This window comes from Bacillus sp. CECT 9360, from assembly GCF_918741275.1.
In the GTDB taxonomy this organism is placed as follows: domain Bacteria; phylum Bacillota; class Bacilli; order Bacillales; family DSM-1321; genus Peribacillus.
The window spans coordinates 115,344-173,014 of sequence record NZ_CAKKNA010000010.1 but is presented as its reverse complement, the minus strand read 5'-3'; the positions used below and the strand labels follow the sequence as shown (position 1 = coordinate 173,014).

At 41.9% G+C, this 57,671-nt stretch carries 57 protein-coding genes (1 of these 57 only partly in view); 7 read left to right on the top strand and 50 right to left on the bottom strand.

Annotated elements, in window-relative coordinates:
* Positions 1-331 precede the first annotated feature (331 nt).
* From LQ216_RS13965 to LQ216_RS13945, 5 genes are all read right to left on the bottom strand, one after another.
* Positions 332-2,734 carry an ATP-dependent RecD-like DNA helicase gene (locus LQ216_RS13965; RefSeq protein WP_230130085.1) on the bottom strand — a complete coding sequence of 801 codons (2,403 nt, stop codon included), beginning with the start codon at positions 2,732-2,734 and terminating at the stop codon, positions 332-334.
* Positions 2,735-2,763: 29 nt separating this feature from the next.
* Positions 2,764-3,432: a tetratricopeptide repeat protein gene (locus LQ216_RS13960; protein WP_230130084.1), complete on the bottom strand. Its 669-nt coding sequence runs from the start codon at positions 3,430-3,432 to the stop codon at positions 2,764-2,766.
* A gap of 84 nt (positions 3,433-3,516) precedes the next feature.
* The gene (gene mnmA / locus LQ216_RS13955) at positions 3,517-4,632 is read right to left on the bottom strand and encodes a tRNA 2-thiouridine(34) synthase MnmA (RefSeq protein ID WP_230130083.1); all 1,116 of its coding nucleotides are present in this window, start codon (positions 4,630-4,632) and stop codon (positions 3,517-3,519) included.
* A gap of 19 nt (positions 4,633-4,651) precedes the next feature.
* Positions 4,652-5,794: a cysteine desulfurase family protein gene (locus LQ216_RS13950; protein WP_230130082.1), complete on the bottom strand. Its 1,143-nt coding sequence runs from the start codon at positions 5,792-5,794 to the stop codon at positions 4,652-4,654.
* Between the two features lie 27 nt (positions 5,795-5,821).
* The gene (locus LQ216_RS13945; RefSeq protein ID WP_230130081.1) at positions 5,822-6,241 is read right to left on the bottom strand and encodes an Rrf2 family transcriptional regulator; all 420 of its coding nucleotides are present in this window, start codon (positions 6,239-6,241) and stop codon (positions 5,822-5,824) included.
* A 993-nt stretch (positions 6,242-7,234) separates the two neighbouring features.
* Between LQ216_RS13945 and LQ216_RS13940 the strand changes: the two genes are divergently transcribed.
* Positions 7,235-8,509 (top strand): replication-associated recombination protein A, encoded by a 1,275-nt coding sequence (locus tag LQ216_RS13940; RefSeq protein WP_230130122.1) that lies wholly within the window; start codon positions 7,235-7,237, stop codon positions 8,507-8,509.
* Between the two features lie 29 nt (positions 8,510-8,538).
* Here the strand turns inward: LQ216_RS13940 and LQ216_RS13935 are convergent, their stop codons facing one another.
* The 9 genes from LQ216_RS13935 to LQ216_RS13895 all read right to left on the bottom strand — a co-directional run bounded on the left by LQ216_RS13935 (position 8,539) and on the right by LQ216_RS13895 (position 14,874).
* The gene (locus tag LQ216_RS13935) at positions 8,539-9,213 is read right to left on the bottom strand and encodes a DUF1643 domain-containing protein (protein WP_230130080.1); all 675 of its coding nucleotides are present in this window, start codon (positions 9,211-9,213) and stop codon (positions 8,539-8,541) included.
* Positions 9,214-9,242: 29 nt separating this feature from the next.
* On the bottom strand, positions 9,243-9,425 hold the full coding sequence (locus LQ216_RS13930) for a hypothetical protein (RefSeq protein WP_230130079.1): 183 nt from the start codon (positions 9,423-9,425) through the stop codon (positions 9,243-9,245).
* A 136-nt stretch (positions 9,426-9,561) separates the two neighbouring features.
* A complete protein-coding gene (locus LQ216_RS13925) occupies positions 9,562-10,029 on the bottom strand; it encodes a hypothetical protein (protein WP_230130078.1) in 468 nt (155 codons plus the stop codon).
* 235 nt (positions 10,030-10,264) lie between these two features.
* Positions 10,265-10,564 (bottom strand): hypothetical protein, encoded by a 300-nt coding sequence (locus LQ216_RS13920; RefSeq protein ID WP_230130077.1) that lies wholly within the window; start codon positions 10,562-10,564, stop codon positions 10,265-10,267.
* A 578-nt stretch (positions 10,565-11,142) separates the two neighbouring features.
* Positions 11,143-12,084, bottom strand: coding sequence for an ABC transporter permease (locus LQ216_RS13915; protein ID WP_230130121.1), 942 nt, complete (start codon positions 12,082-12,084; stop codon positions 11,143-11,145).
* Complete coding sequence (locus tag LQ216_RS13910; protein WP_230130120.1) at positions 12,081-13,001, bottom strand: ABC transporter ATP-binding protein; 921 nt, start codon at positions 12,999-13,001, stop codon at positions 12,081-12,083. Before LQ216_RS13910 ends, LQ216_RS13915 begins: the two co-directional genes overlap by 4 nt.
* Position 13,002: 1 nt before the next feature.
* Positions 13,003-13,713, bottom strand: a complete 711-nt coding sequence (locus LQ216_RS13905) for an ABC transporter ATP-binding protein (protein ID WP_230130076.1) — start codon at positions 13,711-13,713, stop codon at positions 13,003-13,005.
* Positions 13,710-14,087: a GntR family transcriptional regulator gene (locus tag LQ216_RS13900; protein ID WP_230130075.1), complete on the bottom strand. Its 378-nt coding sequence runs from the start codon at positions 14,085-14,087 to the stop codon at positions 13,710-13,712. Before LQ216_RS13900 ends, LQ216_RS13905 begins: the two co-directional genes overlap by 4 nt.
* 1 nt (position 14,088) lies before the next feature.
* Positions 14,089-14,874, bottom strand: a complete 786-nt coding sequence (locus LQ216_RS13895; RefSeq protein WP_230130074.1) for a hypothetical protein — start codon at positions 14,872-14,874, stop codon at positions 14,089-14,091.
* A gap of 383 nt (positions 14,875-15,257) precedes the next feature.
* On the opposite strand from LQ216_RS13895, the gene LQ216_RS13890 reads away from it, so the two are divergent.
* Positions 15,258-16,181 carry a LytR family transcriptional regulator gene (locus tag LQ216_RS13890; protein WP_230130073.1) on the top strand — a complete coding sequence of 308 codons (924 nt, stop codon included), beginning with the start codon at positions 15,258-15,260 and terminating at the stop codon, positions 16,179-16,181.
* Positions 16,182-16,594: 413 nt separating this feature from the next.
* On the opposite strand, the gene LQ216_RS13885 is transcribed toward LQ216_RS13890, so the two are convergent.
* The 10 genes from LQ216_RS13885 to LQ216_RS13840 all read right to left on the bottom strand — a co-directional run bounded on the left by LQ216_RS13885 (position 16,595) and on the right by LQ216_RS13840 (position 26,000).
* Positions 16,595-17,053: a hypothetical protein gene (locus LQ216_RS13885; RefSeq protein ID WP_230130072.1), complete on the bottom strand. Its 459-nt coding sequence runs from the start codon at positions 17,051-17,053 to the stop codon at positions 16,595-16,597.
* 155 nt (positions 17,054-17,208) lie between these two features.
* Entirely contained in the window at positions 17,209-18,111 is a 903-nt protein-coding gene (locus LQ216_RS13880; protein WP_230130071.1) for an AEC family transporter, read from the bottom strand.
* A gap of 232 nt (positions 18,112-18,343) precedes the next feature.
* Positions 18,344-19,099, bottom strand: coding sequence for an Asp/Glu racemase (locus LQ216_RS13875; RefSeq protein WP_290369273.1), 756 nt, complete (start codon positions 19,097-19,099; stop codon positions 18,344-18,346).
* Between the two features lie 59 nt (positions 19,100-19,158).
* Positions 19,159-19,935: an ABC transporter permease subunit gene (locus LQ216_RS13870; protein WP_230130070.1), complete on the bottom strand. Its 777-nt coding sequence runs from the start codon at positions 19,933-19,935 to the stop codon at positions 19,159-19,161.
* 30 nt (positions 19,936-19,965) lie between these two features.
* The gene (locus LQ216_RS13865) at positions 19,966-20,715 is read right to left on the bottom strand and encodes an ABC transporter permease (protein ID WP_230130069.1); all 750 of its coding nucleotides are present in this window, start codon (positions 20,713-20,715) and stop codon (positions 19,966-19,968) included.
* The gene (locus LQ216_RS13860) at positions 20,712-21,521 is read right to left on the bottom strand and encodes an ABC transporter ATP-binding protein (protein WP_230130068.1); all 810 of its coding nucleotides are present in this window, start codon (positions 21,519-21,521) and stop codon (positions 20,712-20,714) included. The genes LQ216_RS13865 and LQ216_RS13860 overlap by 4 nt, the downstream gene beginning before the upstream one ends.
* Positions 21,522-21,612: 91 nt before the next feature.
* Positions 21,613-22,677 (bottom strand): ABC transporter substrate-binding protein, encoded by a 1,065-nt coding sequence (locus LQ216_RS13855; protein WP_230130067.1) that lies wholly within the window; start codon positions 22,675-22,677, stop codon positions 21,613-21,615.
* Positions 22,678-22,732: 55 nt separating this feature from the next.
* Positions 22,733-23,362: a 3-isopropylmalate dehydratase small subunit gene (leuD, locus tag LQ216_RS13850; RefSeq protein WP_230130066.1), complete on the bottom strand. Its 630-nt coding sequence runs from the start codon at positions 23,360-23,362 to the stop codon at positions 22,733-22,735.
* The gene (gene leuC, locus LQ216_RS13845) at positions 23,359-24,783 is read right to left on the bottom strand and encodes a 3-isopropylmalate dehydratase large subunit (RefSeq protein ID WP_230130065.1); all 1,425 of its coding nucleotides are present in this window, start codon (positions 24,781-24,783) and stop codon (positions 23,359-23,361) included. Before leuC ends, leuD begins: the two co-directional genes overlap by 4 nt.
* Before the next feature lie 14 nt (positions 24,784-24,797).
* Complete coding sequence (locus tag LQ216_RS13840; RefSeq protein WP_230130064.1) at positions 24,798-26,000, bottom strand: CoA transferase; 1,203 nt, start codon at positions 25,998-26,000, stop codon at positions 24,798-24,800.
* Between the two features lie 238 nt (positions 26,001-26,238).
* Here LQ216_RS13840 and LQ216_RS13835 point away from each other — a divergent pair, with 238 nt between their 5' ends.
* Together LQ216_RS13835 and LQ216_RS13830 are read left to right on the top strand one after the other, a co-directional pair.
* Positions 26,239-26,910: a GntR family transcriptional regulator gene (locus LQ216_RS13835; protein WP_230130063.1), complete on the top strand. Its 672-nt coding sequence runs from the start codon at positions 26,239-26,241 to the stop codon at positions 26,908-26,910.
* Positions 26,907-27,791, top strand: a complete 885-nt coding sequence (locus LQ216_RS13830) for a hydroxymethylglutaryl-CoA lyase (RefSeq protein ID WP_230130062.1) — start codon at positions 26,907-26,909, stop codon at positions 27,789-27,791. The genes LQ216_RS13835 and LQ216_RS13830 overlap by 4 nt, the downstream gene beginning before the upstream one ends.
* Before the next feature lie 169 nt (positions 27,792-27,960).
* Here the strand turns inward: LQ216_RS13830 and urtE are convergent, their stop codons facing one another.
* The 12 genes from urtE to LQ216_RS13770 all read right to left on the bottom strand — a co-directional run bounded on the left by urtE (position 27,961) and on the right by LQ216_RS13770 (position 38,164).
* On the bottom strand, positions 27,961-28,656 hold the full coding sequence (gene urtE, locus LQ216_RS13825) for an urea ABC transporter ATP-binding subunit UrtE (RefSeq protein WP_230130061.1): 696 nt from the start codon (positions 28,654-28,656) through the stop codon (positions 27,961-27,963).
* Positions 28,657-28,660: 4 nt separating this feature from the next.
* Positions 28,661-29,404, bottom strand: a complete 744-nt coding sequence (gene urtD, locus LQ216_RS13820) for an urea ABC transporter ATP-binding protein UrtD (protein ID WP_230130060.1) — start codon at positions 29,402-29,404, stop codon at positions 28,661-28,663.
* On the bottom strand, positions 29,379-30,443 hold the full coding sequence (urtC, locus tag LQ216_RS13815) for an urea ABC transporter permease subunit UrtC (protein ID WP_230130059.1): 1,065 nt from the start codon (positions 30,441-30,443) through the stop codon (positions 29,379-29,381). The genes urtD and urtC overlap by 26 nt, the downstream gene beginning before the upstream one ends.
* 11 nt (positions 30,444-30,454) lie before the next feature.
* A complete protein-coding gene (urtB, locus tag LQ216_RS13810; RefSeq protein WP_230130058.1) occupies positions 30,455-31,354 on the bottom strand; it encodes an urea ABC transporter permease subunit UrtB in 900 nt (299 codons plus the stop codon).
* Between the two features lie 318 nt (positions 31,355-31,672).
* Positions 31,673-32,923, bottom strand: a complete 1,251-nt coding sequence (urtA, locus tag LQ216_RS13805; protein WP_230130057.1) for an urea ABC transporter substrate-binding protein — start codon at positions 32,921-32,923, stop codon at positions 31,673-31,675.
* 351 nt (positions 32,924-33,274) lie between these two features.
* Positions 33,275-34,075: an urease accessory protein UreD gene (locus LQ216_RS13800; RefSeq protein WP_230130056.1), complete on the bottom strand. Its 801-nt coding sequence runs from the start codon at positions 34,073-34,075 to the stop codon at positions 33,275-33,277.
* Entirely contained in the window at positions 34,068-34,682 is a 615-nt protein-coding gene (gene ureG / locus LQ216_RS13795; RefSeq protein WP_230130055.1) for an urease accessory protein UreG, read from the bottom strand. The genes LQ216_RS13800 and ureG overlap by 8 nt, the downstream gene beginning before the upstream one ends.
* 31 nt (positions 34,683-34,713) lie before the next feature.
* Positions 34,714-35,382 carry an urease accessory protein UreF gene (locus LQ216_RS13790; protein ID WP_230130054.1) on the bottom strand — a complete coding sequence of 223 codons (669 nt, stop codon included), beginning with the start codon at positions 35,380-35,382 and terminating at the stop codon, positions 34,714-34,716.
* Positions 35,375-35,821 carry an urease accessory protein UreE gene (locus tag LQ216_RS13785; RefSeq protein WP_230130053.1) on the bottom strand — a complete coding sequence of 149 codons (447 nt, stop codon included), beginning with the start codon at positions 35,819-35,821 and terminating at the stop codon, positions 35,375-35,377. Before LQ216_RS13785 ends, LQ216_RS13790 begins: the two co-directional genes overlap by 8 nt.
* Positions 35,822-35,833: 12 nt before the next feature.
* Positions 35,834-37,543 (bottom strand): urease subunit alpha, encoded by a 1,710-nt coding sequence (gene ureC / locus LQ216_RS13780; protein WP_230130052.1) that lies wholly within the window; start codon positions 37,541-37,543, stop codon positions 35,834-35,836.
* Between the two features lies 1 nt (position 37,544).
* On the bottom strand, positions 37,545-37,850 hold the full coding sequence (locus LQ216_RS13775) for an urease subunit beta (RefSeq protein ID WP_230130051.1): 306 nt from the start codon (positions 37,848-37,850) through the stop codon (positions 37,545-37,547).
* An 11-nt stretch (positions 37,851-37,861) separates the two neighbouring features.
* A complete protein-coding gene (locus LQ216_RS13770; protein WP_230130050.1) occupies positions 37,862-38,164 on the bottom strand; it encodes an urease subunit gamma in 303 nt (100 codons plus the stop codon).
* Positions 38,165-38,295: 131 nt separating this feature from the next.
* Between LQ216_RS13770 and LQ216_RS13765 the strand changes: the two genes are divergently transcribed.
* A complete protein-coding gene (locus LQ216_RS13765; RefSeq protein ID WP_230130049.1) occupies positions 38,296-38,913 on the top strand; it encodes an urease accessory protein UreH in 618 nt (205 codons plus the stop codon).
* A gap of 450 nt (positions 38,914-39,363) precedes the next feature.
* On the opposite strand, the gene LQ216_RS13760 is transcribed toward LQ216_RS13765, so the two are convergent.
* The 3 genes from LQ216_RS13760 to LQ216_RS13750 form a co-directional block, all read right to left on the bottom strand.
* Positions 39,364-40,386: a metallophosphoesterase gene (locus LQ216_RS13760; protein ID WP_230130048.1), complete on the bottom strand. Its 1,023-nt coding sequence runs from the start codon at positions 40,384-40,386 to the stop codon at positions 39,364-39,366.
* Positions 40,387-40,769: 383 nt separating this feature from the next.
* Positions 40,770-40,973 (bottom strand): hypothetical protein, encoded by a 204-nt coding sequence (locus LQ216_RS13755; protein ID WP_230130047.1) that lies wholly within the window; start codon positions 40,971-40,973, stop codon positions 40,770-40,772.
* A 182-nt stretch (positions 40,974-41,155) separates the two neighbouring features.
* The gene (locus LQ216_RS13750; RefSeq protein WP_230130118.1) at positions 41,156-41,617 is read right to left on the bottom strand and encodes a hypothetical protein; all 462 of its coding nucleotides are present in this window, start codon (positions 41,615-41,617) and stop codon (positions 41,156-41,158) included.
* Between the two features lie 196 nt (positions 41,618-41,813).
* On the opposite strand from LQ216_RS13750, the gene LQ216_RS13745 reads away from it, so the two are divergent.
* Positions 41,814-42,431, top strand: coding sequence for an NUDIX hydrolase (locus LQ216_RS13745; protein WP_230130046.1), 618 nt, complete (start codon positions 41,814-41,816; stop codon positions 42,429-42,431).
* 302 nt (positions 42,432-42,733) lie between these two features.
* On the opposite strand, the gene argH is transcribed toward LQ216_RS13745, so the two are convergent.
* From argH to LQ216_RS13720, 5 genes are read right to left on the bottom strand one after another with little or no spacing between them, the layout of a single operon-like run.
* Positions 42,734-44,236, bottom strand: a complete 1,503-nt coding sequence (argH, locus tag LQ216_RS13740; RefSeq protein WP_230130045.1) for an argininosuccinate lyase — start codon at positions 44,234-44,236, stop codon at positions 42,734-42,736.
* Between the two features lie 17 nt (positions 44,237-44,253).
* Positions 44,254-45,945 (bottom strand): iron ABC transporter permease, encoded by a 1,692-nt coding sequence (locus tag LQ216_RS13735; protein WP_230130044.1) that lies wholly within the window; start codon positions 45,943-45,945, stop codon positions 44,254-44,256.
* Positions 45,942-47,045, bottom strand: coding sequence for an ABC transporter ATP-binding protein (locus LQ216_RS13730; protein ID WP_230130043.1), 1,104 nt, complete (start codon positions 47,043-47,045; stop codon positions 45,942-45,944). The genes LQ216_RS13735 and LQ216_RS13730 overlap by 4 nt, the downstream gene beginning before the upstream one ends.
* 14 nt (positions 47,046-47,059) lie before the next feature.
* Positions 47,060-48,157 carry an extracellular solute-binding protein gene (locus tag LQ216_RS13725; protein WP_230130042.1) on the bottom strand — a complete coding sequence of 366 codons (1,098 nt, stop codon included), beginning with the start codon at positions 48,155-48,157 and terminating at the stop codon, positions 47,060-47,062.
* Positions 48,154-49,356 carry an ROK family transcriptional regulator gene (locus LQ216_RS13720; protein ID WP_230130041.1) on the bottom strand — a complete coding sequence of 401 codons (1,203 nt, stop codon included), beginning with the start codon at positions 49,354-49,356 and terminating at the stop codon, positions 48,154-48,156. The genes LQ216_RS13725 and LQ216_RS13720 overlap by 4 nt, the downstream gene beginning before the upstream one ends.
* A gap of 306 nt (positions 49,357-49,662) precedes the next feature.
* Here LQ216_RS13720 and LQ216_RS13715 point away from each other — a divergent pair, with 306 nt between their 5' ends.
* Positions 49,663-52,170 carry a PIG-L family deacetylase gene (locus LQ216_RS13715; RefSeq protein ID WP_230130040.1) on the top strand — a complete coding sequence of 836 codons (2,508 nt, stop codon included), beginning with the start codon at positions 49,663-49,665 and terminating at the stop codon, positions 52,168-52,170.
* 71 nt (positions 52,171-52,241) lie between these two features.
* On the opposite strand, the gene LQ216_RS20380 is transcribed toward LQ216_RS13715, so the two are convergent.
* From LQ216_RS20380 to fba, 6 genes are all read right to left on the bottom strand, one after another.
* On the bottom strand, positions 52,242-52,367 hold the full coding sequence (locus LQ216_RS20380) for a hypothetical protein (RefSeq protein ID WP_290369271.1): 126 nt from the start codon (positions 52,365-52,367) through the stop codon (positions 52,242-52,244).
* 248 nt (positions 52,368-52,615) lie between these two features.
* Positions 52,616-53,581 carry an ABC transporter permease gene (locus LQ216_RS13710; RefSeq protein ID WP_230130117.1) on the bottom strand — a complete coding sequence of 322 codons (966 nt, stop codon included), beginning with the start codon at positions 53,579-53,581 and terminating at the stop codon, positions 52,616-52,618.
* Positions 53,582-53,649: 68 nt separating this feature from the next.
* Entirely contained in the window at positions 53,650-55,140 is a 1,491-nt protein-coding gene (locus LQ216_RS13705; RefSeq protein ID WP_230130039.1) for a sugar ABC transporter ATP-binding protein, read from the bottom strand.
* Between the two features lie 154 nt (positions 55,141-55,294).
* Positions 55,295-56,260, bottom strand: a complete 966-nt coding sequence (locus LQ216_RS13700; RefSeq protein ID WP_230130038.1) for a sugar ABC transporter substrate-binding protein — start codon at positions 56,258-56,260, stop codon at positions 55,295-55,297.
* Positions 56,261-56,690: 430 nt separating this feature from the next.
* Complete coding sequence (locus tag LQ216_RS13695) at positions 56,691-57,458, bottom strand: DeoR/GlpR family DNA-binding transcription regulator (protein WP_230130037.1); 768 nt, start codon at positions 57,456-57,458, stop codon at positions 56,691-56,693.
* 185 nt (positions 57,459-57,643) lie between these two features.
* Positions 57,644-57,671: the 3' end of a class II fructose-1,6-bisphosphate aldolase gene (gene fba / locus LQ216_RS13690; RefSeq protein WP_230130036.1), read on the bottom strand. The gene runs 851 nt beyond the window's last position; 28 of the gene's 879 nt are visible here — the last part of the coding sequence; its start codon lies beyond the right edge, outside the window; the stop codon is at positions 57,644-57,646.

The window sequence follows — 57,671 nt, the reverse complement described above, 5'->3', positions numbered from 1 at the left end:
GCATTCATAAGGGGAAAGGTTTCCCAAAGCAAACCGTAGATTTTTCCATTATAAGAGGTCCAGACTTGGTCAAGCAAAAGATGTCATTCACATTTTTAAAAGGAGTGAGTGATACTCATGGCACAACAAATCGATATAAACCAGTTAACTCAGGCGAAAGCGAATGTGACTCTTACCCAGACTTTACTGAAAAGTCTTCTTCAGATCCAACTATGGCGCCAATGAAATCTCATCGGCTCAAACAGCAGTTAGTCAAGTACAGAGTGCAGTCCAATCCCAACAATTTAAATAAAATGCAAAATCCCCTGCATCTATAATTATTGCAGGGGATTTATTTTTGTTCCATAAAATCATAAGGCGTTATATTTTCCATCCCAATCATCGGGTCAGTATTTAGCACCTTCCCTACATAATCCTCTTTAGGGATCTCCATAGGCGTTGCATCCGCATCAATAGGTGTCTCTTTCAGCTTTTCCAAAAGCGTCGTCTTTCGTATCTGCTCATTATTCCTCTCCACCCCGAGCCGGAGCGCATCTTCCTCACCGCATAAAATTAAAAATTCCTTACTACGCGTTATCGCCGTATAAATCAAATTTCTGCGCAGCATTCGGTAATAGCTCTTAACAATCGGGAGGATGACGATCGGAAACTCGCTTCCCTGGGCTTTATGGATGGACGTGCAATACGCATGTGTGATCTGCGACAGATCCTGCCTTGTGTATGTGACTTCGATCCCCTCAAACGAAATGATCAGTTTGTCGACATTATCGGTATTTTCCTTCGCGAATAAAATCGAGACAATTTCCCCAATATCGCCATTGAATACGCCGCTTTCCGGCTGATTAACCAATTGGAGGACTTTATCGCCAGTCCGATACGCAAGATCACCAAATTTGATTTCCCGTTTTTTATTATCGCTGTTGCTGTTGAATACTTCTTGCAGCATTCTATTCAAATTATCAATGCCCGCCGGCCCTTTGTACATCGGTGCCAGCACCTGGATATCCCTGGCGGTAAACCCTTTAGTGCGGGCATTCAAGACAACCTTTTCAATAACCTCGGCAATTTGAGCCGTATTACACTTAATAAGAGAACGATCTGCCTGTTGTTTTCCAATGTCTTGCGGCAGAGTGCCCCGTTTGATTTCGTGCGCCAATTCGATAATCGACGAACCTTTCGCCTGCCGATAAATTTGCTCAAGGGCAACAGAAGGTATACTTCCGGAAGCAAGCAAATCCTTTAACACCTGTCCCGGACCGACCGATGGAAGCTGATCCTCATCCCCGACCAAAATAACCTGAACATGTTCAGGAAGTGCCTTGAACAATTGGTGCGCCAGCCACGTATCCACCATCGAAACCTCATCAATGATGACGATTCGGCCGTTGATCGGATTGTCCTCATCATGCGAGAATCCTCCGCTTCCATTCCAGCCAAGCAGCCGGTGAATCGTGACCGCGGGCAATCCCGTCGATTCAGTCATCCGCTTCGCCGCACGCCCGGTAGGTGCTGCTAAAATAAACGGGAACGGATCATCCTCATTTTTATAGTCGTTAATATCCATCGACACGCCATGCAACTCACTGTATAACTCTACGATCCCCTTAATGACCGTCGTTTTCCCGGTGCCCGGTCCTCCGGTCAGGATCAGCATCGGCGACCCGAGGGCGGTCTGTATCGCTTCCTTTTGGGCAGGGGCGTATTCGACATCAAGCCGCTCTTCCAGCTCGCCTAAGGCCAGCAAAAACTCCGATTCAGGAAATTGATCTTCGTACTCTGTTTGGGAGAGAATCCGATTGATATTGGTGACGATCCCTTTTTCAGAAAAATAAAGCGAAGGCAGGTACATTCTTTTTTCTTCAACGATGATTTTTCCTTCTTCGCCAAGCTTGATGACTTCCTCGGAAACCTCGCTAAATTCAATGCTGTCGCGCTTATTCTCTTCAAGCAGTTTTTTTACACTATCCAAAAGCTGAGCGGCCTCAAGAAAAACATTCCCCTCTTGAAGGCATTGCGATTCCAATGTATACAGACATGCGGCCTTGATGCGTTCCGGATGGCTTCCGCTTATGCCGAGCTGATACCCGAGCTCGTCGGCGCGGCCAAATCCGACCCCTTCAATGTCCTCGACCAATTTATATGGATTCGTCTGGATCATCGTAATCGTATCCTGTTTGTAAACCTGATAAATCTTCATCGACAGCTGAGGCCCAAAGCCGTATTGGTTGAGCGCAATCATCGCCTGTTCAAGACCCTGATGTTCAATCAGCGTGTCGTACAAGCTCTTTGCCTTTTCCGGTGAAAGCTTCGGGATGCTATCCAAAAGTGAAGGCTGCTCAAGAATCTTCGAAATCGCATTCTCACCAAGCGCTGCCACAATGCCCTCCGCCGTTTTCTTACCGATTCCCTTAAAAAGTTCACTCGAAAGATAAGCAACGATCCCGTCCTTCGACTGCGGCATATCCTTACGGAAGTGGTCGACATGGAATTGCAGCCCGAAACGGGGATGATCCTTCAGCTGCCCGTAAAAAAAATACGTCTCATCTTCATGGATGCGAGGGAAGTAGCCTGTGACAACAGCTTCCTTTTCGTCATATTTGATATTGGTCTCATCGACGCGAATACGCACGACCGAGTACAAATTTTCCTCATTATGAAAAATCGTGACCAAATGCCGGCCCTTCATAAAAGATTTCTCTTCCGAAAACAAGTCCATGGAATCCTGTTGGCTCAAGCTGCTTCCTCCTCCCAATCAGTAATCGATTAATTTCCCTCCGCTAGCATACTCTCCATCAAACTCTTCCCATTTGCAGCAAGCATATGGTCCGGTTGAGCCTCCAAAGCTTTCTCGAAAAACGTTAACGCCGCTTGCGGATCCTCATGATGCCCCGCATAGGCGACACCAAGGTTATAGTAAGCATCCGAATGACCCGGATCCTTCTCCACGACAATCATTAGCTGGTTGATCAATTCATCGTACAATTCAGCTTGGGCAAGGCAAAGCGCATACTGGAATCTGGCATCAATGTCGTCCGGATTCAATTCAACGCTTCTCTGCAAATAAGGCATCGCAAGCTTCGCCTGGTCCAACTGCAACAGACTCATGCCAAGCATGAAGTACGCATCACTATTTTCAAGACCAAAGCGGACCGCTTTTTCGAACATATCCTTGGCCTCAATTAACTTTTCAGCATCAAAATAAAGATTTCCCAGCGAATAATAGGCGGCAGCCGCTTTTTCATCCAGCTCAATGGCTTTTTTGTAAAAAATAATCGCTCGGTCCAGCTCGCCAATTGCAGTCAATACATTGCCAAAATTGATGTATGCTACTGGTTCGCCGGGATTTTCCTCGATTGCCTCAGTGAATACTTTAACCGCTTCCTCGTATTTACCTTCCTGCATATATTGAATACCCTGTTGGTTTTTATCCATCGTCGTTCACGCTCCAATTTTTCTACTAAAAAGTATACCATAATGATTAAAAAATCCTCAGCCATTATAGCTGAGGACTTAATGTTAACCTACATAAGTAAGTTGTTTGCTGTCTTTGAACACTTCATCAATCGTACCGCCGCCGAGGCATACTTCGCCGTCATAAAATACAACAGCCTGGCCCGGTGTGACCGCGCGGATCGGTTCGTCAAAAATCACTTCAGCCGTTCCGCCTTCTTTTACTTTAACCGTAACTTTATTATCAGCCTGACGGTAACGGAACTTCGCCGTACACGTAAACTCAGTTCCCGGCGCATGACCTGCAACCCAGCTAACGTTCACGGCACTGATTGAACTTGAATATAGCTTTTCATTATCAAAGCTTTGTCCGACATAGAGAATATTTTTCTTCAAATCTTTGCCGACGACAAACCATGGATCACCGCTGCCGCCGATACCGAGGCCGTGACGCTGGCCGATCGTGTGGTACATTAAGCCATCATGCTTGCCCATTACCTCGCCGTCCAACGTTTCCATGTTCCCAGGCTGTGCAGGCAGGTAATTGCTCAAGAACTCTTTGAAATTTCTTTCACCGATAAAACAAATACCAGTAGAGTCCTTTTTTGTAGCCGTAGCAAGTCCAGCTTCCTTAGCAATTTCACGAACCACTTTTTTATCAATTCCGCCAAGTGGAAACATAACCATCTTCAACTGGTCTTGCGTGAGCTGATTCAGGAAATACGTTTGGTCTTTATTTTCATCGATTCCGCGAAGCATCTTGTAATCGCCGTCCCGATATTCCACTTGCGCATAGTGCCCGGTCGCCAAATAATCGGCACCAAGGCTGACCGCATGCTCAAGGAAGGCCTTAAACTTAATTTCCTTATTACACATTACATCCGGATTAGGCGTTCTGCCTGCTTTGTATTCGTCCAAAAAGTAGGTAAACACCTTGTCCCAATATTGCTTTTCAAAGTTAACAGCATAGTATGGAATGCCGATTTGATTGCATACTGCGATTACATCATTGTAATCTTCCGTTGCGGTACAAACACCGAATTCATTAGTATCGTCCCAGTTTTTCATGAAGATCCCCACGACATCATAGCCCTGGTTCTTCAGCAGAAGGGCTGCAACGGAAGAATCTACTCCACCCGACATGCCGACAACAACGCGGGTGTCTTTTGGTGCTTTATTCATGGCTAACCCCTCCATTTAATTATTTTACAAGTCTGTTTACGATTTTAACCGTTTCTTCGCCTGCATGTCTTATTTCCTGCTCAGTATTATGCAATCCAAAGCTGAACCGGATTGAATTTTTCGTCCGTTCGGAATCCTTGCCAAACATCGCCACAAGCACATGCGACGGATCAATCGACCCAGCTGTGCATGCGGAACCGCTTGAAACAGAAATCCCCGCTAAATCTAAATTCACAAGCATTGCCTCCACATTCGTCCCCGGAAAACTAACGTTCATCACGTGAGGAAGCGAAGATTCTATCGCTCCATTCACTTCAAATGCGATGTTTCCTTCTTCAAAAATGGAAAGGAGAAGACGCTTGAAGCCGCGGAACTGTTCCGATTTTTCATCCATTGCGTTCTGCGCGATTTTTACCGCTTCGGCAAATCCGGCAATCGCCGGGACGCTTTCCGTGCCCGCCCTGCGTTTGCGCTCCTGCTCCCCGCCATGAAGATGCGGCTGATGCTTGATTCCTTCTTTTATATACAAAAAGCCAATTCCTTTTGGCCCGTTTATTTTATGTGCTGAGACTGATAAAAGATCAATTCCGAGATCTTTGACATCAATCGGGACCAAGCCGTAAACCTGTACGGCATCCGTATGGAAAAAAGCCTGGTGGCCAGAGAGGATGCTGCTAATTTCCCCAATCGGTTGGATTGTACCGACTTCATTATTGCCGAATATGACGGAAACAAGGATGGTATCATCCCTAAGCGCAGCCTTTAAGTCATCAAGAGAAATAAGCCCTTGCTCATCTACCGGCAAATAGGTTACTTCAAATCCAGATTTCTCAAGAAATTTTGCGGTGTGAAGAATGGCATGATGTTCGACCAGGGTAGTGATGATGTGCTTGCCTCTCTCCTGATACGCGTTAGCTATCCCGATAAGCGCCGTGTTATCAGCTTCCGTTCCGCCGCTCGTAAAAATGATTTCATTGCGTATGGCGTTAATGCTTTTGGCAATCGTTTCCCTGGATTCATCGAGAATATGTCGGGCTTCGCGCCCAAATGAGTGAATGCTGGATGGGTTGCCGAAATTCTGCTGCATCACATCCATCATTTTTTCAATGACCTGCGGATGCATGGGCGATGTCGCGGCATGATCCAAATATATACGTTCCACTATTTCGCCTCCATGTAAGGTAACTCACTAAATATAAAACATATAAGAGTCTTGGTCGCCGGTATCTTTGTAATTGGCGAGATCCTCTAACGTCGTATTGTCGAGAACTTCCTTAACAGCATCACGGATTCTGATCCATAACTGGCGCTTGACAGGCTCTTCATCCTCAATCCCTTCAACCGGCGAAATCGGACCTTCAAGTACGCGGATAATATCCCCCGATGTAATGCTCTCAGCATCCTTCGCCAGCACATATCCACCGTACGCCCCGCGAATACTCTTCACGAGTCCAGCATTACGTAACGGCGCGATCAACTGCTCCAAGTAATGCTCGGATAAATCATGCGCCTGGGCAATTGTCTTTAATGACGTCGGCCCTTCCCCATGATGTTTGGCAAGCTCGATCATAATCGTCAACCCATAACGTCCCTTAGTCGAAATCTTCATTATTATTACACCTCAAATTTCCTGCTTTATTCCTGGAAAAATCTATATGTTACCTTTCATTCATCTCTAGGCTGAAAAAATAAGATTGTCACCATTAGGCTTTTGAAATTATAGCATACAATGCCTGGGAATGCATATTCGGCATCTTCAAGCTGTCTTTGCTGTCGAATCCTCGCTTTTTTGGGAAAAATGGTATACTTTTATTATAACATGAAGCCTTTTACGGTGCGTTTGTGAGTTACGGTCCGTTAGATATTGAAGTTGCGGGCTTGGACGACTGGTGAAAAATCAGTTTCTGCTTGAGAAATTGGATTTGTGCTCGATTATTTGGATTTGTGCTCGATTATCTGGATTTGTGCTCGATTATTTGGATTTGTGCTCTATTATTTGGATTTGTGCTCGATTATCCGGATTTGTGCTCGATTATCTGAATTTGTGCTCGATTATTTGGATTTGTGCTCGATTATCCGGATTTGTGCTCGATTATCTGAATTTGTGCTCGATTATTTGGATTTGTGCTCGATTATTTGGATTTGTGCTCGATTATTTGGATTTGTGCTCGATTATTTGGATTTGTGCTCGATTATCTGGATTTGTGCTCGATTATTTGGATTTGTGCTCGATTATCTGGATTTGTGCTCGATTATCTGAATTTACGAGCGGCTATTCAAATTTGCGAGCGATTATCTGAATTTACGAGCGGCTATTCAAATTTACGAGCGATTATCCGAATTTACGAGCGACTATTCAAATTTGCGAGCGATTATCCGAATTTACGAGCGGCTATTCAAATTTGCGAGCGATTATCTGAATTTACGAGCGGCTATTCAAATTTACGAGCGATTATCCGAATTTACGAGCGGCTATTCAAATTTGCGAGCGATTATCTGAATTTACGAGCGACTATTCAAATTTACGAGCGATTGCTAACTCATGTGCTCGTACCTTAATTTAAGATAGATTATCAAACCTTTGGAGAGATGTTTCATGACGATTAAACCGCTAGCTTTCCGGATGCGGCCGCGTTCCATTGAGGAAATCATCGGCCAGGAGCATCTGGTAGGCGAAGGGAAAATTATATACAGAATGGTAAAAGCCAAGCAGCTCTCTTCCATGATTTTATACGGCCCGCCCGGAATTGGAAAAACTTCGATCGCAAGTGCGATTGCCGGCAGCACGCAATTTGCGTTTCGAACGCTGAACGCTGTTACCAATAATAAAAAAGATTTGGAAATTGTCGCCCAGGAAGCAAAAATGTCTGGCAAGGTCATCCTGCTTCTCGATGAAGTCCACCGTCTTGATAAGGCAAAACAGGATTTTTTGCTGCCATATCTTGAGAACGGAATGATCACGTTAATCGGTGCGACGACAAGCAACCCGTATCATGCGATTAACCCCGCCATTAGGAGTCGGACGCAGATATTTGAACTGAAGCCACTGGAACCGGAAGATATGGCTAAGGCAGTGGAAAGAGCCCTTCATGACGAAGAGCGTGGTCTCGGCAAATATAAAACAAAGGTATCCGATGAAGCGATGCAGCATTTCGCATCGGCGGCTAACGGAGATGTCAGAAGTGCCTTGAACGCTTTGGAGCTGGCCGTCATTTCGACAGAGCCGGATAAGGAAGGCTATATAGTAGTAGATTTGAAATCAGCCGAAGAATGCATGCAAAAAAAGAGCTTTTCCCACGACAAAGACGGCGACGCTCATTATGACGTCCTTTCCGCTTTCCAAAAATCGATCCGCGGCAGCGACGTAAATGCGGCGCTCCACTATCTTGGCAGATTGATAGAGGCCGGAGATCTTGTCAGCATCGCCCGCAGATTAGTCGTGATTGCTTATGAAGATATCAGCCTCGCGAACCCACAGGCCGGGCCGCGGGCACTTGCAGCAGTGGAAGCGGCAGAGCGTCTCGGCTTCCCTGAAGCAAGGATTCCGCTCGCAAACTCTGTCGTTGAACTTTGCTTATCGCCAAAATCCAACTCGGCCATTCAAGCCATTGACGCGGCTCTCGCCGACATTCGTAGCGGCAACAGTGGCGATGTGCCCGATCACTTAAAGGATGCCCATTATAAAGGCGCCAAAGACCTTGGCCGCGGCCTCGATTATCTCTACCCGCATGACTATGAAAACGGCTGGGTGAAGCAACAGTACCTTCCAAACAAAATAAAGAACAAGAAATATTATGCACCAAAAAAGACCGGGAAATTTGAACAGGCTTTGGCGAGTGTGTATGAAAAAATAGAAAGCTCAGAGTCTAAGAAATAGGCTCTGAGCCTTCTATTTTTTCATTTTTATTATATAGTCAAGGTTATTTCCTTTTCAGACGGGATATCAACGAATTGGCCGTTCTGTACTTGATGGAGCTTAATTTTATCTATGGTATTGGGATTCCCCTTTGGGCAGATATGGTAAGCATATTTCTTTTGTAAGACATACCTACCTTTATAATTCTTACTTGTCCCTAAAAAAGCGACTCCTTTTGAGCTTTCCACATAGCTAACGATAGTGTCGAGGATGAATTGGTATTCCTTTTGGTCAGCAATTGATTTTGGGATGCCGCCTGTCGCCATTAATACATGGTCCGATCCTTCAATTGCCTGTTTAATCCCATATAAATTAGCAAACAATTCTTTGAAATAAACACTTTCAGATATCCCTTTCACTTTAAATAAAACATCATTTAGCCCAGCCGATTTAGATTCATAGAACGGATAAACATTGACAATGCTAAACTGGCCAACTTTTAAATGTGATAAATCGTTATAAGTCATACTTGCACATTTATTAATAGTTTTATCAGAGTTATGGTGATTAGCCTTACTTGGATTCATCATGATGTAGAGAAATTTATTATTGTAGTTATTTTTTAATTTGGCACTTAAAAGTTTTCTTGAAGAAATCTGGTCGTTTACACTTTCTATGATGCACTCAGTTGGCGTTTCAACATAGTCAGGATATAAAACAGGCAAAAATCCTCACTCCTTTAATAATGAATGGATCATTGTTTTAAGGCCCGTAATTCATGTAAAAGAGCTTGAAAATCAGCATCTTGTAAAATCATTTCTCTTGCTTGTGTTGGAATTTGAACATATGTCTCATTTAGGACATCATATAAGGTTTCTTCTTCTGAGGAGAATAATAGAGGATATAAATAAAAATCTTTGATATTGGCTGTTACCAAAATGGCATCATTCAAATAGGCAGATACTAAAATGCGTGCATCGGAAGTTTGAAGATAGTCTGTTTTTACCTCACTTAGAGATTGGTATCTGTAAAATATATTCTTGTAACTTGAGTTAATTCATTGTTTTCCATCCCTATTCCTCGGATTTTTCAGACTCGTCTTCGTCCCAAAGCTGAACAGCTAGTTTGGCAACCTGTTGAGAATTCGAGAACAATTCATTTCTTTTTTGTATGAAATCCAACCAATTAGGATAGGTTCTAAATCGTGACGATTCAATATGCCAAGTTCCGTTTCCTCCGCCTGGTTGATAGGCAGCGTACTTCCTATTTGCACAGTGCCGTCTCACAATTTGTGGTGTCAAACCCGTAAGCATTGATACTTCTTTGACAGACAGATATTGGGGAACTTCATCGACAATATCCTTCTTAAAGATATCTTCAATCGCTGCAATTTCTTCTGCTGATAGTTCTTCCAGCACTGACTTTTCTCTCGCAATTTCTTCTTCAAGCTTTCGAATTTTCACATATTTCTTTGCGCGATCGGTAGGAATCGAACGTTCCTCTGTTTCACTGAGTTTTACTTTATTAAGAATTTCACCCATATTTATCAACCTCCTCACCTCCATTTTATTAAATACATTCTCGAAAAGGAAACAATCGAAACTATGGAAATTTTTTATTATATATATTAACCGGAAATAAAAATATTCATTCGAAAATAAAAATGGCTCAGAGTCTAAGAAATAGGCTCTCAGCTTTTCTGTAAATATTTATATCCAATTAGAAATCCCTGGTCATCCAAAAGACGCGCATATTATTATAATAGAAACAAGTCTATTATTCTTCGCATTCCATATCTTGCCCATTTCCCTTGCATACAAGTCTACCGCTCTTATTATTAAAAAGCAGGATGACAGAATATTCTCCACCCTTAAATTCATATTCGGTACCCTTCTTACCTTTGTATTTGTTTAATTCTTTTCCCCCCACCATGTCCTTTACTTCATCATAGCTCCACCCAAACTCTAACTTTTCGTATTCCCCAATACTGATGGTTGCTGTGGGTTCAGGTTTTCCACAAGCAGATAATAGAGTAACTACTATCAAAACCAGCGGCAATGCTCTATATTTTTTCATCAAACCCCTCCTTCTTCAAACACTTCTTCACCAAACAATGCTATTCGTGTATCGCCATTCTCTTTTTTATAAATGATTCAGTGAAGCGTTACGGTGCGGCAGATTCTAGGGGTTCCCCAATCTCGTTTTTTAATGGGATTTTCGTTTTTCCCCAACAGAGCCTCCGTTCTATCTTACTAAAAATTAGTGTAAGACACCTTCAGGAAATAAAAAAGGCCCATACCAAAATGAACTGGTGATGTGCCTATATTAAGAACGGAGCCTTTCTGAAATAACACCTACAACCACTTAATCCTCCGAAGCCGGTTATTCCACATCTTAAAAAAATAATTGCCGTAATCGTGGCTTTTGAATATCTTGATCCCCAAAAATTTCAATGGCGTCCATATTTCCCGCATGCTATACAGTGGCATAAACAAATCCCCCATTTTTTCTCTATTTAAATACTATCGTAATAGCGTAGTGGGGGGGTTGTCCAGATAATCTCATATACAAAAACCGGGCAGATTCTACGCGAAATTCGTATATTCAACAAAACTCCCTATCCGAAATAATCGAATAGGGAGCATGGGTGTATATTATGCTGTTATATCTCTCTTCACAAATGCCAGGAACGAGATGGCATGGAAGATGATGAAGTACACGAGCAGCGTAACCAATGAAAACGCAAGCGTCATCCCTTCTACCACTGGAACGGTTTCAAAGTATTGGTTTAGGTCGATATTGGCAAATAAAAGATATTTGGCCCAATCGAACTTTATGGCAAGCAGGGATGTTACCGTTCCTCCCATTAATAATAGGAAGATGGATATCCCAATCGCTAGTGAGCTGTTTCGGAAGGCAGCAGATATCATGAATGCCATCGTCGAAAACATCAGAAGACCAACGGACTCTAATAAATAACTGACGATTAAGTGAACAACATGGCCTTTTTCGACGATTTCGCCATCTACGTAAGCCAGATAAGGAGTAGGATCTCCCATTCCAAAGAAAATCGCGCCTGAAATAAAGCTTAATACAAATAACACGGAAAGCATTAGCAATGAAAAGAGCAACACGACTACATATTTGCTCAAGAGGATTTTCACTCTGCTGATGGGCCTGATTAATAATAACTTAATCGTCCCCCAGCTAAATTCGCTGGCAACCATGCCGGCAGCGATAATAATCGCGAAGAGTGCAACAAGATCTACCATCGGAAGCATATCCGTCATATACGCCCAAACCGAATAGTCCTGAGTCGGAGCCATATCATGTTCGATGCGATATTCATTTTGAGCGATTTGTCTCTCGATATATCCTTTGTTTTGATCGCCAGGCACTGCTTCTACATCCGCTTTCAAAGCATTGTTTTCATCTTGGAGCTCAGTCTTCCAGTTACTGTTGTCAGGCTGATCGGTATTGGAAGTAAAAATAATGATCGAAGACGCCAATACTCCCAATGCTATGATCGCAAACATAATATAGGTGGCTTTTCTTTTGAAAATCTTTACCCATTCATTAATGATCAATCCCATTATGCGACGCCTCCTTTATCACCGGTGATCTCGAGGAATTTATCTTCGAGTGATTTATTAACCTGGGAAACTTCATAAATATCAATCTCGTTTTCTACCAGTTGGGCAACCATTTTCGGAATGTCAGCCTTCGAGCCATTCAGTTGGATGTTTTGTTTTGTAATCACTAAGTCCGCCTCTGCAAAGGAACCCTTCAGAACGTCAAAGGCTTTTTGAAGCGGAATTGCGTTAATCAAGTATGATTGCTTTTCTTCCTTCATGATTTCCCTCACGTTCTGGACGTCGATCATTTTTCCGTTTTGGATGATGCCGATTCGATCGCACATCATTTCCATTTCAGAAAGCAGGTGACTTGAGACGATTACCGCCATATTCTCTTCACGGGCGAGCTTCTTCAAATAATCACGGATCTCGCGAATTCCCGCTGGATCCAGTCCATTTGTAGGTTCATCCAGAATTAGAACCTTCGGACGGTGAAGCAGTGCCTGCGCAAGCCCGAGACGCTGACGCATACCGAGCGAATACGTTTTTACTTTCTCCTTAATTCTCTGCGTCAATCCCACTAACTCGACGACCTCAGCGATTCTTTCCTTCGAAACGCCACCGGTCATCCGTGCATAATGTTTTAGATTGTCATAGCCGGACATGAACTTATACATTTCCGGGTTCTCGACGATCGCGCCAACATGCTGTACCGCACCTTCGAAATTCGTCTTCACGCTTTGTCCATTGATATGGATATCGCCGGAAGTGATCTTCATTAACCCGACAAGCATACGGATCGTTGTTGTTTTACCGGCCCCGTTCGGCCCCAGGAATCCAAAGATTTCCCCTGCGTAAACATCAAAGCTGATGCCATCAATAATCGTTTTGTTTTTGATTTTTTTCGTTACGTTTGACAATGAAACAACTGTTTCCAACTCAAACACTCTCCTTTTCTTCATTAAAAAAATCCTTCATCCAGGAGACAACGGATTTGCCTTGTTCTTCCCTGACTTGTTCCACTTTTTCGTGAGCAATGAATTTTCCGTTTTTTATAACAATCACTTCATCCAGAAGCGTTTCGATTTCGTCGATTTCATGAGTTGTTATGAGGACAGTCTGAGTTTCGAAATCTATGAATGATAGCAGACCCCTTACGATAGACTCCCTTACCATTTGATCGAGTCCCGAGAAAGGTTCATCTAGCAAAATGACGGGAGCTCTGCGAGAAAGTGCCAACACGAGCTTCACCCTCCCCCGGTTACCCTTTGATAAGGAACCAATCAGAGATTTGGGATTTATCCCCATAAACTGTAGCATCTTATCGGCCTTCTGTCTATCAAAATCTGGGAATTGGGAGGCGTTAAAATCAATCGTTTGTTGGACAGAAAAAGGATGATAATAGAAATCCAACTCAGTCAGGTAGGCGACCTTCTCAGCAATCCGCCGATTTACCGGAGTGCCCTCGACAAGGATCTGGCCTGCATCTGGCTTGACGAGACCGGCGATCATTTTTAAAGTCGTCGATTTACCGCTGCCATTCGAGCCCAATAGTCCGTATATTTTTCCTTTTTCCAATGAAAGCGAGACATTGTCTACTGCGAATTGCCCGCTGTATGTTTTGCTGACCTCCTTGAGCTGTACGGTCATGTTTCATCACTCTTTTCTAAAAAAAATTGCTGCACGCCGTCTAACATTTCCTTTTTTGACAAGCCAATCTCCTGCATGTTCGCTACAAAGGTTCCAATAATGTCTGTCTTTATCCTGTTGCGCAAGGTGGCTTCAATGGTTTCTTCCTGTCTCACGAATGTCCCCTGCCCTCTTTTAGTCTCCACAATCCCATCGCGTTCCATTTCAGCGTAGGTCCTCTGGATCGTATTTGGGTTCACTCCCATCTGCACGGCCATTTCCCGGACAGATGACAGCTTATCACCGCTCTTGATCTCGCCGCGCACAATCGCATAATAAATCCGGTCAGCTACCTGCAAGTAAATCGGTTTCGAAGCATGAAATTCTTCTGTCATGTCATACCTCAACCTTTCGATCGAGCAACCATGCGGAAAGCCAGAAAAGTACACCTATAACTAAGATTTGCAAACATGCCATCAAAAGGGATACTTCATTATGTACCGCCTTAAATTCCATTCCGTTTGTAGCTGAAAGTTCAAAGGCACTAACAATACCGAATTTTAGTACTGCAATTTCCCCTAGCTTAGTCATGAACGTTGTACTTATAACCAAGTCCCAGGCTGCACCTAATACGACTGCCAGCAAAAATACGGTAAAGCCGCGGAAACTTTTGATGAAACGTACTTGTTTTAACGAGTGATAAATCACCCATAGAAACATAACAAAAACGCCCAGAAATATCCCGACAACCGTAACACTTGCACCCATAAGCAGCAGATCGCCAATGCCCGGTCTATTTTTGATCGCGGAATAATCGAAAAGCTCCGGTAAAAAGTGAAGGTCAATATATGCAATACAGCAAGCAATGAAAACCGAGACGGTATTAAAGATGAGAGAGATCGTTAGCTTTGCCCCCAATAACACCCATGAACTGTTTGGATTATAAAGCCAAAGCTGGGTCTTGCCTTCCATGTTCAAAAATAAAAGCAATTGCAATGAGTAATTAGCAATATGAAAAATGATAATTAAAATCCCACTAATGAGCAGCAACCAAGGTTCATTAAAATACTCGGAAAACAAGTAAGCTATAAAAACCACAAGCAGTTGGAGAATGCCAGCAAACGCCAGATTTTTCCTGCCCAAAATCCAATCCTTCTTCAACAATCCTATGAAGGCAGTCATTAAACCACGCCTCCTTCTGTCATTTTTTAGAAATACCAGTGAACTAGTTAAATAGTACACTCAAACAAAAATGATGTCAACAAATTTTTCCAACTTTATTATTCACTGAATTTTCCACCTCAAATAAGTGGCCTAGTACATGGATAAACACGTTCGTTCAAATGAACGGTGTTTTCATTTGAAATCACTTGTGTTTTCGTTTAAATGGGACCACTTTCGCTTAAATCCCCGATTTTTTCGCTTAAATCAACCCCGGACTTAATAAGCCCCCTGGCAGGAAACATTTCCCCCTATCATTCTCTATAAAAATCTATTATTTTTATAGAAACTTGTATATAATTATTCTGTTACAGTATTTTACAGATTAGGAAGGGGCATTCATTATGCCATCTGAAAGAACACGTAGAAGTAAGAAAAAGAAAAAATGGCCGAAGATTGTCGGGATTATTTTCTTGCTGCTGCTTTTAGCCGGCGGTGCTTATGTATATTCTGTTTACAATTCTTTGAGTAATGCCGTTGAAACGATGCATACACCAGTTGATCGGGAGAAATCTAATATAGCTTTTAACAATAAAGAACCGTTTACCGTATTGATGCTTGGGGTCGATGAAAGGGAAGGGGACAGGGGCCGTTCCGATACGATGATCGTCCTCGCTGTGAACCCTGAAACAAACTCAGTGAAGATGCTTAGCATCCCGCGTGATACGCGGACCGAGATTGTTGGTCACGGTACAACGGATAAAATTAATCATGCCTACGCATTCGGTGGTGTGAAAATGGCGATGGACTCAGTCGAGAATTTCTTAGACATTCCCATTGATTATTATATGCAAATCAATATGGAAGGCTTTAAGGATATTGTGGATGCTGTCGGCGGGGTGACCGTTAACAACGACCTTGATTTCACAGAAGAAGGTGTGCATTTCGCAAAAGGAGAAATCAAGCTGAACGGCGAAGAGGCTCTGAAGTATTCCAGAATGAGAAAACAAGATGATCGAGGCGATTTTGGACGTCAATTGAGACAGCGCCAAATCATCCAGGCGGTGCTTAAAGAAGGTGCCAGTGTTTCAACCCTGACCAATTATGATGATATTTTTGAGGCCTTAAGCGTAAACGTCAAAACGAATCTGACTTTTGGTGAGATGGTAGATATCCAGCAGAATTACCGGGCGGCTGCAAAGAAAGTGGATCAAATGGCGATTGAGTCATCCGGCACAACAATAAATGGAATCTACTATGGAATTGTTAGTGACGAAGAAAAACAAAGGGTACAAAAAGAACTGAAAACCCAACTGGAAATAAAGTGAAATAAGCTGTTCAGCCTCGGTGCTGAGCAGCTTTTTATTATGTTAAAATTCCAATACCGGTCATAAAACCCCACCGTTTTACAGCATGTCCATGAAACTTCCAAAATCCCTCATACCCCGTACGGAACTTGTAAAACGCTTTTTTGTTTGATTTACACAAAAAAGAGGTATAAATAGATTAAGAAATAATTTACAGTCAATCTAGAAATCTACTACATGGATTATATTCTTAAAAAACATTTTAAGGAGAGATCATGATGAAGATAAAAGCTGGAAGCTGGAGAATGCTAACACAACAGGATAAAATGTTTATTTTAGAAGCAATCAGTACCCTTTCCCAAGTTAAGAGGAGCGCCTAGATGAAAGTATAGAATGGGGTATGACCATGCAAAGCCCGAACATACCCCATTTCTTTAATAATTATAATCCCATAGGATCTTCCACTCGTCCTCCTCTTTGACCACGAAGCAGTTTTGTTGAAGGACAAACTTGCCAAAACGGCTATCAAAGGTTTGCGTCACGGGAATTTCATAGACTTCCCTCAATGTCGGCGCCCCGCTCCTCATTTGCCAATGCTTATGTTTATTTGCGTCCCCTACTTCAAACGTAAACGTGTCCACCTCCATATGCTGCATGAACACATGGCCGCGGTTCTCGATATAATCGCCTTTATCTGGGAATTTATCATCCATTTCCGAATGGAAAAGCTCCCATGATTTCCCGAACTCTCCGGCCGCTTCATACGTATAAAACTCCTCCACCACTTCTTCAGGTTCATTTTTCAAAAGAAAAAACAAACTGATGGTAAGCATGATGGCTAAGGCAATACCGATTAACATAAGTATGATTTTCCGATTGCGTCTGGCTCTCAAGAAGCAGCACTCTCCCCATCCGTGTTTGTACATTTATATGGGAAAAGTTTTAAAGTTATGTAACATGATCACTTTTGACTTGTCAGTATCAGCTGTCACTAGTATTCAGCAAAGATCGCACAAAAAAATGGACTAATCTGGACAGTCCATTTTTTTTATAAGACTATGAAAAATACAATCGGCAACGTCGCTAAACTTAATGTCGTGCTTATGAAGGTGGCACTTGATACGAAGTCCGGTTCCGTATTGAATTGGAGAGCATACATCGTGGTATTCGCCGCAGTCGGCATCGCCGCCATCACAATCATGATCTGCTTGACCATCTCATCAACAGGCAGAAACAGAGTAATGAAGTAGGCAATAACAGGAGAAATCGCCAATTTTAGAATGAGAGAGATTGATATTTTACTCTTTTCGATTTGCTTAATAGAAATGTTTGCAAGCTGCATACCTAGTGTAAGCATGATCGTCGGGATGGTTGCATCGGCGACTAAATCAACAGCCGACAGGACCGGAGCACTTAATGGGATATGAATATATTGAAAAACAAACCCGGCCATCGCCCCATACACTATCGGCATCCGTTTTACCGCATTAATTGCAGACCGAACTCCATTCCCTTCCGGACTTCCCTTCGCCGCATAATATACTCCTACCGTACACATGAGCAACTGTTGAACAACCATTAAAACAATCGCATAATCCAGGCCAACTGCCCCAAACAACAGAAACACGACCGGAGTCCCATAATTCCCGTTATTCATAAAAGAAGAAGCCAGGATCATGCCACACGTTTCCGACATCGAGTATTTTTTAAGAAAAGAGATAAGATAGACAACAAGGATAAGTGCGGTACATAAACCGAATGTGTATACAACCATGTAAACAAACTCAAGCTTAAACTCCGTCGTATAAAAGGTCCGAAACACCAAAACAGGAGACATTAAATACAAAGCCATCGTTGAGATTCCTTTTGTATCAAAATGGAATTTCTTTTGGCCGATAAAGCCTAAAACAAAGATCCCGAATATGGGAAGAAGCACGCTGAGAAATTCCATTCTATTCACCCCGAGTTAATGTAAAAGATTCATTAAATAATAATTATACCTTAACTTTCGCATCTTGATAATTCCGGTAATGATTTATTTGCGATTTCACTCTACGAAAGTTGAATAAATAAAGATAATAGGTAATACATAAAAGCGGATGATCTTTTATAAAAAAGATTACCCGCTAATGAAAGTACTCTATTGTTTTTTCTTGAATTACTTTCTCAAGTGTCAGGATTAATCAGAATGATCCGGACAACAATCGCCCCGCATTCGGCACTTTTGTGCTTATGTTCAATTCTTTAAGAATTTTATACACTGTAGAAGTTGCAGCGGATAAAACCGGAACCACCAGCCGGTCTTCAACCGTCTGAATAGCGGGAAGAGATGGCATCTGAACACAAGCAGATAAAACAACAGCATCAGCACCTTTAATATTTAAACGCTCTGCATGCTGAACCAGGTTAACTGGGTCCAATCTGCCAACCTCAAGATTATCAGCTACTTCAAGACTAATAGAATCTATCACTTCGATCCCTGCCGATTCTAAATACTCTATAGCCATGTTCGTTAAAGGCTTCATATAGGGTGTAATAATAGAAACCTTTCTCGCCCCGAGCGCCTGAATTCCCTCAATCAGGGCACCGGCGCTGCTGACAATCGGGGCTGCTCCGCCATTTTCCTTCGTGGCCACACTTAATTTTTCTTCTGAGATTTGATGATACCCGGGACCTTGGCACATTATTGCTATTAGACAAGCGTATGCCAGCACATCACACCTTGCGTCCGAGAGCTCTACAGCACAGCGCTCACTGTCAGTGTCCATTTTCTTTAATTCTTCGGGGTTCACATGCTTCATTCGCATTCTCGCTGAGTGAAAGGTAAATGATTCGTTCGCCTCTAACTGCTGCCTGCTGTGAAGCATCGCTGGAATTTCCGTTTCCATCGTCGTATTTGAGCTTGGGACGATTAATCCGACTCGATAATTGTCAGCCATCTTATCTCCTCCAATGTTTCTTGGTCCAGTACTTCCTATCCAAACTATCACTCAATGATTTATGACACGTTCATTTTACTTTTCCCTATCTTCAGTTCGTTCTTTTCCTGCCAGAGCAGAAAGATGAACGTAAAGAAAAACGCAATAAAAATGATAATGATGATTAACGCAAGAATCGATGCCGGCTCATTGAGTGACATATAATGTACTAACCGGTGTCCAAGTCCTTCATAGGAGGCAAACATCTCTGCCAGAATTAATCCAAGAAAACAAAGACTGAAACACATCCGTAATCCAACCACCAATTGAGGCATGATTGCCGGGATAAGAATTTGTCGCGCTTTTTGCATAAAGCTCATCTTGTAGGACTTTGCCAATTTCAGATATATTTCAGGAACCGTTCTTGTTGCTTCCATACAGATAATCATCATCGGAAAAATTCCGTGAAAGACGGAAAATGCCATTCTTCCTGTAATCGTTAAACCAAAGATTAATAGAAAAATGGGATACAAAGTCACTTTTGGAATCGAGTATAGCCCTAATAAAAGTGGAGACAATGTTTTTGTCCAAAATGAACTTAATCCAATAACAAAGCCAAGGACGGTTCCTAATAAAGATGCAATTAAGAACGAGATTACTAACGTTACCAAAGTGTTGCCTATATCCCCGAGCCAGTTATTCGTGTTTGCTCCCAAATCCGAAATGCTTTGCCAGGGAGAAGCCATCGCCGGTGCCCCGATAATTTGGTAAATGATTTGCCAAAGCAGGATAACCGCGACTGGAACCATATATCTCCCGAGCTTATACCACTTTTGATCTAAAGCAATTGAATTCATGAAGTACTCCTCTCTTCCATTTTTTAACGATTACATGTTTCTTCTATAAACTCTTGTCTCAATAAAACCAAGAACTACATTGACTAATAAGGCAATTACGATAACCAGAAGAACTGAACCATACATTCCGTTCATATCAAAATTATTATATGCATAGGAAATCGTGTAACCAAGCCCTCGAGAAGACAGAATAAATTCTGTTGCAATTACTCCAATGATGGAATACGCCGCTGCCAGTTTGACGCCGGTGAAAATATATGGCCAAGCCGCCGGAAAATAAATATGAACCAGCATTTGGCGAAATGAGAGATTATTCGCTCGACCAACTTTTTCAAGCACCTTTCGAATTTCACGGAAACCAATCGCGGTATTGCTAATCACGGCTGGCATGGCAAACAGCAAACCAATCAAGATAACAGGTAATGGCCCAATCCCCAAAATACTAATAAATATTGGATATAACGCGAAGAAAGGAATCGCATAAAATAACAGCAAATATGGCTGAAGTACATGGTGCGCTAAATCCGACCGCCAAAGGAAGACTCCAATGATTACGCCAAAGATCATAGCACCAATGAAGCTAACCAGAATTTCCATCACGGTAATTCCAAAATGATTGGTTAAGTATTCCGAATCTCCCAGATTGCCAATCATATTCATAAACATCGTTGAAAAAGGGATAAACGTGAATGGATCAAGCCAATACATACGTGTAGCAACTTCATATAAAACTAATAAAGTGGCAACAATGGCAATTTGGACAACACGGTGCAGCCTCATTGCCCTACCACCTTACTATTTTCGTATACAGATTTCTTTGTTAATGACTCTTCTTCAAGGCTGGACCATAGCTTTTGAGTGATTTCTGCAAACTCTGGAGTTGTAAGGGCTGTAGCATCACGAGGCTTTGGCAAGTTGCTTTGAATGAGATGTTTAACCTTGCCGGGTCTCGCTGAAAGGACGACAATTTTATCTGATAGCAGGGCTGCCTCTTGAATACTGTGAGTAACGAGTACAACTGTTGCTTTCGTCTGTTCAACGATCTTCAGAAGTTCTCCTCCCAGAATCAATCTCGTCTGTTCATCTAATGCTCCAAATGGCTCATCCATAACAACAATTTCCGGCTGTGTCACAAGCGTCCGAGCAATCGCGACCCTTTGCCTCATTCCTCCCGACAGTTCATACGGATAAGAATTTTCGAAGCCTTTTAAGCCAACGAGTTCAATCATCTCCCTCGCTTTTTTGCGATACTCTGACTTAGGTTTGCCTTGCATTTGCAGCCCAAATTCAACATTCTCTTGAACGGTTCGCCATGGAAAAGTAGACTCTTCCTGAAAGACAATCCCAATTGATTTTTGCGGACCCGTTACGGCTTCACCTTGGATTTTTACTGAACCTGAAGTTGGGGTTCGCAGTCCTGATAAAATCTCCAATAATGTGGTTTTACCACAACCACTTGGTCCCACGACCGAAATAAATTCGCCCTTTTGCACAGTGAAATCAATATCCTGAAGAGCAACCACTTCTTTAGCGTCGCTCGAATACACCTTTGTTAGATTTTCAACTCTCATTAGTGGTACAGCCATTAATGTCCGCTCCTTTGCTAAAAGATAGTAATGAATGGAAGCGGCCGGTCGATATAAATTCATCACCGGCATCGCTTCAAAACCAAAATTATTAATTCTTTTTCAGATCTTTAGGATCCAGCCTTTGATCTTCTGGAAGAAAGTCCATGTCAAGAACTTCATCCCAGAGAATTTCCTGATCCTTCTTTAAAGTATTGGCCATCTGCATACCCTTGACGACATTATTAATCGAATCAGCTTCGATTTTGCTGCTCCAGTGCTTCTTATCAGCAAGATCCTTGATTGCGGCTACTGATGCGACCTCATCGATTTCAGCAGATTTGGCAAAAATCTTCCCGGCTTCTTCCGGATTAGCATATGTCCATTCCACTGATTTTTGATATGCCTTCAAGAAACGTTTGACCAAATCTGGATTTTCCTTGATTAACTGCGGACTAGTGATGATAACGCTCTGCTGGTAATTAGGGACATGATCCGAAACACGGAATAAAGTCTTCCAATCATCCTTCTGGACCGAATAGGCCGGTTCCATCATTAATGTTGCATCGACTTCTTTCGCCTGCAACATGGTTAATCCTTCACTAACTCCACCCGATGCCACCAACTCTAAAGACTTAGGATCAACACCTGCTGAATCAAAAATTAACTGCGATGTCGTTTCCGTTACAGAGCCAGGATTCGTGAACGCCCATGTCTTCCCCACCATATCCTCGACTTTTTCAATATCAGCATCCTTGCGTGTTACATAGACAAGGTCACTAACACTTTGCACTCCTCCACCGACAATTTTCAATGGCGCACCAGCCAGATACGACTGAAGAACAGCAGATGTTGACACATCACCAAACGGAAGATCACCTGACAATACATTCCTTACCGTCGTTCCACCACCGCCGCTACCAACAATCTTATTAATTTTTATCCCTTCTTCTTCAAAGAAACCCTTCTCCATTCCTACATCGTAAGGAACCGCATATAGGCCAGTCGGATAATGGGTAACTGAAATATCAATTTCATCCATTTTATCTCCTCCGCTACCTTTACTTGAAGAAGATCCACCAGCCGATTGTTGCCCCCCACAGCCTGAAACAACAAAAACCATCATCATCATCAAAACAGCAAACTTTCCTAACGTCATCGTTTTTTTCCAGTTCATCAATAACCCTCCTTATTAATTTAGTGTTACCGCTTTCATTTTTCTTTTTAATATTCTAAGAGTTTTGTACAGAAGCCTCAGAATCGAGCTTGTAAAAAATCTTATGCTGCTTTTCAAAGGTGGCAATCTCATCTTCAAATTTTAGCGAAGAACCAATCTCGTCCAGCCCTTTTAACAACAGTTCTTTTCGGTAAGGGGCAACTCTAAAGTGACTTACAAACCTTTGATTGTCTGTCACAGTTTGATTCTCTAAATCTATCGATAACTGGTAACCTTTTAATTTCGCTGTATTTTGAAATAACTGTTCTACTTCTTCTTCACTAAGTTCGATGGGCAGTATTCCGTTTTTAAAGCAATTGTTATAAAAAATATCAGCGAATGTTGGGGCAATGATCACCTTTATGCCAAAATCAGCGATTGCCCATGGAGCATGCTCTCTTGAAGAACCGCAACCAAAATTCTTACGTCCTAATAGTATCCCTGCATTTCGGTATTCTGCTTGATTTAATATAAAAGATGCCTTCTCTTTTCCATCCTCAAAACGCCAGTCATAGAAAAGAAATTGCCCGAAGCCGGTTCTTTCAATTCGTTTTAAAAATTGCTTTGGAATAATCGCATCTGTGTCAACATTAACTACATCCAACGGAGCAACGATGTCCGTAAAATTCGTAAATGTTTGTGTCATAGATTTACCTCCTCCGCCGTTTTTGATGGCCATGTTCTGACGTCGACAAAATGGCCTTTGATTGCTGCGGCGGCGGCCATTTCCGGACTAACCAAATGCGTTCTTGCATTCCGCCCCTGCCTGCCTTCGAAATTACGGTTGGAGGTTGAAGCACAGCGTTCATCAGGCAGGACAATATCTTCATTCATCCCAAGACACATGCTGCAGCCTGCTTCCCGCCACTCAAACCCAGCATCAGTAAAAATCTGATTCAGCCCTTCATTTTCAGCTTGTATTTTAACTAACTGGGAACCAGGAACTACTAAAGCCGTAACATTGCCAGCAATCTTATAACCATTAACTATTTTTGCTGCTTTTCGCAGATCCTCAATACGGCTATTTGTACAGGAACCGATAAAGACCTTATTTATGGTTATTTCTGTTATTGGCGTATTTTCAGCCAACCCTATATAATTCAGAGCTTTTTCCGCTGCTCTTTTTTGACTATCCGGAAGTTCAGCAATGGAAGGAACTTTTCCTGTTATACCAGTTACCTGACTAGGAATTGTTCCCCATGTCACTTGTGGAATTACCTCGGATGAGTCAAACTCGACTGTTAAATCGAAAACCGCATCCGAATCGGAATAAAGCTTTTTCCACTCTGTTAAAGCTGCTTCCCATTCACGTCCTTTGGGGGCACATTCTTTGTCTTTCAGGTATTGGAATGTTGTTTCATCCGGCTCGATTAAGCCTGCTCTTCCACCCATTTCTATCGACATATTACAAATCGTCATCCGTTCTTCCATCGACAGTTTCCGAACCGCTTCACCACGGTATTCAATTACATAGCCAGTCGCAAAGTCATGCCCGAACTTTCCAATGAGAGCTAGAATTAAATCTTTGGAAGTCGTTCCGGTTGGAAGCTCTCCATTGATATTAATCGACAGTGTTTTCGACTTATATTGCTTCAAAGTTTGCGTTGCGAGTACATGTTCCACTTCACTGGTTCCAATTCCAAACGCAAGAGCACCAAAGGCTCCATGAGTGGAAGTATGGCTGTCACCGCATACAATTGTCTGACCAGGCTGAGTAATTCCGAGTTCTGGTGCTATAACATGAACAATCCCTTGATTTCGACTTTTCAAATCAAATAGCTTTATCCCGAATTCTCGGCAGTTTTCAACCAGTGCGTTCACTTGTTTTTTAGCAATTTCATCTGTAAACGGCAGGTCTCGATTCCTTGTTGGAATGCTATGGTCCATTGTTGCAAGTGTTAAATCCGGTCTTCTCACCTTCCGACCTTTCATCCTTAACCCTTCGAAAGCCTGTGGTGAAGTAACTTCATGCGTAAGATGCAAATCAATGAACAGGAGCGTCGGCTGATTTTCCTCTTCATGAACAAGATGATTTTCCCAAATCTTTTCATATAAGGTTTTTCCCATTATGTCACCCCTTTTTATATGACATTAGCATTCTTTAATTCTTCCATTGTTTCTTTACTGTAACCAAGTATTTTTCCGTATACTTCGTCATTATGTTTTCCAACTACTTCAGCGCCTGCGTGCTTCACTTGACCCGGGGTTCTGCTTAGCTTCGGAACGACTCCTGGCATTGAAAAGTCCCCTAATTCCGGATGCTCAACATTTATGATCATTTCTCTTTCTTTATAGTGAGGATCCTCCAGGATTTCTTTTGCGGAATAAATGAGTCCGGATGGTACTCCTTTTTCCTCAAGAATCTGGAGTGCCTCTTTTGCAGGCAGTGTTTTTGTCCACTCCTCAATCATGGAATCCAATAGCTTCATATTTTCACCTCTGCCATTGTGCGTTGCAAACCTGGGGTCATCCGCCAGTTCCGGCTGATCCATCGCTTCAGAAAGCCTGCGAAACACATTGTCTGCATTTGCACCTATCACGATGTATGTTTTATCTTTTGTAAAATAAATATTGGAAGGAGCTACTCCAGGAAGAATATTGCCCATTCGCTCCCTCACATAACCTGCCAGCAAGTAATCCGGAATGATGCTTTCCATGATTGAAAATACCGATTCGTACAATGCGGTGTCAACAACCTGGCCTTTTCCGGACTGTTCTCTCTCGTGTACTGCCACCAGACAGCCAATCGTGGCAAATAAGGCAGCAAGGGTATCACCGATTGATATCCCAATTCTTGAAGGCGGCCGATCTGGAAATCCTGTCACATACCGCAAACCACCCATTGCTTCTCCTACACTTCCGAATCCTGCACGATGTTTATAGGGTCCTGTTTGCCCAAAGCCGGAAGTTCTGACCATAATAATTCGCGGATTGATCTCAGCTAACTTCTCGTAGGATAAATTCCACTTTTCCATTGTTCCAGGGCGGAAGTTTTCGATAATGATATCGGTGTCTTTCACTAGTTCCCGTAAAATGGCTTGACCTGCTTCTTCCCGTAAATTAAGCGTGATTGATTTTTTATTCCTTGATTGAATCGGCCACCAGAGCCCCACACCATCTTTTGACTTTCCCCAGTTTCTCATCGGGTCTTCCTTACCGGGCGGTTCTACTTTAATGACCTCAGCACCAAAATCGGCAAGCAACCTTCCCGAAAAGGGGCCAGCTAATAGGGTTCCAAGTTCAATAACACGTAAATTTTCCAAAGGCAAACGATTTTCTGTCAATCTGATCACTCCTGTCCGTGCTAATAGTTTATATATGCAGGCAGAAAACTTATAAATCAAAATTTTCTTAATCTTGTATACAAATTTAATCTTTTGTATACAATAAGTCAACTGTATTTTTAAAAATACATATTTTTATTCAAAAAACATTGAATAAACCGCTTTCATTACTAATTATCAGAATATTATTGAAATATTTTTTCGCATTGTATACAATAGACACGTGAGGTGTTAATTGATGTATGCATACGAATTTATAAAAGATGCAATTATTCAAGGAAAATATGAGCCGGGAATGAGGCTAGCTGAAGAGTCACTGGCAAAGGAATTGAACTTAAGCAGGACACCTGTTAGAGAAGCAATTAAACAGTTGGAAGCGGAAGGATTGGTTGTACCCTTAAAGCGTGGAGTCAGCGTTAGACATTTTACTAAAGAAGATATCCGGCAGATATACGATTTAAGAACCTTGCTGGAGGGCTATGGCGCAAGCCAGGCAGCCATTTATCGCACAAGCGAAGATTTAAAGAGAATGGAAAAAGCCAATTCCTTATACGAAAAGGCAATTACTCAGTATATTGAAGCGGATATGGACAGCATTAAGGAAATTGTCGATGTGAATCAGGAATTTCATAACGCGATTGTCGCTGCCTCTAAGAACTCACATATCTATTTTCATATCTCAAAGGTTGTCGTTGTTCCAGTCGTGTTTCGGTCTTTTTACTGGTATAACCACTTCCAACTGAAACAATCTCTTGAGGTTCATAAGATTATTCTCCAAGCTATTAAAAATAAAGAACCCGAGCGTGCGCGAATTGCGATGCATGAACACATTTATCAAGGACGCGATCACGTGCTAAGGCATCTTGAAAAAATAAAAAATAGTCATCTATTAAAGGAGGAAGATTCATGATCGAAATTTGTGAAGTAGGCCCCCGTGATGGATTGCAAAATGAAAGTAAAATCATTTCCACTGAAACAAAAGTAGAATTAATCACCCGCCTGATCGATGCTGGAATGCGCAATATCGAAGCCGTTTCATTCGTTAACCCAAAAGTCGTTCCACAAATGGCAGATGCTGAGGAAGTCTTGCGCCTACTTCCGAAAAGAGATAATGTTACATATGCTGGACTCGTCTTAAGCCGATCGGGTCTGGAGCGGGCCTTGCAGACAAACGTTGACTTCTTGCATGTGGTAACAGCTACAAGTGATCAATTTAATTTGAGGAATGCGAAAAGAACTGTAGGGCAGGCTGTAGAAGAATTATCGAAGGTCATTCAAGAAGGTGTCGAAGCTGATAAAGAGGCAGCAGGCGTTCTAGGAACTGCATTTGGTTGCCCATTTGAAGGTAATGTGCCTTTATCTCAAGTATTGGAAGTTGCTGAAAAGTTTCTAGCAGCAGGCTGTAAGAAAATCACCCTAGCTGATACGACCGGAATGGCCAATCCGTTTCAAGTCCAAAATGTCATTAAAGCATTTAAAGATGCTTTTGGCTCTGATTTGTCTTTAGGACTTCATTTTCATAACACGAGGGGACTAGGGTTGGCAAACACGCTAGCCGGTTATCAGGCTGGGGTTAATCGGTTTGATTCTTCGATAGCAGGATTAGGAGGATGTCCATTCGCTCCAAAGGCGGTCGGCAATGTATGCACAGAAGATATGGTGAATATGTTTCATGGAATGGGAATTGAAACGGGAACAGATTTGAATCAACTCCTTGATATAGCTAAGTGGATGGAAAAAAACATGGAGCGTTCTTTGGATGGAATGCTCATGAAGTCCGGAATTGCATAAAGGGATAACTCCCCATTAAGGTGATGGGGAGTTTTGTTATCTTATAAAACGGACTATTAGACAGTATATAAAATAGTCTGTTATGGGCACTATAAATTCACATATGCTTAAAATTAAAAAACTGGCCACGGAGAAATCCGTGACCAGCAAACTAAATCTATTAAGCTTGTTAAACGGTCAAATACCCTTGTAATAAATACTTATCAAGAGCTTGCGGTTTTCCTTCAAGCATGACCGTCCCTCTATCAATGACGTAAATATAATCGGCATTATCCAAGAGAAAATCGATATTATGATCCACCATCATGATACCAATATTGTTCTCTCTCGCCAAAGTTAATATCACTTCTTGAATGCGGGATACAATCGATGGCTGAATCCCTTCCGTCGGTTCATCCAGCAGAAGAATAGAGGGTTCTCCGACAAGCGCGCGGGCAAAGGCCAGCTGCTGCTGCTGTCCGCCGCTTAAATCGCCTCCTTTTCGATGAAGCATATCCGGTAAAACCGGGAATAATTCGAGTACTTCTGCAGGTACAGTCTTGGTCTTGGATTTCCGCGCTTCCAATCCTAGCAGCAAATTTTCTTCGACCGTTAAAGTAGGGAAGATTTCGCGTCCTTGCGGGATATATCCAATACCCTTCTTCACCCTTTTTTCAGGTTCCTTGGCGGTAATCTCGTCATCATTTATCATGATGGAACCTTCCTGCACCTTAAGTAAACCGACGATCGCTTTTAACAAGGTTGTTTTGCCTACCCCATTTCTGCCAAGAATGCCGACAAGCCTGCCTTTTTCCACCTGAAGGGACATATTATACAGGACCCGGCTGTCCTGATAGCCAACCGCTACTTTTTCCACTGACAGCATAGCTTCATTCCCTCCTTCCCAGGTAAATTTCGGCTACTTGCTTATTCTGCTGAATTTCTTCCATTGTACCTTTACATAAAACCTTCCCTTCACTCATCACGGTAACGGTTTGTGAAAATTGTTTAACGAAATCCATATCGTGTTCCACTGTAACGACCGCGCATTTTTTTGCGATATCATGAATCAGTTTTCCGGTTCGCTCGCGCTCATAGCCGCTCATGCCTGCGATGGGTTCATCCAGCAGCAAAAGCTGCGGGTCGGTAACAAGCTGCATCCCAATTTCCAGCCACTGCTTTTGACCATGTGATAGCGAACCCGCCTGCATCCCCCGAAATTCATATAAATCTGTAAATGAAAGGATCTCGAGTACTTTTTCTTCTGCTTTCTTTTTCAGTTTCCTCCTGAAAAGTGCGGAGGTTTTTTCAGAAGAAAGCACGGCCAGTTCGAGGTTTTCCTGGACGGTTAACTGCAGAAAAACCGATGGCGTCTGGAATTTTCGTTTCACACCGAGTCTCGCTATCTCATACTCTTTTTTCTTTGTAAGTGCGATTTGTTCCCCAAACATGATGTCACCACTAGACGGCTTCGTCTTTCCGCATATCGTATCGAGCAAAGTGGTCTTGCCCGCTCCATTCGGTCCAATTAAGAAATGAATTTCATTCGGTTCGATGTCCAATGTGACTCCTTGAAGGGCATGAAACCCATGAAAGGTTACTCTGACATCACTGCATGACAGTATCGGCTTCATTTTTTACCTCCTCCACTTTTTTGGTCCGCGTCCATTTTTTTCTGAGGGAGTGGTAGAGTCCGACGATCCCGTTCGGCATAAACAAGACAATGCTGATAAACATCATGCCTAATAAAAATAACCAATAATCCGGGTAGTTTTCACTGAAATACGTTTTGGCGCTATTTGTCACAATCGCACCGATTATCGCCCCGATAAGGGATGTCCGTCCGCCTATCGCAACCCAAAGCACCATCTCAATCGAAGGGATGATCCCCATCATTTCCGGAGAAATTAAACCGACCTGAAGGACAAACAACACCCCCGCTATCCCGGCAAACGCCGCAGAAAGCGCATATACCATCACCTGATAAAAGGTGGAATTATAGCCTAAAAAACGGGTCCTGTTCTCACTATCCCGGATCGCAACCAAGAGTTTCCCTGCTTTTGTTTCGGTCAGAAATTTAGAAAGCAAGAATACAATTAGCAGAACAGCAGCGGTGATAAAATATAAAACAATTTGGGTGACCGGATCTGTCAGGGAAAAACCGAGCACCATCTGAAAGTTCGTCAGCCCATTTGTTCCGCCTGTCCATTGCTGGTTGCCGATGAATAACGTGACAAAAATAACCACTATAGCCTGAGAAATAAGTGAAAAATAGACCCCTTTGATCCGATTTTTAAATGTTAAATATCCAAGGACAAAGGACAGGAGTGCCGGCAAAAGGATCGCAGCGCCCAAGGAAAATCCAAAACTTTTGAAAGGTTCCCAAAACCAAGGCAGGGAAGAAACCCCGCTCCAGCTCATAAAATCAGGCAGAGCACCGCCCGCCGCTTCGAGTTTCAAGTGCATCGCCATACAGTAAGCACCGATTCCAAAGTATACCCCATGGCCGAGGCTTAGGATCCCCGTTTGTCCCCATATAAGCGAGATCCCTATCGCGATGATCGCGAAGGCTAAAAACTTTCCTAATAAGGAAAGGCGAAATTCCGTTAAATAAAAGGGTGCCAAAAATAAGGCAAGGAAGATCACCCAATTCGAATAAGTAATTTTTTTCACGACTCTCCTCCTCAATCAAGCGAACGTGTTTTGACATAGACAAGGCCTGACGGACGCCATTGCAAGAATATGATAATCATTAAAAAGACCATGACCTTAGCAGTGGTGGCGCTTGAGGTATATTCGACAAATGTCGAAACGAGCCCAACGCCAAAAGCTCCAAAAACGGTACCGATAATCTTGCCGATTCCCCCGAAGATCACGACCATAAAGGCATCCACAATATAATAGGTCCCGATGGAAGGCCCAATCGAGCCAATCGCTGTTAAGGCACAGCCCGCAATGCCTGCCAACCCTGAACCGATGGTAAACGCAAGCGCATCGACTTTTCGAACGGAGACCCCAAGGCAGGATGCCATTGGACGATTTAAGGTAACCGCCCTTATTTTCCGGCCTGAAGCCGATTTCTCCAGGTACAGATATAAGAGGATGACACTTAAAATAACAATGGCTAAAATGAATAATCGCTTATAAGGCAATATCGCTCCTGCGATCTCTACCCCGCCATTCAGCCATCCGGGAGCTTCAACCGCGACGTTCGGCGCCCCGAAAATCGTCCTTGCTGTCTGCTGAAGGATCAAACTTACACCCCATGTCGCTAGCAGACTGTCTAACGGGCGGTGATACAGGTATTGAATCAAAAACTTCTCAATCAAAAAACCAATCATCCCGGCAGCTAAAAAAGCAACAGGGATCGCAATAAAGTAGTAGTACGAAAAAAAGGAAGGGAAATAAGTCGAGAAAATATTTTGGATGACATAGGTCGTATACGCCCCAACCATAATCAATTCTCCATGTGCCATATTGATGACATTCATCAATCCGAATGTGATCGCAAGTCCGATGGCGATTAATAACATAATCGAACCTAAGCTAATCCCATTGAACAGCTGGGTAATGATATTCTCCATTCAGATCCACCTCCATTTGTAAAGAATTTTCAAATAAGAAAAGTGCAGCCGCCTCTGTAAATAAGGAACTTTAAACTAAAACCGTCTAAGTCAAATCACAAACGCATTTCCGGTATTTGGATAATAAACCGTGAGTTTGGATAATAAATCCTAAGTTTGGATAATAAATTCTGAATTTGGATAATAAATCTCGGATTTTCAAAATAATACCTCTGTTCTGATATTAAATCCCGCGCAGTTAGACATTTTATAAAGTTATGAAAGTTATACTCTCTCTTTATGAAGGGGTTCGCTGACCAGAACCCCTTCTTTGTACCTTTATTGCAATCCTTTTGCCCATTCATAGCTTTTTAGATATGGATCCGGTTTTACCGGCTCCCCGGAATTCCACAATTCCTTGAACTGTCCGTCTTTTTGAACTGCCCCGATCCGGACGGTTTTATAGGTGTGCTGGGTTTCGCCGTCGATTTTCACTGTGCCGCCGGGCGCCTTGAACTCAATTCCATCTGCGGCCGATTTTACTTTCTCGACATCAAAGGACCCAGCTTTCTCCACCGCTTCAGCCCATAGATATACCGCAAAATAAGCAGCTTCGATCGGATCGCCAGTAACGCGGTCATCCCCATACTTCGCTTTGTATTTCTCGACAAATGTTTTGTTTTCCGGAGTATCCGTGGTCTGGAAGTAATTCCAGGCTGCTAAATGCCCTTCCAGGACATCGACGCCAATCCCGCGGATCTCTTCCTCCGCTACACTGACGCTCAGGACCGTGACATCTTTGGATGTAAGGCCTGCATCTTTTAATTGCTTGAAGAACGCGACGTTACTGTCTCCATTCAACGTATTGTATACGACCTCCGGTTTTTCTTTTTTGATTTTGCTGATCAACGTACTATAATCCGTGTGTCCCATCGGCGTATATTCTTCCCCTAATAGCTCCCCGCCCTCGGCTTTAAGCTGGGCTTTGATGATTTTATTGGCGGTTCGCGGGAACACATAGTCAGAACCAATCAGGAAGAATTTCTTTCCTTTATTCTCTAATAACCAAGTGACAGAAGGGACAATTTGCTGGTTGGTTGTCGCCCCTGTATAAAAAATATTCGGCGACTGCTCCATGCCCTCATATTGGACCGGATACCAGAGTAAACCATTATTCTGTTCTACTACCGGCAGCATCGATTTACGGCTTGCGGATGTCCATCCTCCAAAAATCGTCGCAACTTCATCCTTTTGCAATAACTTCTTTGCTTTTTCGGCAAATGTCGGCCAATCGGAAGCCCCGTCTTCCACGATCGGCTTTATCTTCTTCCCTAAAACTCCTCCGGCGGCATTTATCTCTTCTATCGCCATTAACTCCGCATCGCGTAAGGAAACCTCACTGATGGCCATCGTCCCGCTTAAGGAATGCAGGACGCCTACCTCTACTTCATCGGAAGAACCCTTCTTTTCCGATGCTTCAGTCTGTTTATCTTTGCTGACCAGATTGCTTGCGGCACAACCGGATCCTATTGCGAATATAAGAATTAATAAAAACGTTAAACTAGCTTTTACGACTTTGCTTCGTTTCATTGACATACCTTCTCTCCATCGATTTTACTTATACAAATGTGTATAATTAAAATCAGGCAATCACACGATATGTATGCCTGATTTAAAGGGAGTATCTTATGGCTGTAAGATACTCCTTTTTGTTTTTTTGGATCAACCTCCTCTATGTAAGTTTTCAAAACATTTTAATGTTATGTTATATAACATAACTAATATTAGTTATTGTATTTGTTTTTTCAGAAAATTTCAATAAAATTTCGGTTAAATTTTTAAAAAAAATTGTGGTAACGCTAACATTCCATGGTATGACCGCCTTAATGTTTCGCCTTAAACATAAAAAGCACCGGATATTATTCATCCAGTGCTGGTAATTTATTCCAAGCTATTCATGTTTTCTTTTAAAATCCGCTGAATGCATGTCATAATTTCTTCCACTACCCCTGTATTATGCGCGAAGATACGTAAACAAAACCCGTTTACGCATGGCAAGGCCGACAATCCGAGACGAACTCCTTCAAAACCTTGAACAAGCTGCTTAATAGATTCCGTTCCTTCAACGGTGAACAAGTCACTTATGACAATAGCAGAACCAAAATGCGAGTAGGATTCCAGATAGCCGGTCTCGTTTATATGCTTAGCTGGTTCAAGCAGCAATCGATCAAGCACCACCAGTTCTCCTTCATAAAACACCTTCACAACAGATCGGTAGTCTTGATAGGAAAATAATGCACCATCCGGAGACCAGCCAGGCGTCAATATATCCGTAAGGAAAAGGGTCGCCCGCTTCTTCATGTAGATTTCTGTGAATTGATGAAACCTGGCATCCCTGTATAGAATCGTAGGTTCAGGCATAAAGAACAGACTAGCATCACTTTCTAATTCAAACTGATTTTCCTGGATGGGAGGTTGATCAATGGTCCGGTATATTTTGGTCGCTCCTTGAGTCCTGAGCGTAACCGCACTGCCCTCTCCGGCACGAAGGATCATTCGGTATGTGTCGCCGTTTACATACCCGCCGCCCACACTTAGCCAATAAAGGGTGGCTTCCGTTTCATTATCCAAATATAACGGATGGGTGATTTTAAAGGATCCATAGTGGTATTTGCTTGATAGAATGGTGCGGCCATGCTGCCTTATTGTCTCGAGCTCCGCATAACCGGTCCACTCATCCATTCTCCAGCCCTACCAATAGACATTCCTCTTTAATCCAATTGATAACCCCCTCCAACCCGAGATCTTCTTTTAAATTGGTAAAAAAGAACGGTTTGTTGCCGCGCGTGGATAATGTATCCCTCTCCATCACTTCTAAACTTGCCCCAACATAAGGTGCCAAATCGATTTTGTTTATGACAAACAGGTCGGACTTGATCATGCCCTGTCCACCTTTGCGCGGAATTTTCTCCCCTTGGGCCACGTCAATGATGTAAATTGAGAAATCGACGAGTTCCGGGCTGAAGGTTGCCGCCAAATTATCGCCGCCGCTTTCCACGAAAATGATATCCAATCCTTCATGACGTTCAAGCAATTCGTCAATCGCCACAAAATTCATGCTCGCATCCTCGCGAATCGCCGTATGGGGACAACCTCCCGTTTCCACGCCGATAATCCGGTCTTCGGAAAGCACGCTGTTTTTCACTAAAAAAAGCGCGTCTTCTTTTGTATAGATATCATTCGTGATAACCGCCAGATTATACTCGTCGTCCAGCGCCCGGGTCAACCGTTCTACAAGCATCGTTTTTCCCGCTCCAACCGGTCCGCCGATTCCAATTCTTAGTGTCATGCCATCTCCCCGTTTCTATTTATTTTTCCGATTAAGACATAAACAAGCGGACATGCAAGTCCTCGTGCAACATAGCCGCAAGCTCTATACCCGGCGGCGATATACCAAAGTCATCGATTGTAAGGGTATCGATTTTGGCGACAACGTCTTTTATATTTTGTTGAAAAGAAAATAATAAACGCTGGCCATCAGTCTGCCCTAAAGGAATCCCTCTGACGGCGTTTTGGATGATAGAAGAGATGGCCGTATATAGGTATGCGGTCACGCATTCTCCCTTACCAATTCCCATCTCGTTGCAAAATAGGCCAAATGCCAATGCCGGATGACCGAAGGCCTCTTTTTTCTTGATCTGCCGGCGATAGTCGGAAAGTGCCGGTACGGCTTCCAGCGCCATTAACAACTCCACCATCCGCCCGCCTACCCTTTTTGCCCCTTCCCTGGTTTCCCGGGACAGGGATGACACGTATAACAGCCGGTCTAATTCATGGATATTGTGGCCATCGTATAACAGCGCAGCAGATAATCCGTCATTGTAGCATAGTGAGCCTTCTAAATAGGCATGCAGCCAGCCCGCGAATGTTTCAGCATTGGTCACTTTCCCTTCCTGGATGTAGGTTTCCAGACCATAGGAATGCGAAAATGAACCGGTCGGAAAATTGGAATCGCAAATTTGCATCAAGGTTAAGGCAGCGTTAGTCATGCGAATGGCCTATCGGACGGAATGCCTCGTTTAACGTGCGCTCCTCTCGCGAAAAAGCAACCTGTTGGCGGGTTAGCATCTCTTCTATTAAATAATCATACTCAACAATCATTTCATCACCGTCAAATTGAGCAGGGGTGTGCCTGTTTCCGATTTGATGCGCGATCACACCCATCACTTCAAGACTTTCCGGCCGGATCACCAGGACATCATTCGATAGTACATCGACGACAATCGCGTTTTTATCATCCATATAAAGAATATCCCCGCGATGAAGCTCCCGTTCTGTAGTTAACCGGATGCCCAGTTCTCTTCCATGGTCGGTTTTGACCCGTTGAACCCTTTTTAATAAATCGCCGCTAGCTAAATACACTTTTTCCTTATGAAGATGGTCAACCGATACCTCGTTTGCATTCGCAACTACACGTTCAATTATCATCGAAAATCCTCCTTAAAAAAGATGATATCGCTGAGCCATCGGCAAGATTTCCACCGGCTCGCAGGTGATGATTTCCCCGTTTACCTTTACATCATACGTTTGCGGATCCACTTCAATATTGGGCGTTCCGTCATTCCATTTCATATCCTTTTTCGTCAGATTGCGGATGCTATGGACAGGCTTGATGATCTTCTCCAGCCCCAGCTTATCAGGAACTCCCTTTTCAATCGCCGCTTTTGACAGGAATGTCATGCTGGTCGAACCAACCGATTTCCCGTAAGAACCGAACATCGGCCGGAATAAAACAGGCTGAGGCGTCGGGATGGAGGCATTCGGGTCACCCATTACACTATAGGCGATCATGCCGCCTTTTAAGATTAGCTCTGGCTTGATCCCGAAAAAGGCAGGATCCCACAGCACCAGGTCGGCAAGTTTGCCTTTTTCGATTGAGCCGACATAATCGGAAATTCCATGGGCAATTGCCGGATTGATCGTATATTTGGCGACATAGCGCTTTACGCGGAAGTTGTCCCCATCGTTATATTCCTCCGGCAGTCGGGCTTGCTGCAGTTTCATTTTATGAGCCGTCTGCCAGGTTCTCGTGATTACTTCCCCGACCCGCCCCATCGCTTGTGAATCAGAACTTATCATGCTGAAAACACCCAAATCATGAAGAATATCTTCTGCGGCAATCGTTTCCTTCCGAATCCGTGAATCGGCAAACGCCAGGTCTTCCGGAATGGAAGGATCCAAATGGTGACAAACCATCAACATATCCAAATGCTCATCGATCGTATTTTTCGTGAATGGCCTTGTAGGATTCGTGGAGGAAGGCAAAATATAGTCATAGCTTGCCACTTTAATAATGTCCGGCGCATGGCCGCCTCCCGCTCCTTCTGTATGATACGTATGGATCAAGCGGCCATCGATCGCCTTTAATGTATCTTCCACAAACCCACTTTCATTCAATGTATCTGTATGAATGGCAATTTGGACATCGTATTCATCTGCCACCAGCAAGCTATGATGAATCGCGGATGGCGTGCTGCCCCAATCTTCATGAAGCTTTAAGCCGATGGCTCCAGCCTCGATTTGTTCGGCCAACGGTGCAGTATGTGAAGCATTTCCTTTCCCTAGAAACCCAATGTTCATCGGAAAGGCCTCCGCCGCCTCCAGCATCCGGTGAATATGGAACTCTCCAGGCGTACAGGTAGTCGCATTCGTCCCGGTCGCCGGACCTGTACCCCCGCCGATCATTGTCGTCACCCCGGAAGTGAGCGCCGTTTCAATTTGCTGCGGACAGATAAAATGGATATGCGCATCAATCCCGCCTGCTGTAAGAATCTTGCCTTCCCCGGCAATCACTTCTGTGGAAGCACCAATCACTATATCAACGTCATCCATCAACAGCGGATTCCCCGCTTTACCAATCGCGGATATGTAACCATCCTTCAACCCGACATCTGCTTTATATATGCCTGTGAAATCGATAATGATCGCATTTGTAATAACGGTATCCACACTGTCAGCCCGGGTGGCAAGCGGGTGCTGGCCCATCCCATCCCTAATGACCTTCCCTCCGCCAAACTTCACTTCATCCCCATAGGTTGTATAGTCCTTCTCAATCTCGATAAATAGGTCCGTGTCCGCCAAACGGACACGATCGCCGGTTGTCGGCCCAAACATGGAACTATATTGCCTTCTCGACATTTCCAATCCCATATTACAGCCCTCCATCCACTTTATTGTTAAATCCATAGACTTTTCTTTCTCCGCCAAAAGGGATCAATTGAACCTCTTTCGGATCCCCTGGTTCAAACCGGACAGAAGTGCCAGCCGGAATGTTCAGCCGCGTTCCATAAGCTTGGGTCCGTTCCAAAACCAACGCTTCATTCACTTCGTAGAAATGAAAATGGGAGCCTACCTGGATTGGACGATCGCCCTGGTTCACGACCATACAGACCGTAATTTCTTTCCCTTCATTACACGAAATCTTTTCTTTGCGTAGAAGATACTCACCTGGAATCATTCTTTTCCTCCTTATTGAATAGGGGTATGGACAGTCACCAGTTTCGTCCCGTCCGGAAACGTTGCTTCGACCTGAATATCCTGAATCATTTCAGGCACTCCCTCCATGACGTCTTCTCGCGATAAGATTCTTTGCCCATCCTTCATAATTTGAGCGACGGTTTTCCCGTCACGGGCCATCTCCATCAATTCATAAGTAATCAACGCGATCGTTTCCGGATAATTCAATGTCAAACCGCGTTCCTTCCTCCGTCGGGCCAAATCGGCTGCAACCACAATCATCAATTTCTCCTGTTCACGGCTCGTTAATTTCATTCTCCCCCGCCTTTAAAGACAAATTTAAAAAACATGTTAGGTTTTCTAACATTTTATGTTATATTTATTATTGTATAAATAAAATAAATTTTCAATCTTTTTTTCAAAACATTTAGAGGGGAGAGTTTCTTTTGGAATTATCATTGCTTTCTGTCTTACTGTTTGGCTTGCTATTGGGGGTGACGCATGCATTGGAGCCGGACCACGTAGCCGCGGTATCTACGATGGCGGGTGAAAACAAAAAGTTGTTCCGTTCTTCTCTAACGGGAGTATTTTGGGGAATTGGTCATACTTTAACCTTGTTTGTAATCGGAATCGTGGTCATCCTCTTGAAAACAAACATTCCGGGGATTCTGCAGAGCTCTTTTGAGTTCTTCGTCGGCATCATGCTTGTTCTATTAGGTGCGATGTCTATATTTACCTACAATAAAGATCACAATCATTCGCATGTACATAAGAACCGCATCTACCACAAAGCAACCATCATAGGCATCATCCACGGCCTGGCTGGAAGCGGCGCCATGGTTGTTACTACGATGGCCTCCGTCGACACAGCCGCCCAGGCATCACTCTACATTTTATTATTCGGTGCAGGAACGGTCATAGGCATGCAGCTGTTCAGCACAATCATTGCCCTGCCCTTCATTCTTGGCCGGAAAAATCTCACATTGCACTCCAGCCTTACGAAAATGGTCAGTGCTTTTAGTATTTTGTATGGGTGCTATCATATGTATAGTGTGGTTTCTTGAAAACTTCAGTATAATATTTTGGATTACAAAAAAAGCAGGAAGGCAACTATGTTTTTCTAAGAATGGCCTGATAGGTAGCCTAAGCTAGATTCATATCCCAGTTCAATACCGGAAGCCGGGCTTCCTGTTCAAAGGCCGCAGAACAGCTTCATCAAAGGCTCTTCCAATGAACTGGATGCGATTGGCAAGCCTGCAGATGAGAAACCACCACCTGGAACAGACAAGCTCGGCATGACTGTCAGATTGATCTGCCCTGTAAATCTTAAACCGCCGCCGGAACAGGTTCCATACTTCCTTCGACTTCCATTTCTTTTTGCCCAATGTCAGGAGGGAGGATGATGGATAAAAAATGGAAATCTCATCCTGCCTGCTTCCAGATGCAATTCAGGCAAAAAAATACAAAGCCCGACTCCCTTCACTGGCACGAAAGGGAGTCGGGCTTCTCATTTGTTAATCGTTGTCGCGCTGTCCGTGATTTTTGTCTTGGCTCTGAGTAACTTCATGTTTTCCATCCCGCTCTTCCATGGGATTCACCTTCAGGACCCGGTCCGGCTCACGGCCATAACCATCGATCTCCAAACGATCCTTATATGCACGGATAACAGAAAACGCAGTGGAATCGGCTGTTTCAACCATCCCCTGGAAATTTACATATTTGATCCCGTTTTTCTCAGCATAGTTGCCTGCATGGTTATGTCCGTTAAAGTAAGCCACTACATTTCCTGCAGATTCAAGTTCTTTCATTAGTGCAGCGTCATTCCAGGCATTGTGCTCGTTGGCAGGGTAGATTGGCATATGCCCGATTACCACAACTTTTTCTTCTTTGTTAGCTGATTTCTGGAGTACGTTATGCAGCCAATTCATTTGATCGGAACCTACGCCCCCATTCCAAACCTGGGCATTTTTTGTTCCACTCGTTTTCAGCTGATTATACATCTCTTCAGCTTGTTGATACTTTGCTGAACCTGGCGCATTTGCATACAGGCTCAAGTCATTGGTATCAAGAACAATAAAACGCCAGCCCTTTTTGGCGAAATCATAGTATTGGTTTGGCATGTCCAGGATATCTACAACTTTGTCCGTTGTTACAGGGAAGTCATGATTGCCAAGAACATGATATTTAGGCCCTTCAACTTGATTATAAATGGGAAGAATCGTATCGAAACTCTCAAGGTTCCTGTCAATAATATCACCCGTCTGCACAGTGAAACTCAGCTTATGTTGATTGAGAATAGCGGCGGCATCCTTTAGTTTGCTTACCGAGTCACGGTAAAAACGTGTACCGGAGGCATCACAATCGCAATATTGTATATCGGGGATAAGCCCGAATTCAAACGCTGGTTTCTTACTTTTGTGTTCGTTCGGTTCTGCTGATGCTGATGTTCCTGCGATTAGAGACAATCCGATTGCGAATGCAGCGCCCCAAACCTTGACTTTTTGAGTGATTCCCAGTCTTCCTTCATTCGTTCCCATTTAAAATTCCCCTTTCAAAATTGTATTACGTTCTAATATTAAAGGACTGAAGTAAAGAAAATGGCATATTTACGTAACTTTTAAATCACTTTAATAAAGACTCAACATAGGTAAACTGGGATAGGTTATTTTATGTTATAAAGATTCGTAAACAAGGCCTTAACAATGAGAATAATAGGGAAATTACTCGCTTTTATGGATCGGGGATCTTCTCTTCAAACTAAAGAAATAACCGCGGATGTGTATATGAAGATTCAGCACACCCGCGGTTAAATCATTGTATTTATTTATCCTGTGATTTTTCATTAAAGTGTATATGGGGTTTCGTATGAGGATATTGGATGAGGTATTTTCTTAGAAGAATTTAGGAGAACAGATAAGTTTTATATACGCTCTTCTAACTTCCTCTCAATCTTATACACTTTCCTGCCAAGTTCCTCTACTCTTTCGGCAAAATATCCTGTTTCAAGTTCAATTTCTTCCTGCTTTTTCAGTACTGTTTTTAAAAGTGACATAACTTCAGGCTTTTGAATGTCTTCCAATCTTTCCTCAATTTTCTCGAAACTGCCACTAATTCGTTCTTCCATGTCTTTCAGTGCCTGTAAGATTGTATTCTCGATTTCTGTTCACCTCCTCTTTTCATTTATATATATGGGATACTACAGATTCAAACAATATATGACAGTCTTTTTAATCGAAATATGTAAAGTATATTTAGTCCTGTTGTTAACTGCTTATCTTTTGCATCCAAACCTAGGGGCTCCTGTAGTTATTTCACTTCCAGAACAAAGGCATAGAGAGCATCGCCATGTGATAGCTGTTCTTCCTCCTCGTCCATCCACCATGCACCATAGCCATAGTAATAGATGCCTTTCTCTTTTGGAACAACGAAACGATTTTCTTTCACCGCTACCTCCTTTTCCTTCCCCTCATTCGTCTGCATGAGATGAATTTCGTTTGGCTTAGGCTCGTAATCGATTACGAATCGCACTTCCTGATTCGGTTTCACTTCTATAGGGGCTTTGCCTTTTAATAGATCAACCGCACCAGCAGTGTCAGTACACATCCCCTTCCAACAATAAGCTCCCAATACGGTCTCATATGTTTCCTTCCCGATGACAATCATTCCTTTAGGTGGTTTTCCGCCAGTCATTGCATCATCCGAACAGCCCATAAGAATTAGCAGCATACAAACTAATAATCCAGCCAACCTTTTTTTCAATTCCTGCACCTCCCGTTTTATAAATAGACGATTCCACCTCAGGTTTAGTTCCAAGGACAGAATCCATCGTCTTAGACGAAAGAAAAATAGTTATCTATCTCCTGTAACATTAAGTTTTTGATAAAATTGGAAGAAAGATGAAAAGGAGTGTTTATTATCAATCCAGTTACTGCATTCATTCATTCTATAAAAATAGGTATCTCTTATGAGTCATAAATGGTTGGAATGGGCAAAGAGGATGCAAGCATTGTCTCAAGCAGGATTGACCTTTTCAAAAGATGTTTACGATATTGAACGTTATGAAGAATTACGAAGTATAAGTGCGGAGATTATCGAAGACTACACCGGATTAGAAATGCAAAAAATCAAAGATTTATTTACTAATGAAACAGGTTATCAAACACCTAAAGTTGATGTACGCGGAGTAGTGTTTAAAGATGATAAAATCTTAATGGTTCGAGAAAAAATTGATAATAGATGGTCTTTGCCTGGAGGGTTTTGCGATATAGGTTACTCCCCTGCTGAAAATATCGTAAAAGAATTAAAAGAAGAATCAGGCTACGATGCAGTTCCTGTAAAATTGCTCACTCTTTTGGATATGAATAAACATCCCCATCCGCCACAACCATACCACTATTATAAATTGTTTATTCAATGTGAGATAGTCGGTGGGCATGCAAGTACCGGAATCGAAACAAAAGACATTAATTTTTTCTCTAAATACAATTTGCCAAACCTTTCTACGGGTAGAAATATAGAGTCACAGATTAAAACACTTTTTGAATTTCTGAAGGAACCTAATAAAGAGGCGATATTGGATTAACTACTTTTTTAGCTAACGTGTAGCTTATGCAAATAAAAAACAGAAGCGGGAACCTTTACTTTTGCTGGTCCTTGCTTCTGTTTCATCCGCTGTCCTAATGAATCGCTTATTTTTAGTCTATTCAAAAAAACTAGTAGTTAAAAAATTGTAAAATGTCTTTATAGGTCACAGTTCAAATAACCAGAAGAGCAACTTTTCTTACTAATATTTATAACTTTAACAGTTTTGCCTGCAATTATATTTCTAGCTGAAGCTTTGGCTTACATTTATGCCAATTCTAAGTTCTTTTCTTAAATCAAGACCTATTTGTTGTCGTCGAAACAAAATTCAACCAAACTCGCTTTTTTTGTCTTTAAAATCCCTACTGTCGCTTCGTAGCCCTTAACTTGGTCATGCAGGTTCTTCTTTCGGACTGATATCATTCTCATAACTTCATCTGGATTTGGTCCACCTTGTATACTTCTAATTTTAACAAAATACTCTGGCGAGATAATTTTTTTCCATTCATCTTCTGCCAAAGACACATTGACGAATTCGTGAATCATTTCATTAATATCGTTTATATGCCATTCATACAATTCTTTTTGTTCTTTAATCGTTCGCTTCGAGATGTAGCTGGCGATTGAATGAGCTTTTTTAAATGATATCTGATAATCCCTGGATAAGGTATCCGCCAATTCGGTAATTGTAATACTAGATTTTTTGGCCATTTCTTTCATATGTTCAGAGTTTACTTTTAATGTGCTGATGACAGCGTACATTAATTTTAATACCCGGTTAGCATTATTATATGCACGATATAAATGAGGCTGAAGATCGTCTTCCGTATCCACGATGTCACCAAACGGGGTATTATGAATCATATTAATCGCAGCCAGTGCATCTCCGTAAGCACTGCTTGCTATAGAACGGGAGTGTTCGATCGATACAGGATTCCTTTTTTGCGGCATGATGCTGCTCACTTGTACATAAGGATCTGCCACGAGAAAAGAACCAAATTCCCTAGTTACCTGCTGTAAAAAGTCCTGTATCCATCTACCTGTATTGACCATAAATGTCATGATGGCTGTGGAAGTCTCGAGCAGATAATCCGCTCCTCCAATTGAATCATAGGAATTTTCAATTATCCCGTCAAAGCCTAGCAACTCACAGGTACGTTCTCGGCTAATCGGAAAACCGGTCGTTGTCAAAGCAGCTGCCCCCAGCGGAGATTGATTTACTATATGATAAGCGGACCAGAGACGTTTGATGTCTCTTTGCATAACGTCATAAATCGCTAATAGATAATGGCCTAGAGTAGTTGGCTGAGCAGGCTGTGTATGAGTATAGCCCGTCATATAGGTTTCCGAATGCAGCGCAGATTGGTCCAAAAGCGCTTCACTTAATTGATACGCACTCTCAAAAGTATTCAGAAGATGCTCTCTTAAAACCAACCGATACATGGCCACACCCATATCGTTCCTGCTGCGCCCGATGTGGATCTTACCAGCTAATTCGTCACCAATTTCTTCACCTATCTTCGCCTCCATCATGAAAAACAGGTCCTCAAATTGGGGGTGATAGGTCAACAAGGTAATATTGGATTTTGCGACTTTGTTGATTCCTTCTAACATGACCTTCGCTTCATCTAAATCAATAATGCCCTGTTCCGCCAGCATAATGACATGTGCGCGGTGAATGTCGAACATGACATGGAATAAATAATCTCTCTGATCATTAAAAACAGGCATTAATAATTCTTCGACATAGGTTTTTCCTGGAAAAGCCGTGCCTTCTCTTTTGAGAAATTCTTTAAGATTGTTCATACTATTCATCTCCTTTTTTATGACAGTGATTGTTCAGCTTTCACTCCGAAGAATTTATTGGAAATAAAGAGAACAATGGCAATTAACGCAATCTGGATCATTCCATATGCCGCTGCCTGCCCCATATTAAACATTCGGAGTTGATTCATTATTTCAATGGAGATTGGTCGGTTGGATATCGTATATAATAAGACGGATGTCGGGAATTCCCCAACAGATTCCACAAAGGCCAGTAATGTTCCGGATAATACTCCCGGCATGATGATTGGTAGAATGACCTTCCTAAAGGTATAAAACCATTTAGCCCCTAAGCTTCTTGACGCTTCCTCGATGGAATCATCCAACTGTTCTAACACAGCATTCGTCGATCTAACAACCAAAGGGATGTGGCGGATAAAATAGGCCAGAGGCAAGATCCAAAACGTTCCGACCAGAATATTTCCAAACGTAAAAATGCTTGGTTCATTAAAAGCAAACACTAGATTCATCCCGATAACTGTAGCGGGCAGCGCCCAAGGAATCATCACCAGAATATCCACAAAATTTTTACCGACAAATTTACGTTTTACCAATAGATAAGAGGTTAAGACACCAAAAACTAAATTTGCGGCTGTTGCAATGACAGACAACAGTAAGCTGTTTTTTAACGGCTTCAGAATATTAGGATCCTGGAATAATAACCGATAATTTTCAAAGTTAAAGACGGAAGGATACGTTTGCCAAGTCCATGTTCCATCCGGTACCAATGAAAGCAGGAGGATGGTGAAATGCGGCAGGAGCAAGATGATCACTCCAACCATTCCAATGATGACCATGGTCCACTTTACGAAAGGATTTTTCACTTCACTTCGGTGGGCGCCAATCCCTTTGGACGCCATCCTGTAATCTTTGCGATTTTGATACCAACGCATAAACAATAGAAAGACAATCGATACAATGGAAAGGATAACCGATTGAGTGGCAGCGACTTCCATATCGCCATTAATCTTGGAAAAATAAATTTGTAAGCTTAATACCCGAAATCCGCCGGCTAATAAAAACGGTGCACTGAAGGATGCCATGGAAATCATGAACACCAATAGAGAAGCAGCAACAATCGCCGGTGTCAGCAACGGAAACGTCACTTTCCAAAAAACCGCAAATTTACTGGCTCCCAAATTATAAGCAGCTTCCTCCAAAGAAGGATCGATTTTATTGATGGACGACGATACAGTCATATAGAAATACACATACATCGTGTACGCATGGACAATTAAGATCCCTGATATCCCCCCTATTTTAAAGGGTACTTTATCCAAACCGAACAGATCCTTGATTGCATTTGGGATCAACCCGGTCTCTCCATACAAAAACATAAATGCCATTACACCGACCAAAGATGGAAGCACGATGGGCATGATAGCCGCGGTGGAAAATAAACTTCTCCCCGGAAAGTCATACCGATTGAATACAAATGCAAGGGGAATGCCAATCAGAGCACTGACGACCACGCTTAAAGCCGAAATATAAACCGAATTCCATAATGCTTCTAAATTCGTCTTCGACTCCTGGCTAAAAAAGTCATCATAATTGCCAAAGGTAATACTGCCATCTTTTTGCAAGCTTTCAAATAACGTTCGTAAAGAAGGATAAAGAACATAAGCAATCAATACTAAAATAACAGGAATTAATAGCAATAAAGTCAATCTAGTATCGCGATTTTTCATCATGAGACATCATCCCTTACCATGGGAATAATACGAATGTGGTCTGGCGGCAGCTGTACATATACATCTGCTCCTTTTTTAAAGCTGTTGGACCTATTATCATTTAACAGATTCACTTGTATCTGCAGCTCGCCTACATTAACATTTAGATTTATTACAGAGCCGAAAAACTCGACTTCCGTAATCTTTCCTTTAAATACATTTGCAGCCTCAACATGTTTGTCCAAGACTTTTATCGCTTCCGGCCTAATTGAAAGGGATAGACCTTCTTTCTTACCTTCAGGAACAAAATTAAATGGCTGATTATGTACAACAAATTTCTTAGATTCATTTAACAGAGATACATGCACTTTGTCTTGATCGATTTTATCAACTTTAACGGGCAACAGATTGATTTCGCCGATAAAACTGGCGACAAAATCATTGGACGGTGCATTATAAATTTCCGTTGGAGTTCCCACCTGGTGACATACGCCAAAATTAAAAACTGCGATTCTATCACTCATCGATAAGGCTTCCGCTTGATCATGAGTAACATAAATAGTGGTAATCTTATATTCTTTTTGCAATCGCAATATCTCACTTCTCATTTCATCCCGTAACTTGGCATCCAAATTACTTAACGGCTCATCCAATAGCAATATTTCAGGTTCGATTACCAATGCCCTGGCAAGTGCCACACGTTGCTGTTGACCTCCGCTTAATTGGCTCACTTGACGGTCTGAATATGTTTCAAGCCTTACTTTTTGCAGTACATCCTGTACACGCGATTTCACTTCATTAGCCGGAATTTTTCTAACCTTCAAACCAAAGGCCACATTTTCAAAAACCGTCATATGAGGAAAAAGGGCATAGTTTTGGAAAACCATGCCCGTATTTCTTTTTTCCGGAGGTACACGCGTCATATCTCTCTCGCCAAACCGGACGACACCCTTGGTCGGATAGTAAAACCCGGCGACCATGCGGAGTGTAGTCGTCTTGCCGCATCCACTTGGACCCAGAAAGGTAAAAAACTCTCCATCATTAATTTCTAAGTCTAAATGATCGACCGCAATTACTTTCCCAAAGGCTTTTTGGACATTTTCAAGTTTAATAGACGCCATACCGACCACACTTCCTATTCCTTAATTTCTTTATCTCCACTCTTTATGTTTTCGTCCCAATGCTTCATCCACGCATCGCTTTCTTTCTGGAATACCTTCCAATCGATGTCCATGGGCTTGATCTCTGTATCAGTAATCCATTTCGGCAAATCCTTAATATCGGTCCTGGTTGGGATACGGTAAAATTCCTCAGCTAAAATTTTCGCAGCCTCTGGTGTGTTGACAAATTCATAGAATGCTTCTGCAGCTTTAGGATGCGGGGCATCTTTCACTACAGCAATCCCTTCTGTCAATACCGGCGTTCCGCTTTCAGGGATAATAAACTCAAATGGATAATTTTTATTTTCCTTCAACATAACAACGTCCGGCATCGCCCAAACGGATAGGGCCCCTTCACCTTTAGCGACTTTGCTGTACATCATCTCGGGATTCGCTGAGTATTCTTTTGTATTTGCATCTAATTTCTCAAGCCAATCATATCCTTTGGCCGGATCATTGGAATCCTTAAAATCGCGGTAAATCATCGCTGAGAAAATCGTTCTCATGGTACCGGATGCCAAAGGGTAACGAATGATGATCTCATCCTTCCATTTTGGATCGAGGAGGTCATCCCAATCCTTTGGCGCTTCTTCCTTTGATAGTTCTTTACTGTTATACATGATAACTTCTGGTGTCTGACTTGTACCGCTCCAATGCCAGTCCGCTTCATAGAAGCCTTCCTCAAGCGTATCGGCATATTTTGGTTTATACGGCTTTAAAAGGCCCTCATCTTTTGCCTGGTCGAAACTGGTGGACGGTGCCCCCCACCAAACATCAGCCTGTGGATTATTTTTCTCAGAGCGGACACGGTCAAGAACCTCTTGTGACCCCATATCTAACCACTCGACATCGATGTCGTATTTTTGCTCGAATTGTTGTTCGAACTTAGACAAAATGTCTTTTCCATGAGGTGAATACACGACAATTTTTTCTTCCATTTTATCTTCGTTTTCTTTCGTTTTACTTGAACTTGAACTTGAACTTGAACTTTCTTCTGAATTGCAAGCTGAAAGCAACAAAGTTACTGATAACGTAAACGCCATACCAATTGAGACCTTTTTCTTTGATTTCATGAATAATCCCCCTCGTCATGATAATTTAAAATACTTGCATGCTCCCGTAAAAACAGTGAAACAGCTCCTAAGACTCCTGCATGATCACCCAACTGTGATGTATGAATTTCCACTGAACTTGGAAGATATTGATTCACGATATTACGTAAATCAGGTAAAATGAGCTCAGCCGATTTTAAAACACCACCTCCTAAAATAATAACCTCAGGATTTAGCAAACTAGCAACATTGATCACCCCATATGCCAAATGCTCAATTGCTTCTTCAATCACTTCGAGAGCGATTGTGTCGCCTTTTTTCGCCCATTCAAATGCTATCTCACCTGTCAGTCCATTTATTTTAACCTGTTCAAATAGAGGGTGATCAGGCTCATTTCTAATATATGTTGTGAATCTGTCCCCTATTGATTTGCCGCCAGCTACACTTTCTAAATAACCATAGCGAGAAAAGGTCGGTTTAAAGTCATGTTTTAAATCCGTTTTATCTGTTACCGTGTACCCGATCTCCCCTGCAGCACTAGAAGATCCGCGATACAACTGATTATTAATGATAATACCGCTTCCAATACCTGTGCCAACGGCGATAAATATCACATTCTTTCTATTTTTTGCGCTGCCCAGCCACTGTTCTCCGAGTGCGGCCACATTCACATCATTGTCAACATAAACAGGGAATGGAAAAAACTTCTTGGCTTCACTAATAAAATCATATTGAACCCAGTTTAACGCAGGTGCCTCAACCACTATACCTGTTGTCGTTTCCGTTATTCCGGGTACGCCAGCCCCCATCCCCAATACATCCGTATGGGCTATGTTGTACTGCTGTAGTAAACGTTCCACTTCAGATGAGATTTGTTTTAACAATCCGTCTTCCAGGTATGTACCTGTTGTAAAACTGCTTGATGCGATTATATTTCCTTGTAAATCACTGACGATTGTATTTACTTTAGTCCCGCCAATATCTGTGCCGATAATATAGGCTGCCCGATCATTGAAATAAAGCTGAATCGGCCTCCTTCCTCCTTGTGACGAAGCTTCTCCATTCCCTTTTTCAAAAACCCAATTTTCTTGAATGAGTTCGTCGACTAATAAAGAGACAGTCGGCTTGCTTATTTTATTTTTTTCGGCAATCTCTGCTCTTGAAATGGGGGCATTCTCTTGAATGCATTGCAAAACCCTTTTTTTGTTAATTGATTTCATATACATAGGTGTTCCTTTAAAACTCATACATATCACGGCCTTAACTATTTTAGTTAGTAAGACTTACTAATTAACTAACTAACGTAAATATAGCGTAAATAGAAAATGCTTACAATACATTTTTTAAAATATTTAGACTATTCCAAATATATATTTACATTTATATATATATATGCTATTCATAAAGTATGGTTTTTAATCTACAGTTAGTTAGTTAGGTAGATTAACTAACCTACTGAATACTCAAGAGGAAAGGAGTTTGTACTATCAATAAGTAGTTATCCAATTATGAAAGGGGTTACAAATTTGAAAAGATTTTTAGTTTCAATACTGTCCTTTCTCTTAGTTGTGTCTTTGGTCCCGATCAACGGAACGGCTGCAGAATCACAGCAACATGATGTAGATCTGTGGAATGCTTTGAAACCTCTGGAAACAACCGTCACCTTCTTAAATACAGGAGCTCATCCTGATGATGAGAGAAGTGATTTCCTGGCCTATTTATCGAGAGGTCTTGGGGTCACAACTTCAAGCCTGATTGCAAACCGGGGAGAAGGCGGTCAAAATGAAATTGGAAATGAATTGGATAATGGACTTGGAATCATTCGGTCAAGGGAAATGATAGAAGCGTCTAAGATTACCGGTGTAAAAGCTTACCATCTTAGCAAAACGACATCAGATCCTATTTACGACTTCGGGTTTTCGAAAACCCCTGAAGAAACACTGGCCAAATGGGGAGAAGACCTTACTTATGAACGACTGATCAGATTTATCCGTACGTATCAGCCTGATATTGTCATGCCATCTTTTAGAAATGACCATACCCAGCATGGACACCATCGAGCGATGGAAATCCTAAGTGAACGGGCTTATAAAGACGCTGCCGATCCAAATATCTACCCGAATCAATTGAAAGAAGGGCTGACAACCTGGCAAGTTAAAAAGCTGTATTTGCCTGCAGCATCCAAAGAAACGGCAACGACTTCAATCGAAATCGGGATGTACGACCCGGTTTACAAATTAACGTATCCGCAATTAGGCGAGCATTCCCGCTATATGCATAAAAGCCAGGGAATGGGTTCAGACATACCTGCCGCCCCAAGACAAACCCACCTTGAATTACTTGATAGTGCTGTAGACACAAAAGGCAGCAAGGACCTATTCGCAGGTATTCCATATAATTTCACAGAATGGGCCAATACTCTTCCAGACAATGAAAAATCTTTTAAAACCCAATTAACGGAACTTCAACGAGATTTAGACTCGATTATTGCATCTTATCCAAACAGCAAGCAAGTATTTGATCAAACCCAAAATGCCTTGAAAGACGTCCAAAAACTAATAAATAAAACAAAAAAAGCTAAATTGAAACCTCAACTTGAAGCGGATTTACTTCATAAACTTTCATTAAAGCGACAACAATTACAATCAGTAAGCTTTGTGTCCTCCAAATTGAAGGTAACCGCAAAAGCTGCATCCACCGTTCTTACAAAAGGACAAAAAACAACTGTCCAGGTTGTACTGGAAAACACAGGTAAACAAAAGCTAAAAAATGTAGATGTTTCTTTAGCAGCTCCAAAGGACTGGAAAATCAAAACCAAAGATAAATCAAGGTCCCTTACTCCAGGAGAAACGACACAAATGACTTATCAAGTCGAAGTCCCGAAAAGTGCCGTTATATACCACGCATATAAGGATCCTGTTATAGAGGCACAGGTGAGTTATAAATCGAATGGAACAATAACCGAGCACACCCAGGAATTAGAAGGAACAGTTGCGGTTCTTCCAGAAGTCGGCATCACTTTATCTCCTGAAGATATCGTTGTGAATACAGCAGACGTTCAAGAAGAAATTCCTGTTACCGTTAAAGTTAAAAACTATCATGAAGGCAAAACTCAATCTACTGTGTCGCTAAACACCCCAAAAGGATGGGAAAGCGTTCCACAGAAAGCGGCCCTCGATTTTGGAAAGAAATCGGAGGAAAAGTCAGTAACCTTCAAACTGAAGCCACCTAAAAATATTCAAGCTGGAAATTTCAAGATAGGGGCTACAGCGATGGTAAATGAGAAAACTTTGGAATCAACCATTCAGGAAATTTCCTATGGTCATATCGGTACTTTTTATTACCAATATCCAGCAGAGCTGAACGTAGCGGCGTTTGAGCTTCTGAAACCGGACAAATTAAAAGTCGGATATATCGACAGTGGATTTGATAAAGTTGCAGATGCTTTGTCAAATACAGGCTTTGACATAACAAAACTGACAGAAACAGACCTAACAACTGGTGATTTAAGCCAGTACGATACCATTGTAACAGGAATTCGCGCCTACTTATCACGGGATGACTTGCTGAAAAATAATATACGTTTGCAGAAATACGTTGAAGACGGCGGACATTTAGTCGTTCAGTACCATAAACCAAGCGACAAATGGGACCCGGCAACTACCGCTCCATATAAATTAAAAATTGGAGACCCATCGATCCGCTGGAGAGTAACCGACGAAAACGCCAAAGTAACCATACTAAAACCGGAATCTCCTCTATTTAACTATCCTAATAAAATCACGGATAAAGACTGGGATCACTGGGTTCAAGAAAGAGGCCTTTACTATCCGATGGAGTGGGATCCACGCTTCGAAACATTCGTAAGCATGGGAGACCCGAACGAGCAACCTTTCAATGGAGGTATCCTAATGGCAACCTACGGCAAAGGGACCTATCTATACACAAACCTGGTCTTCTACCGCCAAATCCAAGGCCAAGTACCGGGAGGATATCGAATCTTTACCAACTTAATCAGTTACGGAGCAAAGTGACAGGCACCATCCTGAACTGCGGTCTTGGATATTCTTGTCGGTATATCAACAGGCTTCTAATCCTTTTATCATTATTTAATTCCTATGTTCGTTACACCTTTTACAATATATTTATTGACATATAAGAACACGATAATAGCGGGCAAAATGCCAATCAACGTTTTTCCCGGATTCACGAAGTTAACTCCCTGGATCAATGAGGCAACTCCCGTGTGACAGTTCTCATTTCGTTGGAGCTCGTAACTAAAGATGGCCATAGAAAGTCATTATAGATTCCAACGAACGTAACAACTCCCAATGTCATGAGAACCTACGGAGTGTTCCTCGAATGAAACTCATTATAAAGCCTTCGGAATCACTAATTCCGAAGGCTTTTTTAATACTTATTTTTTTGAAGGATTCATCGAAATTTTCTGCTGTTACAATCTACTATTCATTTTAAGCCTTAAGACTTTTTATTTTTGCGAGAATCAATTAACACTGCAGTTACAATAATCGCACCCTTCAGGATTTGTTGCCAATAGGAAGATACCCCTAATAAATCAAGACTGTTATTTAAAACACCTATGATCAATGCCCCAATGATCGTTCCAGGAATAGTACCAACCCCACCAGTAAGACTTGTCCCCCCGATAACTGCGGCTGCAATGGCATCTAACTCAAAAGAAACACCCATGCTTGGCTGCCCGACACTAATCCTTGCGGTTAGCATCATCCCCGCAATCGCTGACAGTAAGCCCGCATACATATATATCAAAATTAAATAACGATCAACATTTATCCCTGCAATTTTTGCAGCGTGTTCATTACCACCTATAGCATAGGTATATTTACCAAACTTCGTTTTACTTAACAAAATGTGTGAGATAATACCTATTAAAATAAAGATAATAATTGGAACCGGGATACCCGCAACTACACCTTTTCCCAAAAACATAAACGATTCTGATAAATCTGGAATTGGCCTTCCATCACTGTACAGCAAGGCTAAACCTCTTGCTGCCGTCATCATTCCAAGGGTAGCTATAAACGCGGGAATTTTCCCCTTCGCCGTGATAATTCCATTTATCGCACCGCAGGCAATACCGATTCCGGCACCAAGCGCTAATGCACCAATCAACGAGTCACCTGGATGGGCAAAACTTGCTACCATAACAGATGTTAAGGCGATAACAGAACCAGATGATAAGTCAATTCCCGTTGTAATAATAACAATGGTAACACCCATCGCCACAATCCCAATAAAGGAAATTTGACGGACGATATTCAGGATATTCTGAGTTCTAAGAAAGGTATCTGACATAAAGGACATTACTATAATCATAGCAAGCAAAATAAATAGGATTCCAAATTTGCTCATGAAAGGAGCAATCTTTTCTTTCCAAAGGTTTTTATTTCTATTTTCTTTCATCACAGAAACTGGACTGCTAACTGGATTACTCAAATGAAGAACCTCCCTTGTATTTTCTAATAAAAGAATTAACTATAGGCTAGTTCCAGGATTTTTTCCTGATTGGCTTCTCCCCTGACAAGTTCACCTTTTGTGTACCCTTCATGCATAACAATGATTCGGTCACTCATTCCTAATACTTCTGGCATTTCAGAAGAAATCATGATAATCGCTTTCCCCTGTTGGGCTAACTTTGACATAATCTTATGAATTTCCGACTTCGCCCCTACATCTACACCTCTGGTTGGCTCATCCAAGATAAGAATGTCAGGATCATTCAGAAGCCATCTGGCTAGCAGCACCTTCTGTTGATTACCCCCACTCAAATTCATAATAAGCTGATTAAGATGTGGTGTTTTAATATTTAAAAGCTGGATCTGTTCATTACATTTTTTATTTACTAACTTCCGATTTATCAAGCCAAACTTTAAAAATTTATTGATATTGGAGATAATCATATTTTCCTTAATGGAAATAGGCAGGAATGCTCCAGTTAGTTTCCGATCCTCTGTTAATAAAGCCATCTTGTGCTTTATTGCATCCTGTGGTGATTTAATCTTCACTTTTTTACCATGTATATAAATATCACCGGAATCACAAGGATTAACACCAAAAATACTTTCAATAACCTCAGTACGCCCTGCCCCCATTAACCCTGCAATCCCAAGAATTTCCCCTTTTCTCAATTCAAAACTAATATTATGAAATTTACCCTTGCAGGATAGGTTTTGGACAGATAAGGCCAACTCTTTAATTTCAGCCTTTTCTTTATGAAAAACTTGTTTGATTTCTCTGCCAACCATCATATGAATTAACGTGTCCTGGTCGATTTCTTCTGCACTGTTTGTGCCGATATACTTACCGTCTCGGAATACAGTTAACTCATCACAAATCTTAAAAATCTCATCCATTTTATGTGATATGTAGATAATCGAAACTCCCTTTGCTTTCAAGGAACGGATAATACCAAATAATTGTTCTACTTCTTTTTCCGTTATGGCCGAAGTTGGCTCATCCATTATGATTAAATCCGCATTATAAGACACTGCCGTAGCGATCTCTACCATTTGCATGTTTGCAATGCTCAAATCCTTCATCTTTTTGGTCGGATCAATTTTCATATTCAAGGATTCAAATAATCTTCTTGATTCCTCAATCATTTTCTTATTGTTGATCCAGCCGGACTTTCCATAAGAGAATTCCCTGCCTAAAAAAATATTCTCCGCAACTGTCATATATGGGACTGGGCTTAATTCCTGATGGATCATGGAAATACCGTTTTCCACTGCTTCTTTTGGTCCGGAAATTTTCAATTCTTTTCCTTTATATTTCAAAGTTCCTTTGTTAGGGGTATAGATGCCAAAGATAATTTTCATTAAGGTCGATTTCCCTGCACCATTTTCCCCCATTAAGCCATGGACTGTCCCTTTTTTCACTTTTAATTGAATATCATCTAAAGCTTTTACTCCAGGGAATTCCTTGGTTATGTGCTCAAGTTCTAAAATATATTCAGCCACCATTGTCACCACCTATATCATAATTGCAACCTAAGTGGTCGCCCAGAGTTCGACCCTGAACGACCTTCACCTATAGATTAAAACGTACAACTTTTCACATTGTCCACTCAAGAAATCAATCATTCGTGTGCGACTGGTCAGCGTTTCAACTAACTGATTACTTCTCCCACTTTTTGATGTACTCGTCAACGTTATCCTTTGTGATTAATTCGAACGGGATATTAATAAATTTCTCTTCTACTTTCTCACCTTTGACTGCTTTGATGGCTGTTTCGATTGATCCTTTACCTTGACCATATGCATCCTGGAAGGCAGAAACATCTAATTTCCCTTCCTTAACGTATTGTAAAGCATCAAGGGTACCATCAATTCCCGCAACAATAATATCTCCGCGCTTACCAGATTCTTCTAAAGCCATAATTGCTCCGATTGCCATTTCATCATTATTTGCTACAATCGCATCAAATTGTTCACCGGATTGAATCCAGTTTTCCATTAATGTGATACCTTGTGATCTTTGCCAATCAGCTGTAGCTTCGCGGACGATTTTAATGTCAGGGTTCTTCTTGACTACTTCTTTATTGCCCTCCGTTCTTTTCACGACGGCCTCTTGTCCCAATGTTCCGTTCATGATGCCGATATTTCCTTTGCCTCCAATCAATTCAGCCACTTTTTCCATTTGAATGGTACCAGCCTCAAGGGATTCAGAACCCACAAAGGCATAGATTTTCTTCATAGTCTTTTTATCTGGCATTCTATTAACAACAATTACTGGAATTTCAGCCTCATTGGCTAAATCTACCATTGGTAAAACAGCATCAGTGTCAACCGGGTTGATAATGACGGCATCTACACCTTGAGAAATAAATGTCTCGACCTGTGAAATCTGTTTCCCGGAGTCATTCTTGGCGTCCACCATATTAACTTCTACATCATCATGCTCCTTGTCATATTCTTTAATCCCGTCGTACAAGTAAGATAGCCATTTATCATCAAATACCGGCATTGCTGCCCCAATCACAATGGTATCTTTTCCTCCGGAAGAACTATCTGAACCACAGCCAGCAAGTATACCCGCGAGCAAAACAAAAAGCATTAAAAAGCTGATTAATTTCTTATTCATCTTCAATTATCCCCCTTTTAGATGATCTCTCATATGTAAACAGCCTGTTGACACAAAGAATTAATGTTTTCAATATTGAAAAATGGTACTCAGTATGTATCTCACCTCCTGGATCAGTAAACAAAACCACTCATCTAACGCTAGAGTATTTCTTGGTTATATTTTGGTTAACTTCAAATACAAAATTATTTAAAGCGCTTTCAATACAAAAAATAAAAATATTCAGTTAACCTTTTCAACCAAATTTGTTAAGTTTTGATTATAACTTGATAATCTTATGATAATTTTAAAAGCGCTTTCAGTCAAGAATTTTTTTTATATTCAAACAATTTATTAAACAAAGTTTTAAAAAAGAGCTAACGGCATTTCTATGCCACCAACTCTTAGTAAAATTAGGCCAAAACAAAAGATGTTCCTGAACAGGATTATTTTATTCTTCTGCAATGGCAAGCTGAATTCCTTTCTTTTTCGTATATTCTTGATATTCTTCATCCGGCAGTTTATCTGTTATCAGATAATCAATCTCGTCTAAACTACAGTAGGTCATTAAACCATACTGATCAAATTTATCATGGTCCACCAATAAAAAAACTTTTGAACTTCTTTCAACCACTGTTTGTTTTATTTCACTTTCAAGAGGTGATGCATTCGTAACGCCATTGGCAAGCGTGATGCCCGTTGAAGCCATGAATGCCTTGTTAATATTGTACGATTTTAATAAATCATATTTTTTTATGCTGACAAAGGAATTCGTTTTGCGGTCAAGTACGCCGCCAATAGAAATGACATTCAAATTCTCATAGGGAAGAGAATTGATGATGAAGTTAAGATTATTTGTAATAATCGTCAAATGTAACGCCTTTATATATTCAATTAATTCTAAGGTTGTTGTCCCCGAATCAATAAAAATAACATCTTCATCTTCTATAAAACTTGCCGCTAATTTAGCTATTTGTTCTTTTGATCTTTGATTGCGTGTTTTTCTATCATTGAATGATTCTAGTGCTGCATGGGCTGTATCGTTCACAGCCACTCCGCCATAAACCTTCTTAATTTCTCCCAGTTCAACCAGCTCTTGAACGTCGCGTCTAATCGTGTTTTTAGATACATCAAAAATGTTAACAAGTTCATCCAAAGATACAGTTTGATGTTCAAATATATAATCTTGAATTTGTTTGATGCGTTTAGTCTTAATCATTGCAGCCCTGCTTCCTTTATTATTACAATAAACATTTCTAAGTTAACATATTGAATAGGTTATCAAAAGGAAATAGTTCAAAAAATTATTCCTTAGTCTTTTCAAAATAACGACAATCTAATTATTCTCTCCCTGTAAAAAGGAGGAAGGAATCCCTATCCGCGTTATATAGGACATTCCCCTTTTTACGCCTTATGACTCGACTTAAATAGC

Coding starts and splice junctions, on each gene's coding strand:
- LQ216_RS13960 (WP_230130084.1), bottom strand. CDS start 3,432: ATGGATAAAAACCAACAGGGTATTCAATATATGCAGGAAGGTAAATAC.
- mnmA (WP_230130083.1), bottom strand. CDS start 4,632: ATGAATAAAGCACCAAAAGACACCCGCGTTGTTGTCGGCATGTCGGGT.
- LQ216_RS13945 (WP_230130081.1), bottom strand. CDS start 6,241: ATGAAGATTTCGACTAAGGGACGTTATGGGTTGACGATTATGATCGAG.
- LQ216_RS13925 (WP_230130078.1), bottom strand. CDS start 10,029: ATGGGTGAAATTCTTAATAAAGTAAAACTCAGTGAAACAGAGGAACGT.
- LQ216_RS13920 (WP_230130077.1), bottom strand. CDS start 10,564: ATGAAAAAATATAGAGCATTGCCGCTGGTTTTGATAGTAGTTACTCTA.
- LQ216_RS13905 (WP_230130076.1), bottom strand. CDS start 13,713: ATGACCGTACAGCTCAAGGAGGTCAGCAAAACATACAGCGGGCAATTC.
- LQ216_RS13900 (WP_230130075.1), bottom strand. CDS start 14,087: ATGACAGAAGAATTTCATGCTTCGAAACCGATTTACTTGCAGGTAGCT.
- LQ216_RS13895 (WP_230130074.1), bottom strand. CDS start 14,874: ATGACTGCCTTCATAGGATTGTTGAAGAAGGATTGGATTTTGGGCAGG.
- LQ216_RS13890 (WP_230130073.1), top strand. CDS start 15,258: ATGCCATCTGAAAGAACACGTAGAAGTAAGAAAAAGAAAAAATGGCCG.
- LQ216_RS13880 (WP_230130071.1), bottom strand. CDS start 18,111: ATGGAATTTCTCAGCGTGCTTCTTCCCATATTCGGGATCTTTGTTTTA.
- LQ216_RS13875 (WP_290369273.1), bottom strand. CDS start 19,099: ATGGCTGACAATTATCGAGTCGGATTAATCGTCCCAAGCTCAAATACG.
- LQ216_RS13870 (WP_230130070.1), bottom strand. CDS start 19,935: ATGAATTCAATTGCTTTAGATCAAAAGTGGTATAAGCTCGGGAGATAT.
- LQ216_RS13865 (WP_230130069.1), bottom strand. CDS start 20,715: ATGAGGCTGCACCGTGTTGTCCAAATTGCCATTGTTGCCACTTTATTA.
- LQ216_RS13860 (WP_230130068.1), bottom strand. CDS start 21,521: ATGGCTGTACCACTAATGAGAGTTGAAAATCTAACAAAGGTGTATTCG.
- LQ216_RS13855 (WP_230130067.1), bottom strand. CDS start 22,677: ATGAACTGGAAAAAAACGATGACGTTAGGAAAGTTTGCTGTTTTGATG.
- leuD (WP_230130066.1), bottom strand. CDS start 23,362: ATGACACAAACATTTACGAATTTTACGGACATCGTTGCTCCGTTGGAT.
- leuC (WP_230130065.1), bottom strand. CDS start 24,783: ATGGGAAAAACCTTATATGAAAAGATTTGGGAAAATCATCTTGTTCAT.
- LQ216_RS13835 (WP_230130063.1), top strand. CDS start 26,239: ATGTATGCATACGAATTTATAAAAGATGCAATTATTCAAGGAAAATAT.
- LQ216_RS13830 (WP_230130062.1), top strand. CDS start 26,907: ATGATCGAAATTTGTGAAGTAGGCCCCCGTGATGGATTGCAAAATGAA.
- urtE (WP_230130061.1), bottom strand. CDS start 28,656: ATGCTGTCAGTGGAAAAAGTAGCGGTTGGCTATCAGGACAGCCGGGTC.
- urtD (WP_230130060.1), bottom strand. CDS start 29,404: ATGAAGCCGATACTGTCATGCAGTGATGTCAGAGTAACCTTTCATGGG.
- urtB (WP_230130058.1), bottom strand. CDS start 31,354: ATGGAGAATATCATTACCCAGCTGTTCAATGGGATTAGCTTAGGTTCG.
- urtA (WP_230130057.1), bottom strand. CDS start 32,923: ATGAAACGAAGCAAAGTCGTAAAAGCTAGTTTAACGTTTTTATTAATT.
- LQ216_RS13800 (WP_230130056.1), bottom strand. CDS start 34,075: ATGGATGAGTGGACCGGTTATGCGGAGCTCGAGACAATAAGGCAGCAT.
- ureG (WP_230130055.1), bottom strand. CDS start 34,682: ATGACACTAAGAATTGGAATCGGCGGACCGGTTGGAGCGGGAAAAACG.
- LQ216_RS13790 (WP_230130054.1), bottom strand. CDS start 35,382: ATGACTAACGCTGCCTTAACCTTGATGCAAATTTGCGATTCCAATTTT.
- LQ216_RS13785 (WP_230130053.1), bottom strand. CDS start 35,821: ATGATAATTGAACGTGTAGTTGCGAATGCAAACGAGGTATCGGTTGAC.
- ureC (WP_230130052.1), bottom strand. CDS start 37,543: ATGGGATTGGAAATGTCGAGAAGGCAATATAGTTCCATGTTTGGGCCG.
- LQ216_RS13775 (WP_230130051.1), bottom strand. CDS start 37,850: ATGATTCCAGGTGAGTATCTTCTACGCAAAGAAAAGATTTCGTGTAAT.
- LQ216_RS13770 (WP_230130050.1), bottom strand. CDS start 38,164: ATGAAATTAACGAGCCGTGAACAGGAGAAATTGATGATTGTGGTTGCA.
- LQ216_RS13760 (WP_230130048.1), bottom strand. CDS start 40,386: ATGGGAACGAATGAAGGAAGACTGGGAATCACTCAAAAAGTCAAGGTT.
- LQ216_RS13755 (WP_230130047.1), bottom strand. CDS start 40,973: ATGGAAGAACGAATTAGTGGCAGTTTCGAGAAAATTGAGGAAAGATTG.
- LQ216_RS13745 (WP_230130046.1), top strand. CDS start 41,814: ATGAGTCATAAATGGTTGGAATGGGCAAAGAGGATGCAAGCATTGTCT.
- argH (WP_230130045.1), bottom strand. CDS start 44,236: ATGAACAATCTTAAAGAATTTCTCAAAAGAGAAGGCACGGCTTTTCCA.
- LQ216_RS13735 (WP_230130044.1), bottom strand. CDS start 45,945: ATGATGAAAAATCGCGATACTAGATTGACTTTATTGCTATTAATTCCT.
- LQ216_RS13730 (WP_230130043.1), bottom strand. CDS start 47,045: ATGGCGTCTATTAAACTTGAAAATGTCCAAAAAGCCTTTGGGAAAGTA.
- LQ216_RS13725 (WP_230130042.1), bottom strand. CDS start 48,157: ATGAAATCAAAGAAAAAGGTCTCAATTGGTATGGCGTTTACGTTATCA.
- LQ216_RS13720 (WP_230130041.1), bottom strand. CDS start 49,356: ATGAAATCAATTAACAAAAAAAGGGTTTTGCAATGCATTCAAGAGAAT.
- LQ216_RS13710 (WP_230130117.1), bottom strand. CDS start 53,581: ATGAAAGAAAATAGAAATAAAAACCTTTGGAAAGAAAAGATTGCTCCT.
- LQ216_RS13705 (WP_230130039.1), bottom strand. CDS start 55,140: ATGGTGGCTGAATATATTTTAGAACTTGAGCACATAACCAAGGAATTC.
- LQ216_RS13700 (WP_230130038.1), bottom strand. CDS start 56,260: ATGAATAAGAAATTAATCAGCTTTTTAATGCTTTTTGTTTTGCTCGCG.
- LQ216_RS13695 (WP_230130037.1), bottom strand. CDS start 57,458: ATGATTAAGACTAAACGCATCAAACAAATTCAAGATTATATATTTGAA.